This is a genomic window from uncultured Microbacterium sp. (genome assembly GCF_963521645.1).
Classification (GTDB): Bacteria; Actinomycetota; Actinomycetes; order Actinomycetales; family Microbacteriaceae; genus Microbacterium.
On the sequence record NZ_CAUQVQ010000019.1, the window covers coordinates 1 to 42,699 of the forward strand.

Genomic DNA, 42,699 nt, shown 5'->3' on the forward strand with positions numbered 1-42,699 from the left:
GGCATCGAGGTACGCCCGATAGACCTCTTCCGCTGCGGCGAAGGCCTCGGCCTCACTCGCGAAAGCCGGCGTCACTGACGGCCGGGGCGGCGGTGCGGGCGCGCAGCCGCCGAGCATGAGCGCGACGAATGCGGCGACCGCAGCGAGGGGGAGCGCGGGGCGGCGGAGCGGCGTCATCCGGTCACGGTAGCCGCGAACGGCAGGGTGGCGGACGCGTTATCCACAGCATCGCTGTGCCTTAGACTGGGAAAGCTGTCGTGACGCGTGCGGAGGAGGCGATCGAGATCTCGACGATGTCTGATCAGACCGTTGTGAAGAAGTCCATCGGTCGCACCGTGAAGGCGTACGTCGCCCTCACCAAACCGCGAGTCCTCGAGCTGCTGCTGGTATCCACCGTTCCGGTGATGTTCCTCGCGCAGGGCGGACTTCCCGACATGCTCCTCGTGCTGGCGACCGTCATCGGCGGCTCACTGAGCGCGGGCTCCGCCGCGGCGTTCAACATGTATCTCGATCGAGACATCGACGCGCACATGCACCGCACCGAGAACCGTCCTCTCGTGACGGGGGAGATCACGCCCCGCGGCGCGCTGATCTTCTCGTGGACTCTCGCGGTCGTCTCGACCGTGTGGCTCTGGTTCACGACGAACTGGCTGGCCGCCACGCTCTCGGCATCCGCGATCTTCTTCTACGTCGTGATCTACACGATGATCCTCAAGCGCCGGACCGAGCAGAACATCATCTGGGGTGGGATCGCCGGGTGCTTCCCGGTCCTCATCGGCTGGGCCGCGGTCACGGGTTCGCTCGACTGGCCCGCATTCGTCCTCTTCGCGCTCATCTTCCTCTGGACCCCGCCGCACTACTGGCCGCTGTCGATGAAGTACAAGGACGACTACGAAGACGTCGATGTGCCGATGCTCGGCGTCACGCGCAACGCCTCGCAGGTGGGGCTCCAGGTGATCCTGTACGCGTGGGCGACGGTCGCCTGCTCACTGCTGCTGATCCCGATCGCCAACATGGGTCTCGTCTACGGCGTCTCGGCGGCGGTGTTCGGCGGATGGTTCATCTACGAATCGCACCGCCTGTACAACCAGGCGGTGCGAGGGAACGAGGCGCGTCCGATGCGGGTCTTCCACGCCTCGATCACCTACTTGACGCTGATCTTCGTGGCCGTCGCGGTCGACCCGCTGCTGCCGTTCTGATCGTCGTCGCTGGCTTCTGACGTCTCTGCCGACGGCTGCACGTCCGGGACCTCCGCTGTCTGCTCCTCCGGGAGCCCGCCGGTCTCGTCGCCGTTCTCGGCTGCCCAGTCGATGGGCTCGACGACGATCGGCGCGGGCGACGGCATCATCGCGTGTACGGCGGTGAGCGCGACGGCGAGGAGGATGCCGAGCACTCCGGCGCCGAGCAATGCCGCGCCGACGACCACGAGCGACTGGCCCACGTAGACCTCGATGCCCGTCGCGGTGCCGTCGAGCAGGGTGGTCGTCATCGTCCCGATCTGCCCGGCGATGATCCATCCGCCGACCCCCGTCGCGACGAGGGAGAGGACGAGGAGGAGCCAGAAGCCGATGCTGCGTGTCAATGACTTGTTCATGTCGGCCACGTTGCACGACGAAGTGATGAGTCGCTGATGTCGCAGCTGTGCATCGTCTGTGCGGATCGGTCTCCGGATGCCGCGTGGCGCCGTATCGGCAGGCGCCGCCGGATCAGTCGCGAGTGCCGATCGGCTTCTTGAGATGCAGCGCCACGACGGTGTACGCGGCGGCCGAGAGGGAAGCCAGCACCATGTGGATGCCGACCAGGATCGGAGGAAGGCCTTCGCGCGCCTGCCATACGCCGACCGCGACCTGCACGAGGATCGCGATGACCAGCACGAGGAGCCAGCGGCGAGGCTCGAGACGGAGAGCCCAGGCGGAGACGGTGAGGGCGAGCACCAGCGCGGCGAGGATGTAGCCGGGCCAGGAATGGACGTGTGCCAGGACCGTCGCGTCGAATCCGTGCCGGAAGACGTCGGCGTCGCCGGAGTGCGGGCCCGATCCGGTCGTGAGCACGCCGAACACGATCGTGACGGCCAGAGCGAGACCCGTCACATGCGTGAGGATGGCGAACCACTTCGGCACGGCGCGCTCTCGCGGCAGCGCCGGGGCGTACAGGCGTACCAGGAATGCGGCGGTGACACAGACGAGCAGCAGCGACGACACGTAGTGGAAGCCGACGATGAAGGGATTGAGTCCCGTGAGCACGGTGATGCCGCCGACGAGTGCCTGCGCGACGACCCCTGCCAGCACCACCCAGGCGAGCACGACGAGGTCACGCCGATCGCTCGCGAGCCGGACCGAGCGGACGATCGCGGCGATCACGGTGATGAGCAGGGCGCCCATCGCGAACGGGGTCGCGGCGAGCTTCATGAGGGAGAAGATGAGGAAGACGATGCCGGCGACGACGATGCCGGCGGCGGCGAAGCGCAGGGCCGAGAAGACGAGGCGCTTGCCTCCCACGCGCGCCAGCACCAGGAGGAGCACGGCGAGGGCGATGATGCCCACGACGCCCGTCATGACCCGGTTGCCGAACTCGATGACGCCGTGGATTCCCTGATCGGCATAGATCGGCACGAGCGACTCGGGCGTGCAGAGCGGCCACTCCGAGCATCCGAGACCGGAACCTGTGAGTCTCACAGCGCCGCCCGTGCCGATGATGATCGTCTGGGCGAGGAATGACAGCCAGGCGACGACGCGCAGCGCGCGTCCCCACAGGGCGGCGTGGGTCGACGACGCAGTCGATGGGATCGTGGGGGAGGAGATCGTCGTCTCGGGCATAAGTCTCTCCGAACCGCGGCGGACACGGCGAGCGGCCCTGTCTTCAGGCGGAACCTGTAGAATCGGATTGTTGTGATGAGCGCTGACCGCGCTGCACCATCACTAACAGTTTAGGCGCGATGGATGCGCCGGTGATGAGGGCCCACCAACGGCACCCGCTCCCGCAGACTCGACGGGGATCAGGTGTGTCGGGGCGGATGACACCGTTTGGGACCTGTGAGGAGAGTGTGTGATGTCGGATGTGCTGATCGACCGGCCGGAGCTTGACAGCCTCGGAGTGTACGAATTCGGATGGCATGACGAAGATGCCGCCGGAGCCATCGCGAAACGTGGAATCTCCGAAGAGGTGGTTCGCGGGATCTCGGCGCTCAAGCACGAGCCCGAATGGATGCTGAAGACCCGTCTCAAGGGCTATCAGCTCTTCGGACGCAAGCCGATGCCGACCTGGGGTGCAGACCTCAGCGAGATCGACTTCGACAACATCAAGTACTTCGTGCGCTCGACCGAGAAGCAGGCGCAGTCCTGGGAGGACCTCCCCGCTGAGATCCGGGAGACCTACGAGCGCCTCGGCATCCCCGAGGCAGAGCGTCAGCGGCTCGTCGCCGGTGTCGCCGCTCAGTACGAGTCCGAGGTCGTCTACCACCAGATCCGCGAGGACCTGGAGGAGCAGGGCGTCATCTTCATGGACACCGACACGGCCCTGCGGGAGCACCCCGAGTTCTTCGAGGAGTACTTCGGCACCGTGATCCCGGCCGGTGACAACAAGTTCGCCGCGCTCAACACCGCTGTCTGGTCGGGCGGCTCGTTCGTCTACGTCCCCAAGGGCGTGCACGTCGAGATCCCGCTGCAGGCGTACTTCCGCATCAACACCGAGAACATGGGTCAGTTCGAGCGGACCCTGATCATCGCCGACGAGGACAGCTACGTCCACTACATCGAGGGCTGCACCGCCCCGATCTACAAGTCGGACTCCCTGCACTCGGCCGTCGTCGAGATCATCGTGAAGAAGAACGCCCGAGTGCGGTACACGACGATCCAGAACTGGTCGAACAACGTCTACAACCTCGTCACCAAGCGTGCGGTCGCGCACGAGGGCGCGACCATGGAGTGGGTCGACGGCAACATCGGCTCCAAGGTGACCATGAAGTACCCGTCGATCTACCTGATGGGCGAGCACGCCAAGGGCGAAACCCTGTCGGTCGCCTTCGCGGGTCCGGGACAGCACCAGGACGCCGGCGCCAAGATGATCCACATGGCTCCGTACACGCAGTCGTCGATCGTCTCGAAGTCGATCGCTCGCGGCGGAGGCCGTGCGGGATACCGCGGTGAGGTACGGGTCGACGCGAACGCGCACCACTCCGCCAACACCGTGCGCTGCGACGCACTGCTGGTCGACACCAAGTCGCGCTCCGACACCTACCCGGCGATCGACATCCGCGTCGACGACGTGCAGCTCGGCCACGAGGCGACGGTCTCCAAGGTCAGCGAGGAACAGCTCTTCTACCTGCAGTCACGCGGTATGCCCGAGGACGAGGCGATGGCGATGATCGTGCGCGGCTTCATCGAGCCGATCGCGCGTGAACTCCCCATGGAGTACGCGATGGAATTGAACAAGCTCATCGAGATGGGCATGGAAGGATCGGTCGGCTAAATGGCGGCCTCGACGACAGCGCCCAGCGAGGCGCAGCATACGAACGCGCACATCGACCCCGCGGCTCAGGTCGCAGATGCCGGATTCGTGCCGGTGCAGACCCGATCGGAGCGGCCCCACTCGTTCGAGCCGGCCGACTTCGGTTCGCCGACCGGGCGTGAGGTCAACTGGAAGCACACGCCGGTCGCGAAGCTCTCGCCGCTCTTCGAGGTCGCAGGCTCGGCCGAGGGAGTGAGCTACTCGTTCGGCGCCGGAGAGCAGTACGTCTCCGCACCGCTCGGCGCCGGCGTCGCTCCCCGCGGAGAGGTCTTCCTCGCGGAAGACGTCACCGCAGCGGTCGCCTGGCAGGGCTCGCCGGAGGCACTGCACATCCGCATCCCTCGCGAAGAGGAGGTCGCAGAGCCGATCCTCGTCTCGATCGACGGCCTCGGCGCAGAACTGCGTGCCGACGCCCACATCGTGATCGAGGCGCTCGAGCACAGCTCGGCCACGGTCGTGCTGCAGCACACCGGTGCGGCGCAGTACGCGCAGAACGTCGAGATCATCGTCCGCGACGGCGCGAAGCTCACCGTCATCAGCCTGCAGCAGTGGCAGGATGCCGCCGTGCACGCCTCGGCGCATCAGGCGCGGGTCGATGCGGATGCCACGCTCAAGCACTTCGTCATCAGCTTCGGCGGCGGAGTCGTGCGTGTGAACCCGAGCGTCGAGCTCGCGGGAGCCGGGTCGGAGGGCTACCTCTACGGCCTGTCGTACGCCGATGCCGGACAGCACCTCGAGAGCCAGGTGTACCTGCACCACAAGGGCCCGCACACCAAGGGCGACGTGCTCTACAAGGGTGCGCTCCAGGGCGAGGGCGCGCACAGCGTCTGGATCGGCGACGTGCTGATCGGCGCCGACGCGACGGGCACCGACTCGTACGAGGCGAACCGCAACCTGGTGCTCACCGAGGGTGCGCGCGCCGATTCGATCCCGAACCTCGAGATCGAGACCGGAGACATCCTCGGTGCCGGCCATGCCAGCGCCACAGGTCGTTTCGACGACGAGCAGCTCTTCTACCTGCAGGCCCGCGGCATCAGCGAAGAGGAAGCCCGCCGTCTCGTCGTGCTCGGTTTCCTCACCGACATCGTCCAGCGCCTGGGCATCCCGGCGCTGGAGACCGAGCTGCTCGACGCGATCGAGGCGGAGCTCGCCGAGGTGACCGCATGAGCGCCGAACGCGTGTGCGGCGTCGCGGAACTCGAGCAGGACATGCCGATCCGTGTCGAGCCGGGCGGTGTCCCCATCACCGTCATCAAGGACTCGGAGGGTGTCATCCACGCGATCGGCGACACCTGCACGCACGGCGACATCTCGCTCTCCGAAGGCTTCGTCGAGGGTGACACGGTGGAGTGCTGGGCCCACGGGTCCGCGTTCTCCCTGCTCACCGGCAAGCCCCAGAATCTCCCCGCTTATGAGCCCGTTCCGGTCTACGTCGTCGAGATCGACGGCGACGACGTGCTCATCGACCCGACTGTGACGAAGGAAGTCTGAATGTCTGTTCTCGAAATCCGCGACCTGCATGTGACGGTCGAGACCGAGGCGGGTACCACCCCGATCCTCAACGGAATCACCCTCACCATGAACACCGGTGAGACCCACGCGATCATGGGCCCGAACGGCTCGGGCAAGTCGACGCTCGCGTACACGATCGCCGGTCACCCGAAGTACACGGTGACCTCGGGCTCTATCACCTTCGACGGCCAGGACGTGCTCGCCATGAGCGTCGACGAGCGCGCTCGCGCCGGGCTGTTCCTCGCGATGCAGTACCCCGTCGAGATCCCCGGAGTGACGGTCACCAACTTCCTCCGCACGGCCAAGACTGCTCTCGACGGCGAAGCGCCGGCGATCCGCGGCTGGACCAAGGACGTCAAGGCGGCCATGGCCAACCTGCGCATGGATCCGAAGTTCGCCCAGCGCAACGTCAACGAGGGCTTCTCGGGCGGCGAGAAGAAGCGTCACGAGATCCTGCAGCTCGAGGTGCTCAAGCCCCAGTTCGCGATCCTCGACGAGACCGACTCCGGCCTCGACGTCGACGCGCTGAAGATCGTCTCCGAGGGCGTCAACCGCGCCAAGGACACCACGGGCCTCGGCGTACTGCTGATCACGCACTACACCCGCATCCTCCGCTACATCCGTCCCGACTTCGTGCACGTGGTCGTCGCGGGGAAGATCGTCGAAGAGGGCGGCCCGGAGCTCGCCGACCGGCTCGAGGACGAGGGATACGACCGATTCCTCGACCCCGCAGCCCCGATCGAGGCGTAGGCTGATTCGCATGACAGCCACCCTCACCGACGCGAAGTACGACGAGGTCACCGAGGCTCTCAAGGACGTCATGGACCCGGAGCTCGGGATCAACGTCGTCGACCTCGGCCTGATCTACGACCTCGCCTGGGATGACGAGAACGATGCTCTCGTCATCCACATGACGCTGACCAGCGCGGGCTGCCCCCTCACGGACGTGCTCGAAGATCAGACCGCACAGGCTCTGGACAGCGTGGTCGATCGCTTCCGCATCAACTGGGTGTGGATGCCGCCGTGGGGTCCGGAGCGGATCACCGACGACGGGCGCGACATGATGCGTGCTCTCGGCTTCGCGATCTGAGGATGCTCGAGGTCACGGCTCTGCCTCTGGCCGAGCTCCGCGAGCGCAGCAGCGAGAAGTGGCGGGAGTACCCCGCCGATGTGCTTCCGCTGTTCGTCGCGGAGACCGATTTCCCGCTCGCTCCGACGGTCTCGGCCGCCTTGCGACGCGCCGTCGACCTCGGTGACACCGGATACATCGCGTCGCGGACCCCGCTGCCTGCGACGTATGCCTCGTTCGCCCGCCGGCGGTTCGACTGGGAGCCGGATCCGGCGCGGATGCGCAGCACCGCGGATGTGAGCCTGGGCATCGTGGAGATCCTCCGCCGTGTCACGCAGCCGGGAGAAGGGGTCGTGGTCACCCCGCCGGTGTATCCGCCGTTCTACGACCTCATCGCCGAGGCGGGTGCCGAAGACGTCCGCGTGCCGTTGATCGACACCGGCACCGGGTGGGAGCTCGATCTCGACGGCATCCGTGCGGCATTCGAAGGCGGCGCGACCGCGATGCTGCTGTGCAGCCCTCATAATCCGACCGGCACGGTGCACAGCCGCGAGACCCTCACGGCTCTGGCCGAGATCGCCGACGAGTTCGGCGCCGCGGTCGTCTCGGATGAGATCCATGCCCCGCTCGTCCAGCCGGGGATCGTGTTCACGCCGTTCCTCGACGCGGGTGACGCCGCCGAGCGTGTGGGGTATGCCGTCGTCAGCGCGAGCAAGGCCTTCAATCTGGCCGGTCTCAAATGCGCGCTCATGGTGACCGCATCGGAGCCCACCAGTGACGTCGTGCGAGGGCTGCCGATCGAAGTCGAGTGGCGCACAGGCCACTTCGGACTCCTGGCTGCGGTGGCCGCCTTCTCGGAGGAGAGCGATCCCTGGCTCGACGGTCTGCTCGCGACCCTCGATCAGAACAGAGTGCTGCTCGAGGATCTGCTGGCGTCCCGGCTGCCCGACGCTCGCTACCGGATTCCCGACGCCGGATACCTTGCCTGGATCGATCTCTCGAGGGTGGGGTGGGGCGACAATCCCGCACGACGGATCCTCAAGGAGGCGAAGGTCGCCCTGCACTTCGGTCCTGCTTTCGGCGAGCCGGGGAGGGGATTCGTCCGGCTGAACTTCGGCACCAGTCCCGAGATCATCACCGAGGCCATCGAGCGCATCGCGACGCTCGTGGACCGATGACGGCCCCGGCGCCGACCGCATCGATCTGGGACCGGGGACGCCTCTGGGTCACCGCCGGCTCGGTCGCGCTGATCTTCCTGGCCGCGATCGAGGCTCTGGCCGTGACCACGGTCATGCCCATCGTCAGCGAGGCGCTCGACGGACAGGACCTGTACGCGGTCGCGTTCGCGGGGACCCTGGCGACGAGCGTGATCGGCATGGTCGCCGCCGGCGCATGGTCGGACGCGCGAGGACCCCGCGGTGCACTGTATGCGGCAGTGACGCTGTTCATCGCCGGCCTGCTGCTGTCGGGCCTCGCGGTGACGATGGATCAGTTCCTGATCGGGCGGTTGGTTCAGGGGCTCGGCGCCGGAGGGCAGACGGTGGCGCTGTACGTGGTCGTGGCGCGGCTGTATCCCCCTCATCTCCACGGCGCGGTCTTCGCGGCGTTCGCCGCCGCGTGGGTCGTGCCCTCGATGATCGGTCCCTTCCTCGCCGGGGCCGTCGCGGAGTACCTCGACTGGCGATGGGCGTTCCTGGGGGTGGCCGTTCTGACCACGGCGGCCTTCGTGATCATCGCGGTGCGTCTGCGCGGGGTCTCCCTCGGGCAGGGCGAGACGCAGGATCGTCAGGCTCTCGTGATCCGGTTGGGGCTCGCCGTCGTCGTCGCGGTGTTCGCGGTGCTGATCGGCTTCACGGCGGAGATGCCCGTGGGAACGGGGTGGGCCGTCGCACTGGGATCGATGGCGGTGATCGCCGTCGCGGTCCTCCCGCTGCTCCCGCGGCACACCCTGCGCGCCGGTCGAGGGCTGCCGAGCGTCGTGCTCATGCGTGGCATCATCGCCGGCGCCTTCTTCGCCGCCGAGGCATACATCCCCTACCTGCTGATGGAGCGTTTCGAATTCACGGCGACCTGGGCGGGCATCGCGCTGATGCTGGCCGCCTTCGCCTGGGCCGGCGCCTCGGCTCTGCAGGGACGGTTCGGTGAACGTCTTGGCAACACTCGCATCACCGTGATCAGCCTGTCGCTGCTCCTGTGCGCGCTGGTCTTCGTGCTCCTGGCAGCCCTGTGGGGTCTCTCCCCGCTGTTCGTCGTGGCGGGCTGGGCATTCGCCGGAGGTGGCATGGGGCTGCTGTATCCGCGGCTCACCGTGCTCACGCTGGCATACTCGGATCCCGGCAATCAGGGGTTCAACTCCTCAGCGCTGTCGATCTCGGACTCCACGGGAGCCGCGGTCGTGATCGCTCTCGCGGGTCTCGCGGTTGCGAGTCTCGGAGGCGGGGCGAGTGCGTTCGGGATCGTCTTCGCGTTCTGCCTCGGTCTGGTGCTGCTCGCTCTCGTGCCGGGACTCCGGTTGGGTCACGCCGCAGAGGCGCCTGCCGCGGACTGAGAGACGGGAGCGGGGGTGGGCGACTCCCCGCTGAGGGCCGCGACGCCCAGGTCGAAGACCCGATCGAGGCCTGCGGTGACATCGGTCTCGCCGTCGTCGAGGGCGGCGCCGTGACTCTCGGCGTGCATGCGCTGCTGCACGAGTGTCGCATGGCCGAGCACGAAATGCAGGAGAGCGGCTCCGCGGTCGCGAGCATCCGATCGACCGTGGCGCGCGAGTGCGGCCTCGAGCGCGATCTGCGCGGACGATGAGCCGAGACGCAGGGCGTAGGTGCTGAGCACGAGCTCGGCACCATCCCGATAGGTGAAAAGCGCGTCGCGAATGCGGCGCGCTGTGGTCAGCACGTCCGCGTCGTCGCGCGGGATCGTGTCGGTGATGCGGTCGGCGAGTTCTGCGAGGAGTTCCTGCTTACTCGAGAAGTGCCAGTACAGCGCACTCGGCTGCACGTCGAGCGCCCCTGCGATCCTGCGCATGGACAGATCGGCCAACCCGACCTCGTCGAGCAGTGCGAGAGCGGCGCGCGCCACGCCGTCACGGTCGTGACGGATCGGATTGTGATCGGGACTCATGATCTGAGTATAGTGAACACCGTTCAGGTGAACAGTGTTCAGGAAGGTGTCGACGAATGGGTGATCACGCACGCGACCTCGGTCGAGAACTGGCCAGGACGGCGGTCTTCGCCGCCCTCATCGTGGTGCTCGGCATGGTGACCGTCCCGATCCCGGGAGGTGTTCCCCTCACCGCGCAGACACTTGGTGTGATGCTCGCCGGAGCAGTGCTCGGTCCGCGACTCGCGCCGCTCTCGGTGCTTCTGGTGCTCGTGCTCGCCGCGATCGGGCTGCCGGTCCTCGCCGGTGGGCGGGGTGGTCTCGGCGTCTTCGTCGGTCCCACGGCCGGCTATCTGCTCGGGTGGGTCATCGGCGTCGTCATCATCGGCCTCATCGTGCGCAGCGGTCGGATGCGGTGGTGGCGGGTCGCACTGGGGGTGACCGTGGGCGGCATCCTCGTGGTGTATCTGTGCGGCGTCCCCGTCACCGCACTCGTGCTCGGCCTCGATCTCGGGCCCACGGCTCTCGCGAGTCTCGTGTTCCTCCCCGGGGATCTCCTCAAGGCGGCAGCGGCGACGGCGATGGTTCTCGCGTTGCGGCGTGCATATCCCCGAGCCTTCGACATGCGCCCCACGCCGGCGCCTGCGCCCGTCCGTGCAGTCTGAGACCGCCGTCGGATCCATCTCGGTCGACCGTGTGACCGTCGAACGGGAAGGGCGGCGGATCCTGCGCGATGTGAGCATCGAACTCTCAGCCCCGAGGATCGCCGTCGTCGGCGCCAACGGCTCGGGCAAGTCGACATTCGCGCGCCTTCTGAACGGCCTCGTCCTTCCGGACGCAGGGCGCGTCATGGTGCATGATCTCGATTCTCGCCGTGACGCGAAGGCCTTGCGGCGGCGCGTGGGCTTCGTCTTTACCGACCCGCAGGCACAGATCCTGATGCCGACGCCGGCCGAGGATCTCGCCCTGTCCTTGCGCGGCTCGCCTCGCGCGCGGGTCGAGGCGCGCGTGGCGGCTGCTCTGGCCGAGCACGGACTCTCCGATCGGGCCGATGTGCCGGCGTCCGAGCTGTCCGGTGGGCAGAGGCAGATGCTCGCCCTGGCATCCGTCCTGATCACGGAGCCGCGCCTCGTCGTGGCCGATGAGCCGACGACGCTGCTCGACCTTCGCAATTCCCGACGGATCTCGGATCTACTGCTGTCGCTGGCGTCGCAGGTCGTGATCGTCACACACGACCTCGATCTCGCCGCGCGATGCGATCACGCGCTGCTCTTCGAGAAGGGCTCGCTCATCGCGTCGGGCGCGCCGCAGGATGTGGTCTCCGAGTACCGTGAGCTGTGCGCGTGATCGAGTCGTATCGCCCGGGCATGAGCGTCGTGCACCGGATGCCCGCGAGCCTGAAGCTGGCACTCTTCGCCCTCCTCGCCCTCGTCTCCTCCGCGGTGCCGCACGACGGGGTGAGCGTCACGGTCTCGCTGCTCATCGTGTGCGTGCTGTATCTCGTCGCCGGACTGCCGGTGAGACTGCTGCTGCTCGAGATCTGGCGGCTGCGCTGGCTCGTGCTGATCCTCGGGGCGGCGCTGTCGATCTTCGCCTCGCCGCTCACCGCGTGGATCAGCACGGCACGGGTGGCGTCGTTGCTGCTGCTCGCCGCCCTGCTCGTCATCACGACGCGCATGGGCGATCTGCTCGTCGTGCTGCACCGGCTGCTGAGGCCGCTGCGTCGTGTGGGCGTCGATGCCGACGCCGTCGCCATGACGGTCTCGCTGACTCTCACGATGGTCCCTGTGGTCACGGGCTTCGCCCATGCCGTGCGCGAGGCTCAGCGAGCCCGTGACGCGCGACTCGGACCCCGTATGGTGGTGCCGCTCTTCGTCAGGACGCTACGCCACGCGGACGAGGTGGGTGACGCCCTGGTCGCCCGTGGGCTGGTGTGATCCGCGGACGAGGCGGAGCGAGAGCATCATGGCGGCGACGGAGAGCGCGGCGGTGAGCGCCGTCGTCCCCGCGGCGAGGAGCAGCACGACCGAGGCGATCCCGATGACGGCGGCGACCGCCGTCCGGCGGGACGAGTCGGTGGGGCGCGGTGCGGCCCGCATCTCGATGCGAGCGAGGGCGACGGCCATCACCGCGGTCAGGGCCAGCGCGACGGCGAGCCAGAGGGGGCGCGACAGCCACCACGCGAGGCTGCTCGGTTCCGGCAGTGCGAACCCCGTGACGCGAGAGACTGCGGCCGCGATGCCGGCCATGGCGAGCAGCACCGGCATGTGCCACAGGTAGATCGTCATGGTCCTCCGGTTCACGAACGCCGAGAATGCGGCCACAGGCCGTCGCCGGCTGAGCTCCTCGATGCGCCCTCGCAGGAGCGAGACGATGCTGAGATGCACGACGCCGACCAGCAACAGGGCGGCGGTGGGCGGATTGATGTTGGCGATCAGGTCGGGGGAGTAGACCCCGCTCGCGAACGTGCCGATGAGCGCAGCGAGCGCCACAGCTCCTGCGATCGTCCGCACGGCTGCGGGCATGCGATCGATCGAGCCGTCTGCGAGGAAGAACCCGATCTGCTGCAGCGCGAGCCAGACGAACGCGAGATTCACGAATCCCAGCCCCTCGATCCCCGCGGTCGCCCGAGCCGCGTCGACGACGACCGACGCCGCCACGAGCAAGGCGACCGTCGTCAGCGGCCTGCGGGCGTGGGCCTTCGCGAGCGCCGGGAGGAGGGCCTGACAACCCAGGAAGACACCGAGGAACCAGAGGGGCTGACTGTAGCGGAAGCCCGCGATCCCGATGATGTCGGCCGGGATGCCGGCGGCGCCCAGCGCGGCGAGGGTCGCCCCGACGATCGCGATCGCGATCAGTGCCGGTCGCAGCAGACGATGCACGCGGGCCGCGACGAAGTCGGATGCGGTCGCTCCGCGCGCCTGCGAACGCTGCACGGCGATGTAGCCGGAGAAGCCGCCGATGAGGAAGAACAGCGGCATGACCTGGAGAGCCCAGCTGACGGGGACGATCCACCACGTGCCCTCGCTCGCGTTCGCGAACACGGGACCGCCGTCGACCACGGTGACACCGACCATGAGCGCATGCAGCAGCACGACTCCCACGACGCAGACCGCTCGCAACAGATCGATCCCTGAGTCGCGGCCGCTCGGCAGCGGGGCTGAGCGAGCGATGCGGGGTGGTGCCTCGAGCATGGCCATGTGTTCCTCCTCGGATGGGTGTCCGAGGAGCGTATGGACGCGGTACCCGTCGGGGGATCACGCTCAGGGGCTGTTTCGCCCCCTACCAGGGTGTGATCCGGGGTGCCGCCGCTCAGGGGGCGGGTTCCACCAGTCCCGCATCGTAGGCGAGGATCACCGCGTGCACGCGGTCGCGGAGTCGGAGCTTCGCGAGCACCTTTCCGACATGGGTCTTCACGGTCTGCTCGGCGATGAACAGGTCGGCTGCGATCTCGCTGTTCGACCGTCCCCGTCCGATGAGCACCAGAACCTCGCGCTCCCGGTCGGTCAGCTCCGCGAGCGAGTTCGCCGCCGTCGCCGTGCGGGGCTGACGTCCCGCGAACTGCTCGATCATGCGCCGTGTCACGCTCGGCGCGAGGAGAGCATCGCCGCCGGCGACGACTCTCACGGCGTGCACGAGTTCCTCCGGGAGGGCGTCCTTCAACAGGAAGCCGCTCGCACCCGCCTCGAGGGCGTCGTAGACGTAGTCATCGATGTCGAAAGTCGTCAGCATGAGGATCCTCGGCACATGGGCCGCAGGGTAGCCGGGACCGAGGATGCGGCGTGTGGCCTCGATCCCGTCGACCTGGGGCATCCGAACGTCCATCAGGATCACATCCGGGTCGAGGCGGGCTGCGAGCGTGACGGCTTCCGCGCCGTCGGCGGCCTGGCCGGCGACGCGGATCCCCTCGTGCGCGTCGAGCAGGGCCGCGAATCCGGCGCGGACCATGGCCTGGTCATCGGCGATGAGTACGGAGATCGTCACAGGGGCTCCTCGGTGATCTGACTGATGGTCCTGCTCGACGGACTCTCGTGCAGGGGCAGAGAGGCCGCGACCTCCCACCCGCCGTCCGCGGTCGAGGCCGCGGTGAAGCGGCCGCCGAGCAGCTCGACGCGCTCGCGCATGCCACGCAGACCGTAGCCCCCGCTCGCGGGAGCCTGGTCGGCTGAGGCGCGGCCGTTGCGCACGCGGACGCCGACGACGTGGGAGTCGGCGTTCACGCGCACGGTGACCGCTGCGCCCGGCGCGTGCCGCACGGCATTGCTGAGTGCCTCCTGCGTGATGCGGAAGGCGGCGATCTGCACGGCATGCGGGGTGTCCGAGACCGGTCCGGTGATCTCGAGCCCCACCGTCATGCCGGCGCGCCGCATCGTGTCGACCAGGGCCGGGATGTCATCGATGCTCTGCTGCGGTGCGAGCTCGGCGGTCTGATCCTCGGTGCGCAGCACCCCGAGCATCCGCCTCATCTCGGTGAGCGATCCCCGCGCGGTCGCCGCGATGCTCTCGAACTCCGACGTCGCGGCGTCGCCGATGTCGGGCAGTCGATATCGAGCCGTCGACGCCTGCACCTGGATCACGGACATGCTGTGGGCGATGGCGTCGTGCAGTTCTCGGGCGATGCGCGTGCGCTCCTCGACGAGAGCGCGGCGCGACTCCGCGAGGGCCGAATGCTCCCGCTCCTTCGTGAGTTCGGCCGAGACCCTCAGCCGCCCTGCGAGCAGTATGGCCACGAGGAACATCGCCGCGGCCACGGACGCCGTGACGATCAGGTCGGCGGTGGCACTGCCGGCGGTGGCGGGAGTGGCGACGTTCTCGGGACGCAGCAGCGGGGCCGCGAGAGACAGCAGCGTGCCGATCAGGAGCGACACAGCGCCCGAGCGCGCGCCGTGGACGAAGGTCATGACTCCGACGAAGAGCACGAAGGTCAGCAGAGCAGGCACCGACCAAGGCCACGGCGCCGCGGTGGCCCGATCGGAGGCGGTGAGCAGGGGGAGCGCGAACGCCGCAGCGCAGAACGTCACGATCGCCCACCGCGGATGCCGCACGGAGAGCAGGGGGGCCGAACACAGAGCGGCTCCCAGAATGAACGACAGGGGCAGCGCGGTGCCGTACACCACGGTCTGGAGGGACACGAGCACGGCGAAGAGCGCAAGGCTCACCACGCCGACGGCCGTGAGGGCGGCCGTCCGACGGCTGATGCGGGGGGATCGCGGCGTACGCGGCCGACGACGTGCCATGACTGTCATCCTGCCAGTTGCGGGACGGGTGCGCGTCGACGACGCCGGGCGGCGGTGACGCGGTCGATCACGAGTCCGATGAGGAGAGCGAGTCCGATGCCGACGGCTGCGCCGACGAGTGGCTGGTCGGCGACCCATGACCCGGCGAGAAGCCCGATCGCCAGGCTCAGCAGGCTCCAGCTGAGGCCCGCGACGATGCTCAGCGGAACGAAACGACGCCACGGGAACCCCAGGGCACCCGCCGACATGTTGACGGCGACGCGACCGACGGGGATGTACCGGGCGCCGAGGATGAGGGCCGCGCTGCGCTCGTCGAGGGCACGCTCGGCATGGGCGAAGGCGGCGGCCACTCGTGGACGCCGCATCCACGACCACCGCGTGGTGCCGAGTCGGCGGCCGAGAGCGAACGCGATGTTGTCGCCGACGGTCGCGCCTGCGGCGGCGATCACTCCGAGAGGGACCAGCGCCCAGAGATCGGCTGAGGATGCCAGCACGGCGGCCGCGGCCACGAGCACGGTCTCGCTCGGGATCGGCGGGAAGAAGCCGTCGATGATCGTCACGACGAGCAGCACGACGTAGAGCCAGGGCGACGCGACGGTCTGCAGAACGAGCTCGTTGATAACATCCACCTCAGAAGGCTAGGAAGCAGAGGCCACGTGCCGCATCACCCCGAGGTATCGAGCGCATCCCCCCGCAGAGGTAGATGCGCGGACCGTCCGACGGCGGTCGGCGCCGTCACGGTCCACGGCCTTCTCGTGGACGGTCAGACTCGCTGCGACCACTACTCCGGCCCCCTCGATGTGATCGCCCTGAAGTTCGCGTGCTGTGGAGACTGGTATCCCTGTCATCTCTGTCATGCGGCGCTCGCTGATCACGAGGCGAGGCAGTGGCCGACGTCGGCCAGGGCGACCGAGGCTGTGCTGTGCGGTGTCTGCGGGTGCGCGTTGCGCATCGACGGCTATCTCGAGGTGTCGGCGTGCCCGAGCTGCGCCGCCGACTTCAACCCCGGATGCCGACTGCATCATCGCCTGTACTTCGACTGAACACTCAGCCGGGCGATCTATACTGGGAGTTTGGCCCCTCGGCCCGAATCCCCCTGAAAGATCGGACATCCCGCCTGTGCTTGCCGTGCACGAACTCGAGATCCGCGTGGGCGCACGCCTCCTGATGGAGAACGTGTCGTTCCGTGTGAGCGACGGAGACAAGATCGGTCTCGTCGGCCGCAACGGTGCAGGCAAGACCACCCTCACCAAGGTGCTCGCGGGCGATGTGCTCCCGTCCGGCGGCACCGTGACACGGTCCGGTGAACTGGGATATCTGCCGCAGGACCCGCGCTCCGGCGACCCGGAGATGCTCGCGCGCACCCGCATCCTCGATGCCCGCGGACTCGGCAGCCTCGCACTCGGGATGGCCGAGGCGACCGTCGCGATGGGATCCGACGACCCCGCCGTCGCCGAGAAGGCCATGAAGCGCTACGCCCGCCTCACGGAGGAGTTCGAAGGGCAGGGCGGGTACGCGGCCGAAGCCGAGGCGGCATCCATCGCCAACAACCTGTCGCTGCCCGACCGCATCCTCGATCAGCCCTTGAAGACCCTCTCGGGCGGTCAGCGTCGGCGTATCGAACTCGCGCGCATCCTCTTCTCCGACGCCGAGACGATGATCCTCGACGAGCCCACCAACCACCTCGACGCGGACAGCGTGGTGTGGTTGCGCGAGTTCCTCAAGAACTACAAGGGCGGCCTCATCGTGATCAGTCACGACGTCGAACTCGTGGGCGAGACCGTGAACCGGGTGTTCTACCTCGATGCCAACCGCCAGGTCATCGACGCGTACAACATGAACTGGAAGAACTACCTCCGTCAGCGCGCCGCCGACGAGGAGCGGCGCAAGAAGGAGCGCGCGAACGCCGAGAAGAAGGCGACGACTCTGCAGCTGCAGGCCGCACGCTTCGGCGCCAAGGCCTCGAAGGCCGCGGCCGCGCACCAGATGATCGCCCGTGCCGAGAAGCTGCTCGCGGGACTCGACGACGTGCGCCAGGAAGACCGGGTGGCGAAGCTGCGCTTCCCGAAGCCCGCGCCCTGCGGGAAGACGCCGATGATGGCGTCCGGGCTGTCGAAGTCGTACGGCTCGCTCGAGATCTTCACGGACGTCGACCTCGCGATCGATCGCGGATCCAAGGTCGTCGTGCTCGGCCTCAACGGCGCGGGCAAGACCACTCTGCTGCGAATGCTCGCGGGCGTCGATCAGCCCGACACCGGCCAGCTGGAGCCGGGCCACGGGCTCAAGGTCGGGTACTACGCGCAGGAGCACGAGAATCTCGATGTGAACCGCTCGGTGCTCGAGAACATGGTGTCGGCCGCACCCCACATCACCGAGACGGAGGCGCGAAAGGTGCTCGGCTCATTCCTGTTCACGGGCGACGACGTCCTCAAGCCCGCGGGAGTGCTCTCGGGCGGGGAGAAGACGCGTCTCTCGCTCGCGACGCTCGTCGTGTCCTCCGCGAACCTGCTGCTGCTCGACGAGCCGACGAACAACCTCGATCCCGCGTCGCGCGAGGAGATCCTCGGCGCACTCGCGCACTACGAGGGTGCCGTCGTGCTGGTGTCGCACGACCCGGGCGCGGTGCAGTCCCTGAACCCGGAGCGCGTGCTGATCCTGCCCGACGGCGTCGAGGACATCTGGAGCCAGGAGTACCAGGACCTCATCGAGCTCGCGTGATTCGCGCCGCTCTCGTGGCATAGTCGAGAGCGTGACGCACGAAGACTCGTATCTCGACCTCGTTCACCTCAACGACTGGCTGAGAGGGCGCCACGCCCTCACGGGAGCGGCCCCGGAATGGGACGCGCACCGCGTGCCGGACGACCCGGCGGTTCTGTTCGCCGAATGGCTGGGTGAGGCCGCCGCGGCCGGAGTGCCCGAACCGCACACGGTCACGCTGGCGACCGTCGATGCCGCGGGAGTCCCCGACGCGCGCACGCTGATCCTGAAGCGGATCGATGACCGGGGATGGGGTTTCGCCAGCACCCGGTCGTCGCGCAAGGGCGAGCAGCTCGCCGCCACCCCGGCTGCGGCGTTGAACTTCTGGTGGCAGCCGCAGGTTCGCGCGGTGCGGGTGCGTGGCCGTGTCGAAGAGGCCACGGCTGAAGAGAGCGCCGCCGACCTCGCCGCCCGCTCAGCCGCGGCACGGGCGGACGTGGCTGAGGGGGATTGGGCGCTGTGGCGGATCGTGCCGACCCGCGTCGAGTTCTGGCAGGGTGAGCGCGATCGGCACCACACACGTCTGGTCTACGAGGCCACAGCAGATGGCTGGACACACACGATCAGCGGCAGGGCGGCCGAACGCGGCGGGTCGCAGGGGCAGGCATGACGGCAGTCGAGATCGTCGAGATCGGTGCCCTCGACGAGTGGCGCGAGCACCACGGCGGGTTCGACGCGGCACGCTCGCGGGACGGGCGTCGCGTCGTCGACCACGAGCTGACGATGCAGTACATCGGGCTCACCGCGAACGCACTGGCCCCCGGCGAGCAGGCGGGCTACTGGCACACCCATTCGCGCATCGAGGAGCTCTACGTGTTTCTCGACGGCCGCGGTCAGATGGGGCTCGACGACCAGGTCGTCGAGGTGGGTCCCGGCACGGTGATCCGTGTGGGGCAGGGAATCGCACGCACGTGGCGCTGCCGCCCCGACAGTCCGGGGGAGCTGCGTTGGCTGTGCATCAGGGCCGGCGGCGAAGAACTGCCGCACCTGCCCGATGACAGTCGGCGCCTACCCGAGAGGCCGATGCCGTGGAGTGAGTGACACGACGGGCCGTATCAGCGGGCGTCGAGCAGCTCGTCCTCGACAGCGGCGTCGCGATCGCGTCGACGGGGGCGCTTCGCCTCGGCGGGGGCGCCTTCGAGGTCTTCGCGGTGCTTGGTGATCTCGGTGCGGATGATGTACCCGATGAAGATGAATCCCATGAGCGCGAAGAGGATCCACTGGATCGCATATGACAGATGGGGACCCGGATCGTCGGTGGGGGAGTCGAATCCGCCCAGTGCGACCTCGGGTGCGGGGTCCTCGCTGACGATCTGACCGTAGGCGCTCGTCACGACGTCGCCACCGACGATCTCGGCGATCGACGGAAGGTTGATCGTCGGGACCTGCCCGTCGGGCGCGCCGCGCCCTGAGGCCGGCAGCTGTTCGCCCGGTCGCAGTCGGACGATGACCTCGACCTCGCCCTCAGGGGGAGCAGGCACGGCATCCGGCGCCTCGCCGTCGCCCGGTGGCACCCACCCACGGTCGACGATCATGATCCGTCCGTCGGCGTCTCGGAACGGCACCAGCACTTCGAATGCGCTCGTGCCGCCGTGCGGGCGGTTGCGCACGAGCAGCTGTTGCTCGCTCAGGTATTCACCGGTGAGCACCACAGGGTGCCAGACGTCGTCACCCGCGAGCTCTCCGTCGTCGCCGATCAGGTCGCGCAGGGGAACGGGGTCGGCATCGTAGTTCTGCTCGACCAGCTCGATCTGCTCGGCTCTCGACTCGTTGCGGTCGAACTGCCACTGGGACAGGAATGCACAGCCGACGGCGAAGGCGATCGCGATCAGGACGTAGACCGACCAGCGGGTCAGGCGGGAGCTCACGAAGGGACACCGTCTTTCACAGTCACGGGGAAGTCGCGAGCCGCCAGGTAGTCACGGAGGAACACGACGTGCTCCGCGCACGCGAGCCACACCTTCTCACGATCGGGCGCGTGGATGCGCGGATTGCGCCACACGACCTGAGCCGATGCCGCGTTCCGGCATCCGGCGCGCGAGCACTCCAGATCGCTCACGCGTCGTCCCGGCCGCTCTCCCGGATCGTGATGATCTGCGGATCCGATGGTGATGACGACGGCTCCTCGGGCGCGGCTGCGGGCGCCTCGATCTCCTGCAGCGGCGACTCCGCAGACGTCTCGGTGCTGTCGCTTCCCGCGTTCGCGAACACCACGGCGATGTACGGCAGCACCGCTGCGGCGGCCGCGAACACCCAGGTGTACCAGCCGTACGGCTGCACGAACATCATGAGTGCGAAGCACACGATGCGGATCGTCATGGTCAGCGCATAGCGGCGCACGCGGTGGTCTGCCTCGGCCTGCGGCGATTGCGGCAGGGAGGTGACAGCCGGTACCAGGTGCTTGCTCTTCACGATGAGTCAAGCCTACGCCGCCCCGGCTCGGAGGGGGCACCGTTCGAGCGGTCTCAGGACGCGAAGATGAAGGGCAGCGTGAAGGCGCCGACGAACAGGATGCTGAACAGCGTGATGGCGATGCTGAGCACCCCGAATGCCACCATGACGTATCCCATGACGAGGCCCGCGATCGCCATGTCTCGGCCGCCCAGGCCGGGGGTCATCCGGATCTGACGTATCGCCAGGTGCCCGGTGATGATCGCCGCGATCGATCCGAGCAACGGAACGAACAGCCAGAACAGGAGCACGCCGGCGATCCCGCAGACGAGCGACGTGACGGCGAGCCCGCTCGAAGGCTGGGGCGCAGGCGCATACTGACCGCCGTAGGCGGGGTACATCGACGGGTGCGGCGCCGCGGGGTGGGTCGGCCGCGGTGCGACCGTCGAGTACGTCTGGAACGGCGGATACGCGAGCGTGGGTTCAGAGGTCACCGGCGGAGCAAGAGGCACGGTCGGCTGGTCGTCCGGTGCCACAAAAGCCGAAGCAGGCGGCGGAGGCGCCGTAGGGAGCTGAGGAGCGACGGGCGGCGTCCCGGACGACGGGATGGGGCTGGTGCTGTCGCTCACGGTGATGCCTTTCGTCGCCCTCAGGGTTTCAGGGCGGGGGGTATGTGTCAAACGTCGGGAGCCGGCCGCGGCATCGTCGGTAGGATCGTTCTCGACCAGGCCGCAGACCCCGCAGGCCGGATCGGGAGTGGAAATGAGTTCTCAGCGCGTCGTCCTCGTCACCGGGGGAAACCGCGGCATCGGACGGGCCATCGCGGAGCGCTTCGTGCGTGACGGATATCGCGTGGCGGTGACAGCGCGCACGGGCGAAGGTCCGGAGGGCACGCTGACCGTGCGGGCCGATGTCACGGATGCGGCAGCACTCGATGCCGCCTTCACCGAGGTGGAGCAGCAGTTGGGTCCGGTCGAGATCGTCGTCGCCAATGCCGGCATCACGAAGGACACTCTGCTCCTGCGCATGAGCGAGGACGACTTCGACAGCGTCGTCGCCACGAACCTCGGCGGTACCTTCCGGGTCGTGAAGCGCGCATCGAAGGGCATGTTGAGGGCTCGGTTCGGGCGAGTGATCCTGATCTCCAGCGTCGTGGGACTCTACGGCTCCGCCGGTCAGGTCAACTACTCCGCGTCGAAGAGCGCACTCGTCGGATTCGCGCGGTCGTTGACCCGCGAGCTCGGTGGACGAGGCATCACCGCGAACGTGGTCGCACCCGGGTTCATCGAGACGGACATGACCGCCGAGCTTCCCGAGGAGACTCAGAAGCAGTACAAGTCCAACATCCCTGCCGGGCGCTTCGCCACGCCCGACGAGGTCGCAGGGGTCGTCACGTGGCTGGCAGGCGACGACGCCGGTTACATCTCCGGCGCCGTCATTCCCGTCGACGGCGGCCTCGGGATGGGGCACTGACCCGATTCGGACTGAGTGATCTCAGCCGCGCGTGACGGCGGAGTCGATCAGCTCCGCCAACCTGCCCGGCACCGAGAACTGCGGCCAGTGGCCGGAACCGATGCGAACGACCTCGGCGTCCTGAATGGCTCGGAACTCGTCGGCGTACGGCCCCCACTGATCGAGCTCCGACTCGAGCGTCTCGCGATCCATCCCTCCCATGAGGAGGGTCACGGGCACCTGATGACGCGCCTCGTGGCTGAGCTCGATCGCATCGGTCGGAACACGCGCGGGCACACTCAGGGTGAGCGGCGCAGTACGTGCGCGGGTCGCGTCGTCGAGGTCCTCGACATCTTCCGCAGGGAAGAAGTCCCACCCGGGGAACGGGACGACGCCGTCGACCACCTCGAACTCGCTGATGCCGGAGCCCGAGGGCGGCGGCACGGTGTCGACGAGGACGACCCGTGCGATGCGGTCGGGGCGAGCATCCGCGACGCCCCATGCGACATTGCCGCCACCGCTGTGACCGACGACGACGACCGGCCCGGCGACCGCGTCCACCGCGGCGGCGGCCGCGTCGACCCACTCGGCGATGCCGATCTCGGAGGACTCGGCTGCGGGGCTGCCCACGCCCGGCATGGTGAGCGGATGCACGGTGTGCCCTGCACGTTCGAGCTCGGCGGTCACCTCGCTCCAACTGGACGCGTCGAGCCAGAGACCGGGGATGAGGATGATGTCCATGCGCCGACGATAGACGGGGCATCGGACATCCGCTAGGGAAGCAGTGGGATGACCTCCGAGAGGTCCTGCGGACCGATCACGAGGCTCGCCGCATCGCGCACCGCGGGCTTCGCATTGAACGCCAGTCCGAGCCCGGCGACCGCCATCATCTGCAGGTCGTTGGCCCCGTCGCCGATCGCGATCGTGGCGTGAGGGAGTACGCCGAGCTCGTCGGCCCACTGCTGCAGCGTCGCGGCCTTGGCCGTGGCATCGACGATGTCCCCGTCGACTCGGCCGACCAGCGCTCCGCCCGCCACCTCGAGGCGATTCGCGCGCCAGCGATCCACGCCGAGCCCCGGCGCGATGTCGTCGAGGATCTCATGGAACCCGCCGGACACGACACCGACGACACCACCGCGCTCGTGCACCGCCGCTGTGAGGGCGTGCACTCCGGGAGTCGGCTCCACGCGCGCGAGCACACGGGCGAGACCCGAGACGGGAACGCCCTCGAGGGCGGCGACACGTGAACGCAGGCTCGTGGCGAAGTCGATCTCTCCGCGCATCGCGGCCTCGGTCGCTGCCTGCACCTCTTCTCCGCGCCCGACCTCATCGGCGATCAGTTCGATCACCTCGTTGCGGATGAGGGTGGAATCGGCATCGAGGACGACGAGGAAGCGCGCAGCGGTCACGCCTCCGAGCCTATCGACCGTGAGTCGCCCCGCTGTGCAGGTCGCGACTCACGGCGACACGGTCATCGCTCGATGAACAGTCCCTTGCCGACCACCGTGATGCCCGAATCCGTCACGGTGAAGCCGCGCGCCAGATCTCGCTCGCGGTCGACGCCGACGGTCGCTCCGTCCGCGAGGACGACGTTCTTGTCGAGGATGGCTCGATGCACCCGGGATCCGGCGCCCACCCGCACGCCGTCGAAGACCACGGAGTCGGTGATCGTCGAGCCGCCCCCGGCGAGAGTCCAGGGGCCGACCACGCTGCGTTCCAGGTGAGTGCCGGAGAGCACCGACCCGAGCGACACGATCGAGTCGATGGCATTGCCGATGCGCCCGACCGAGTCGCGGACGAACTTCGCGGGCGGCGAGTTCACCGCCTGCGAGTGGATCGGCCATTCCATGTTGTAGAGGTTGAAGATCGGCAGTGTCGAGATCAGGTCCATGTGGGCGTCGAAGAACGAGTCGATCGTGCCCACGTCGCGCCAGTACGAGCGGTCGCGCGGGGACGATCCCGGCACGTCGTTGCGCTTCATGTCGTAGTACCCGGCCTCGCCGCGGTCGACGAAGTACGGCACGATGTCGCCGCCCATGTCGTGTCCCGAGGTCGGCGACTCGCCGTCGGCCTCGACCGCGGCGATGAGAGCGTCCGCGTCGAAGATGTAGTTTCCCATCGAGGCGAGCACCTCGTGGGGCGAGTCCTCGAGACCCGCGATGTCGGTGGGCTTCTCGAGGAACTGCTTGATGCGTCCCGATTCCGTGTCGGCATCGATCACGCCGAACTGCGACGCCATGGCGAGCGGCTGGCGGATGCCGGCGACCGTGGCCTTGGCTCCCGACTCAATGTGCGCCTCGAGCATCTGGCGGAAGTCCATGCGATACACGTGATCCGCGCCGATGACCACGACGATGTCGGGCTTCTCGTCGTTGATGAGATTGAGGCTCTGCAGGATCGCGTCGGCGGAGCCGGAGAACCAGCGCTTGCCGAGGCGCTGCTGCGCGGGCACGGATGCGACGTAGGAGTCGAGCAGGGCTGACATGCGCCAGGTCTGGGAGATGTGGCGATCGAGGCTGTGGGACTTGTACTGAGTGAGGACGACGATCTGGCGCAGACCCGAGTTGATGAGGTTCGAGATCGCGAAATCGATCAATCGGTACTGTCCGCCGAACGGCACTGCAGGTTTCGCCCTGTCGCCCGTGAGGGGCATAAGACGCTTTCCCTCGCCGCCGGCGAGGATGATGCCGAAGATCTTCTTTGGTGCGGACATGCACCAACCATAGAGGCGATTCGGCTCGGCGAACTAGCATCTGGACAACTGAGTCACTACCGTCTAGACATGCGCGTCGAGATGATCACGAAGGAATACCCGCCGGAGATCTACGGAGGTGCCGGTGTGCACGTCGCAGAGCTCGTCACGGCCCTGCGGAAGAATATCGATGTACAGGTGAGGGCCTTCGGTTCCCCGCGCGATGAGGAGGGGACGTTCGCCTACCGCACCCCTTCGGAGCTCGGCTCGGCGAACCCCGCGCTGCAGACCCTGGGCACCGACCTCGAGATCGTCGCGGCCATCTCCGAGGCCGATGTCGTGCACAGCCACACGTGGTACGCCAACTTCGCCGGGCACCTCGCCTCGCAGCTGCACGGCATCCCGCATGTGCTCACCGCGCACAGCCTCGAGCCGCTGCGTCCGTGGAAGGCGGAACAGCTCGGCGGGGGGTACGCGGTGTCGAGCGGCATCGAGAAGCTCGCGTACGAGAACGCGGCCGCGGTCATCGCGGTCAGCGCCGGCATGCGGGCCGACATCCTGCGCAGCTATCCCGCCGTCGACCCGGCGAAGGTCCGCGTGATCCACAACGGCATCGACGTGGAGCGCTGGCGTCCCGTGCAGAACCCCGCCTTCCTCGAATCCGTCGGGATGGACCCGACTCGTCCGTCGGTCGTGTTCGTGGGGCGCATCACCCGTCAGAAGGGTCTGCCCTACCTGCTCCAGGCCGCACGACTGCTGCCGCCCGAGGTGCAGCTGATCCTCTGCGCGGGAGCGCCGGACACGCCGGAGATCATGGCCGAGGTGCAGGAGGGCGTGAAGCTGCTGCAGCAGACCCGTGAGGGAGTGATCTGGATCGATCGGATGCTGCCGCGGGACGAACTCTCGGCGATCCTCACCGCGGCGACCACTTTCGTCTGCCCCTCGGTGTACGAGCCGCTCGGCATCGTGAACCTCGAAGCCATGGCGTGCGGCGCCGCGGTGGTCGGCACCGCGACCGGCGGGATCCCCGAGGTCGTCGACGACGGCGTGACCGGGCGACTGGTGCCGATCGAGCAGCTCCAGGACGGCACGGGGACACCGGTCGACCCCGAGCGCTACGTCTCCGACCTCGCGAGCGTGCTGACCGAGGTGACATCCGATCCGGAGCGCGCTCGTGAGTACGGCGAGGCGGGCCGCGAGAGGGCGCGCGAGGAGTTCAGCTGGGGTGCGATCGCCGACACCACGCGCGCGCTGTACGCGGAGCTCACCGCGTGAGCCGATAGGCTGGAGAGCATGTCGAGCGCTCTGGAATTCACCGACGTCGTCGTGCGCCGCGAGGGGCGCAACATCATCGATCACGTGACCTGGCAGGTCGACGACGATCAGCGGTGGGTGATCCTCGGCCCCAACGGTGCGGGCAAGACGACGCTCCTCCAGCTGGCCGACACGCTGATGCATCCCACCTCGGGAACCGTCACGGTCCTGGGGGAGACCCTCGGTCGCACGGATGTCTTCGAGGTGCGTCCGCGCATCGGGTTCGCGTCTTCGGCGATGGCGAAGCGCGTGCCCCGCGACGAGACGGTGCTCAACACCGTGCTCACCGCTGCGTACTCGGTCCTCGGTCGCTGGAACGAGAGCTACGAGGACATCGATGAGCGTCGTGCTCTGCGAGTGCTCGGCGACTGGCGCCTCGACCATCTCGCCGACCGCACCTTCGGCACGCTCAGCGACGGCGAGCAGAAGCGCGTCCAGATCGCCCGCGCCGTGATGACCGACCCGGAGCTCCTGCTGCTCGACGAGCCGACCGCCTCGCTGGACCTCGGTTCCCGCGAAGAGCTGCTCGCGCTGCTGAGCGGCTACGCGTCGTCGCCCACGACTCCGGCGATGCTGATGGTCACGCATCACGTGGAGGAGATCCCGGTCGGCTTCACGCACGTGCTGCTGATGAGGGAGGGGCGCATCGTCGCAGCCGGCCCTGTGGAGCAGTCGCTCACCGCCGAGACCCTGAGCGAGACCTTCGGCATGCCGATCACCCTCACCCGGGAAGACGGACGTTACGCCGCCCGGGCCGCCTCCTGATCCGGTTCTCGCTGCAGCTGAACTACTGGTAGAATCGACCCTTGGTGCATTCTGCACCGCAGACTTCCCTCGTCCCTGGCACAATCCAGGGCAGCAACTAAGGAATCCCATGAAGACTGACATTCACCCCGAGTACAAGGCAGTCGTGTTCCGCGACCTCGGTTCGGGAGAGACGTTCCTCACCCGTTCGACCGTCACGAGCGACAAGACCATCGAGCTGGACGGCACGGAGTACCCCGTGATCGACGTCGAGATCTCGTCCGCTTCGCACCCGTTCTACACGGGCAAGCAGCGCATCATGGACTCGGCCGGTCGTGTCGAGAAGTTCAACCAGCGCTTCAAGGGCTTCGGCGGATCGACCAAGTAACGATCCCCGCGATCGAAGGCCCCGTGTTCCTCGGAACACGGGGCCTTCGTCGTCTCGGGGCGGACCGCGAGAGCAGCACGCTCGCAGGCGTCAGACGTCGATGACGATGCGCTCTCCCTCGATTCGGCCCAGCGGGTCGCCAGGCGCCGGAGCGGGAGCGGTGCGCTGAGTCTGACGATCGCGCTCTGCGCCCGCCTCGTGAGCGGACGGCATCCACACCGCGTCGAATGATCCGCCCAGACCGCCGCCTGCGCTCTCGTACTTCTTCTCGAGAGGGGTCCGGGCGTAGACCGCGACGATCACCACCACGATCGCGGTCGCGGCGATGAGGAGGATCGCGATCGTCAGCAGAATCCCGAGAGCGTCGGCCATGACTCCAAACTATGCGGAACGCCTCGCCTCGACATCCACCTGCAGGAGGATGCTCAGCGGATGCGTCGACCCTGAGCGAGGTCGATGAGGTGGGTCAGCACGGGTCCCGAGCGCAGACCGTTGTGCTCGTGCTCGCTCGTGACCCAGAGTTCGACGCCGGGAAGCAGGCGCGCTGTCTCGAGTGAGAACTCCATCGGGACATAGACATCGTTCGCGTACACGGCCGCGGCTCCCGTCGCCCGAGACGCGGCGATCGCCACCTCGTCGTAGATCCGGGGCCATTCGACGTCGGCCAGCGCCAGCGTGACGTCACGCCAGGGCTGGAAGGCCGGCACCGTCTCGGTCCATTCGCGGCGGATGTGCTCACCCGTGAACAGAGTGACGTCATCACGGAAGTCCTGGGGCTCCACGCGCTCCGCCGACCAGCGTGTGGCGTGGCCGTTCGCGTAGCTGGACTCGTGGAACGCGAAGTACAGCGGGTTGCGGCCGCCGTAGGGCATCGCGTGCATGAGGTCGTGGCGGAACGCGTTCGACGCGGGATCGCGCTCGAGCAGCGACCACAGCGTCTGCCATCCGTCGTTCGTCCCCAGCGCAGAGCCCACGGACCGCAGCCGCGACCGCGAGACGACCTCGCCGTCAGGCAGCACGATCTCTCCCGCATCCGCGCGGTCGACCAACCGGCGCATCACATCCCGGTGCTCGGGGAACCGGCGGTAGTACCGTTCGGAGGCGGCGCGCATCTTGTCGTAGCAGAGCGCGTAGACCTCGTCGGGGTGCCGGTTCACCGTGCTGAGTCCGCCCGTGATGAAGACGTCGGCGAGCGAGTCCGCGTCGGTCGACAGATAGGCGAGCGTCGTGAACCCGCCGAAGGACTGACCGAGCACGCTCCAGGTCTCGGCGCTGAGGTGCTCGCGCATCGCTTCGCAGTCGCGGACGATCGCGTCGGCGCGCAGATGCGTGAGGTACTCGGCGACCTCGGCAGCGCCTCGCTCGAGGTCGTGGTCGCCGACCGGCGTCGAGAGTCCGGTGCCGCGCTGGTCGAGCAACACGACCCGATAGTGCGCGAGTGCCTCATCGAGCCACGCGGGGGAGGAGGAGGCATGGAAGGGGCGCGGTGCCTCGTGCCCGGGACCGCCCTGCAGGAACACCAGATAGGGGAGGTGCTCTCCTCCTTCGCGCGTCACGACGCGCGCGAAGATGTCGATCGTGCGGGTGTCGGCCTCGTCTCCCCATACGAGCGGCACGGTCAGAGTGTGCTCTTCGACCGTCAGATCGAGGAGGCGGCGGATCTTCGTGGTCATGTCACATCACATTCCCGATGTAGGAGTACTTGACGAAGACCTCGGAGGCGATGTCCGCCTCGTCGAGCACGCCCTGCACTGCGTTCATCATGTAGTTCGAGTCCCACCCCATATAGAGGTGGTGTGTCTCGTCGAGCTGATCCCACTGGCCCTTCCAGGCCATCCCCTCGTAGATCGGACCGCCGTGTCTGGAGCAGTAGGCGATCGCCGCTTCTCGCGTATCGGTCCACGCGCGTCGGAAGACGCGGTTGAAGAGGTGCTTGACGTCGAAGACCTCCCAGCGCTCCCCGCGATACTCCACGTACTCGAATTCGCGCTCCCACCCCGCGGGCCACCCGCGACGGCGAACGGCGTCGAGGATGGGGGTGAGCCCGTCGTCGTCGATCTCGGGCAGCGCGGGGCGGGCCCAGATCCTCAGCAGGTCGGAGGTGAGCCGGATGGTCCTCTCGGAGATCGCGGCGGTGCCCCACGCGGGAGTGTGCTCGAGCGCTCGCGTCTCGGCTACGGCGCTGCGCGAGTAGGCGAGGTCGCGCTTGACCACGTAGGACTCGCCGAAGACGCGCTCGGCGAGGTGTTCCTCGAGCAGAGTGAGGTTGCCGAGCGTCGGTGCGAGCGCCCGATGGGCGTTGCGCTCGTCGTCGGTGTATTCGAGCCAGGGGCGAATGCCGTCGCCCGACCAGCTGTCGCTCGGAACAGTGGGGACGATGTGCTCCACGTCGTAGCGACTCGTGTCGTCCACACCTTCGAGTCGACCGAGGACGTAAGCAGGATGCGGGAGCTCGCTGTACTTGAGGACGGCGCTCACCCGCTCGTCCGAGGGCGTGATGCGCGCGAATGCACGAGCCAGTGCATCTCTGCCGTCCGCGCGTGCCCGGCACAGTCGGGCGACCAGTCTCTCGTTGGGAAGGTTGACCAGCGTCCGGCGCAGATACATCGTCTGGATCCACTCCAGCGTCTCCAGGAGTTCGTCGCGATGGATGTCCCCGCGTGCATGGTCGCTGTACACGCTCATGACGAGCGGGTACGACGCGCGCCCGAACGTGTTGACGAACCGCAGCTGCTGCGCGATCTCCGGATCCCGCTCCCGCGAGGGATCGAGCAGGACCGCATAGACCTCGGCGTAGTGCTTCCAGACCTCGGCTCCGGCGCGGAGATGATCGAGGTCCACACGGGGGAACGAGCGCCGGAACGCGCTGTACACGCCGTGCTCGCCGTTGGCCGCGACCTCTCGTCCCGTCGTCATCACGAGGAAATGACGCCAGAAGGCACCGATCGTCTCACCCGTGAGCTGTTCGATCGGCATCCAGAATCGTGCCTCTACGTCGAGCTGCTCGCCGTGCGTCAGCCCCATCAGGATGTAGTTGTGGATCAGCTCGTGGTCACGCAGAGGTTCGCCGGTCGAGTTGAGGCTCTCGAAGATCTGCTGCGCGTTGGCATCGGCGCCGAGAGTGATCGACACGTGCTCGAGCTGCTTCAGTCCGCGCCAGATCAGGGGCGCCTCGTCAGCGTGCACCTGACTGCGGAAGAACGCGTAGTTGTCGTCGAAGCGCGACTCGCGGTCGGCGTTGTCGCCGCGTGCGAGGATCACGGACTCGTAGAGCTCGGCCCAGGCGTCGTGCGGGCGCAGCTTTGTTCGCGAGGCGTCGTCGGGGCGCACGAGCACACGGTCGAGCTCTGCGACGAGATCGGGCGAGGTGTCCTGCACGGCGTGCCGAAGGGCGGCGACGAGAAGCATGAGCGTCGTGATGCGCTGCTGGCCGTCGATCAGGACGAGGTCGGTGTCGGCCTCGCTGTCATCCGCCGCGGACAGGATCGACCCGATGAAGTGACGGTGCGAGGAGTCTTCGCGCGCAACGGCGCGGACGTCGGAGAGCAGCTGCTCGCAGCCGCCGATGTCCCACCGGTACTGGCGCTGATACACCGGCACGACGATGGTCGTGGAGTCTTCTGCGAGCCACTCGATCGTGTTGACAGCTGTCGCCTCGACGTTGGTCGCAGTGCTCATGCTGGTGTCTCGTCCTCCCGTAACGCCCGACGCCGGGGAGTCGCCAGGCGCCCGATTCAGTCTATTCGCTTATTCACGGCGGCCCTCGGCGGCGCTCCAGAGGTGCCCTGTTAGGCTTGCCTTATCAGGGCCTGTTAAAACGTGCTGGCCCCCGATGAAAGGATCTGGTTCAGATCATGGGATACATCAAGTCCGCCGCGCTCGAAGACAAGGGCTTCGTCGTGCTCGACAGCTACGACCAGGAGCTCGACCCCAAGGAGTGGCTCGACATCGAGTACAACGACTGGAAGTCGTCGGGTGACACCCGCTTCGCGCCGCTCGCCAGCGCCAAGGGTGAGATCGAGTGCAACGGCTTCTGGAACCACAAGCCGCCGCGTACCGACAAGGACGGCGTGTGGATCGACTCGCAGACCGCGAAGGCCCCGAACCTGACGCGCCGTGCGCAGGAGCCCGGCGCCAACGTCGGCCGCTGCCGCGTGATCGAGCTGCAGCCGACCCCGTACGGAGAGTGCCTGTACAACCTCCACCAGGACGACAACAACCGTCTGAACCCCGACGGCACCGGCTGGGTCGTGCGCGGATTCTTCAACCTCAGCGATGACAAGGACAGCTTCTTCGTCCTCCGCGAGAACCGCACCGACCCCAGCATCGAGTACCGCATCGCGCTGCCGGCCGGCGCCCAGCTGATCGTCGACACGCAGCGTCTGTGGCACGCCGCGACCCACGTCGGCACCGAGCCCCGCTACTGCCTCATCACGTCATGGACCTCGGGCCCCGAGCTCGACGCCTACATCGAGAAGTACCACGGTACGCAGGACGTTCCCAACGTCGAGGTGCCGCAGGAGGTCCTCGAGGCCGGCTACGCGGAGCAGGCTCGCCGTGACGCTGCTCGCGCCGCGTACTACGCAGCCAAGGGCCAGCAGGTCAAGCAGGCCATGAGCGAGGCGTGATCGTCGTCTGATCCAGGGCCGCTCGCGGTCCGAAGGCCCCGGCCCCTGAGGCCGGGGCCTTCGTCGTCCGAATCACATGCTTGTTATTTCGCCCGGTGTGGGCGAGAATGGCCCCATAACCGCATATTCACGCCAGTTCTCGTTGTTTCAGGTCGTTGGGGAAGACGCACCTGATGAAACGGAGAGATCATGGCGACGGCTTACGCACGCGGAGTGGTGTTCATCCATTCCGCACCTCGCGCGCTCTGCCCGCACCTGGAATGGGCGGTGGGACGCGCTATCGGTCGTGCGGTGAACTTCGACTGGAGCGACCAGCCGGTGCTCGACGGCGCACGTCGTGCCGAATTCTACTGGGACGGTCCGGCAGGGACAGGCGCCGCTCTCGCGACCGCGATCCGTGGCTGGGAGCATCTTCGCTTCGAGGTCACCGAGGATCCGACGCCGCGCAGCGACGGCGGACGGTGGCTGCACACCCCGGATCTCGGCATCCACTACGCACAGACGGATGCCGCAGGCAACATCGTGATCGGCGAGGACCGCATCCGCTATGCCATGGAGATCGCGGCGGGCAGCGCGAGCGAACTCCAGCGCGAGCTCGATATCGCCCTCGGCTCCGCCTGGGACGAGGAGCTGGAGCCGTTCCGGCACGCGAGCGACGACGCGCGCGTGGTGTGGCTGCACAAGGTCGGGTAGACGACCCCAGAGACCTGGAACGGGAAGGCGCGAGTATCGGATGCCGGTGAGCGATCCCGGACGCTGAGAAGGTGAATCCCCGTTCCACGCATGACGAAGACCCCGCCCCTGATGACAGGGGCGGGGTCTTCGTCTGTCAGATGACGGCCGAGCGCGGCATCTCGGCGCCGGCCGCGGAACCTCCGGTCACGATGTCGTCCCAGGCGAGACGCAGGCGGGCCATCGCATCGGCGGTGCGCTCCGGTGGCAGGGTGATCGGGAGTCGCAGGCGCCTCTCCAGCACGCCGCCCGTGGAGAACCGCGGCCCCGGAGGGAGGATCAGCCCATGATCGCGTGCGGCCAGAGACAGTGCGGTCGATACGGGGGAGCCCAGATCGAGCCAGACGGAGAGCCCGCCGCTCGTGCGGGGCATGGAGATCGTCTCGAACGACGCGAGTCCCGCTGCCACGGCGTGGCGACCTGCATGAAGGCGGGACGCGACGTGTGCGGTGAGTGCCGGCATGTCCTGCAGCAACTCGACGGCGATGCACTGCTCGAGCAGCGCCGTGCCGAGCTCGAACGACGGGCGGGCGGCGAGCAGGCGGGTCATCACCGAGCGCTCGGCCCGGATCCAGCCGATGCGCATGCCTCCCCAGGCGATCTTCGACATCGAGCCCACCGTGATGATCTGCGGGCTGAACGCCCCGAACGGGAGGGGAGCCCAGCCGCGATCGATGTCGAGCTCCGCGGTCGTCTCATCGACGATCAGGTGTGTGCCGACGCTGCGGGCAGTGGCTGCGATCCGTGAGCGCGCGGCGTCTGAGAGTGTGGCGCCGGTGGGATTGTGGAAGTCGGGGATGAGGTACGCCACGTGCGGGCGCCCGTGCAGCAGCGTGTCGGTGAGGTGGCGTTCATCCCATCCGGTCACGTCCACCGGGGTCGGCAGCGGCCGGTACCCGTGGCGATGGAGCGCCTCGAGCGCGTGCGGGAATGTGGGCTGCTCGACGAGCGCGCGCTCCCCTCGACGGCCGATGGCGGCGAGCACGAGGTTGACGGCGTTGAGAGCGCCCGATGTGATCATGATCTCGTCGGCATGCGTCGGGAGGCCACGCTCCGTGAAGCGCCGGGCGACGGCCTCTCGCAGCTCGGGAAGGCCCCGCAGAGAGTATCCGCTCGTGCCGCGCAGGGCAGCCAGTCGCGGCAGTGATCGTACCGTCGCGTCGTAGAGGCCGGGCGTCGAATCCATCGACGCGATCGACAGATCGATCGCGGACTCGTCGGGTGCGCTCTCGGCCGAGGACGCGGTGTGCGGCAGCGTGACACGGGTGCCGCCGCCGTGACGGCGCGAGACGTAGCCGTCGCTCTCGAGGAGGTCGTAGACGCGGGTCGTCGTGGAGCGTGAGCGTCGCAGCTCGAGTGCGAGCGATCGCTCGCTCGGCAGCCGCTCACCCACCGTGAGTCGGCCGTCGAGGATCAGCGCGCGGACATGCTCGGCGAGGGCTTTGGCCGTGGCGCCGGCGACGTTGTGGACGCCGAGTTGCTGGACGAGCCGTGAGGTCATGAGTCCAGCATGCCGCAAAGTGGCCTGAAGAATACAGGCCACTTCTCGGCGAGTGGTCTCGTGGATCCGCTGCACGACTGGGCCAGCATGGAGGGATGCAGCTGCGTTCCGTCTTTCTCCCGATCCGCGCCACCAGTCGTAAGGACGTCGTCGAGCGCATCGCGCAGCTGCTCGTCGGACTGTTCCTCTACGGGGTCGCCCTGGGGCTCATGGTGCGCGGCGGGATCGGTGTCGCGCCGTGGGACGTGCTCGCCCTGGGCGTCTCCGGGCAGACGGGCATCGGATACGGTGTGGTCACCGTGCTGGTGTCGGTGCTCGTGCTGCTGCTGTGGATCCCCCTGCGGCAGCGTGTCGGCCTCGGCACCCTGCTCAACGCGCTGCTCGTCGGACCCAGTGCCGATCTGGCCCTCGCCGTCATCCCGGCACCGCCGTCCGTCTGGGTGGGAGCCCCGATGTTCGTGGCGGGGCTGGTGCTGCTCGCATTCGCCACCGGGCTCTACATCGCGGCGGACTTCGGTCCCGGCCCGAGAGACGGCCTGATGACAGGACTCGTGGGGCGCACGGGATGGCCCGTCTGGCTCGTGCGGACGCTCATCGAGGGGAGCGTCCTGCTGGTCGGCTTCCTGCTCGGCGGGCCGGTGGGCGTCGGCACCGTGCTCTTCGCCTTCGGCGTGGGGCCGCTCATCGGCTGGTTCCTGCCGTGGACCACTCGTGTGCGCGCAGCGAGATCACAGCAGCTGTCGCGGTCGACCGCGCACTAGACCCGCGCACAGACGAGAGCGGCCCTCGGGAATCCCGAGGGCCGCTCTTCGTATCGCCCTGCGTCAGTCGGCGCTCGCGAACACGGCGACGGCGTTGTGGCCGCCGAAGCCGAACGAGTTGCTGATCGCGTAGAGCTGTCCGTCTCCCAGGGGCTGTGCCTCGCCGGAGAGGCGGAACGGCACCGCGGGGTCCGGCTCCGTCATGTTGATCGTCGGCGGCGCGACCCGGTCGCGGAGCGCGAGCAGCGAGAAGATCGCTTCGAGCGCTCCGGTGCCGCCGAGCAGGTGGCCCGTCGACGCCTTGGTGGCGGATACCGGGATCTCGTCGATCCGGTCGCCGAACACCTTCTTGAGTGCGACGTACTCGTTGGGATCGCCGACCGGAGTCGACGTCGCGTGCGCATTGATGTGCGCGACCTGGTCGGCGGTGATGCCGGCCTCCTCGAGAGCCTGTGTGACGGCGCGCGCCGCACCGTTGCCCTCGGGGTCGTTTCCCGTGATGTGGTACGCGTCGGCGGTGACGCCGCCGCCCAGGACGTAGCCGTAGATCTTGGCGCCGCGTGCCTTCGCATGGTCCTCGGTCTCGAGGATCAGCGCGGCTGCGCCCTCGCCCATGACGAAGCCGTCCCGGTCGATGGCGCCGGGGCGCGAGGCGGTGGCGGGGTCGTCGTTGCGGCGCGACAGCGCCTGAGCCGAAGCGAACGAGGCCATGGTGATCGGATGGATGGCCGATTCGGTACCACCGGCGATCACGACGTCGGCGAGACCGTCCTGCAGGTGGTGGAAGGCGTGGATGATCGACTCGGTGCTGGACGCGCACGCGCTCACGACGGTCTGCGCGTACGCGCGAGCCTGGAACTGCAGAGACAGGTTGCCGGCCGCGGCGTTGGGCATGAGCATCGGAACGGTCAGCGGCATCACGCGTCGGGGGCCCTTCTCGCGCAGGGTGTCCCACGCGTCGAGAAGAGTCCAGAGGCCGCCGATCCCGGTCGCGAAGTCGACCCCGAGCCGTTCCGGCGCGACCTCGGGCGACCCTGCGTCGGCCCAGGCTTCGCGAGCCGCGATGAGGGCGAACTGCGACGACGGGTCGAGTCGCTTCGCCTCGTGGCGGGGGAGGACCTCTTCGGGGCGGACGATCGCCTCGGCGGCGAAGGTCACGGGGAGTTCGTACTGCTGCACCCAGTCGTGCTCGAGGGTGCGAGTGCCGGACACGCCTGCGAGGAGGTTGGTCCAGTTCTCGGGAGCTGTCCCGCCGATGGCGGACGTGGCGCCGATGCCGGTGACGACGATGCGCTTGGTCATGTGTGGTTCCTTGTCAGGCGGGTCGAGCGGAAGGCGGGCAAGCCGGATGCCACGCCCCGCGAGTGCGGGGGTGGCATCCTGCGTGGATTACTCCTGGCCTGCGACGATGAAGTTGACGGCGTCGCCGACGGTCTTGAGGTTCTTGACCTCGTCATCGGGGATGGTCACGCCGAACTTCTCCTCGGCGTTGACGACGATCGTCATCATCGAGATCGAGTCGATGTCGAGGTCGTCGGTGAACGACTTCTCGAGGGCGACCTCGGAGGCGTTGATGCCGGTCTCGTCGGTGATCAGCTCTGCGAGGCCAGCGAGGACCTCATCGTTGGTGAAAGCCATGTGGTCTTCCTCTTTCTTACGGGTTGTATTCGGAACCGTGGAACAGTCTAGGGAAAGTCGGCGCCTTGTCAGGGGAGGACGACGACCTGAGCGGCGAACACGAGGCCGGCTCCGAAGCCGATCTGCAGCGCGAGACCGCCCGACAGCTCCGGGTGCTCGGCCATCAGACGGTGGCTCGCGAGCGGGATGGACGCGGCAGACGTGTTGCCGGTCGTCTCGATGTCACGAGCGATCACGGTCGTCTCGGGCAGCTTGAGCTGCTTGGCGAACTCGTCGATGATGCGCATGTTCGCCTGGTGCGGGATGAATGCCGCGATGTCGGTCGGCTCGACGCCGGCCTTGTCGAGCGCCTCGCGGGCGACCTTCGCCATCTCCCAGACGGCCCAGCGGAACACCGTCGGTCCTTCCTGGCGGAGCGTCGGCCACGGCACCTCGCCGTCGCGGAACTGCGTGAGGGTGCCGTTCATCCCGACGGCGTCGGCCTTGGAACCGTCGGAGCCCCAGACAGCCGGAGCGATTCCCGGCGTGTCGCTCGGGCCGATCAGAGCGGCGCCCGCGCCGTCGCCGAGCAGGAACGAGATGCTGCGGTCGGCGGGGTCGACGATGTCCGAGAGCTTCTCGGTGCCGATGACGAGCGCATAGCGAGCCGCTCCCGAGCGGATCAGCGCGTCGGCCTGGGTGACCGCATAGGCGTACCCGGCGCAGGCCGCGTTGATGTCATAGGCCGCCGCGGGGTTGGCTCCCACTCGGTCGGCGACGATGGCCGATACCGACGGCGACTGCTTGGGGTTGCTGATGGTCGCCACGATCACGAGATCGACCTGGTCGGCGGGGATGCCGGACTTCTCGATCGCCTCGGCAGCGGCGGTCGTGGCGAGGCCGATCGCGTCGGTGCCCTTGTCCGCGCGAACACGGGTCACGATGCCCGTGCGCTGGCGGATCCACTCGTCGCTGGAGTCGATCGGGCCGATGAGGTCATCGTTCGGCACGGCGTTCTCGCCGCGCGCCGCACCATACGAGTAGATGCGGGTGTATGCGGGGCCGGTGATCTGGTTCAGGGTCGGGCTCATGCGGCTTCTCCGTTCAGCAGCGCCACGGCTGCGTCGAGATCATCGGGGGTCTTCACGGCGACGGTCGGCACGCCCCGGAGGCCGCGCTTGGCGAGACCGGTCAGCGCTCCGGCGGGAGCCAACTCGATCAGACCGGTGATGCCGCGGTCGGCGAAGGATGCCATGCACAGGTCCCAGCGCACGGGGGACGAGACCTGGTCGACGAGATAGGTCAGCGCCTGCGAGCCGTCGCTCACGACCGAGCCGTCGCGATTGGTCCACAGCGTGATCTCCGGGTCTGCGGGAGAGACGGTCGACACGGCGTCACGCAGCGCGGCGACCGCCGGCTCCATGAACGAGGTGTGGAACGCGCCGGCCACCTGCAGGGGGATCACGCGCGTGCCCTTGACGGGTTCGGTCGCGAGGGCGTCGAGACCCGCGAGCTCGCCGGCGACGACGAGCTGGCCGCCGCCGTTGTAGTTCGCGGGAGACAGCCCCAGTTCGCTGAGACGCGAGAGGACGGCCTGCTCGTCGCCGCCGATGACTGCGCTCATTCCGGTCGGGGTCTGCGCTGCAGCATCCGCCATCGCGCGGCCGCGGATGCCCACGAGACGCATCCCGGTCTCGGCGTCGATCACTCCGGCGCTCACGAGCGCCGCGATCTCGCCGACCGAGTGCCCGGCGACGCCGTCTGCGCGACGCCCTGCGCGCGCTGCGAGCGCGGCGCCGGCGATGAGCGAAGCCGCGACGATCAGCGGCTGCGCGATGCGCGTGTCGCGGATCGTGTCGGCGTCGGACAGCGTGCCGTGCTGCCGAAGGTCGACCTCAGCGGCCTCGGAGTAGCCGGCGATGGTATCGGAGACGCCCTCCAACTCGAGCCAGGGAGAGAGGAAACCGGGGGTTTGGGAGCCCTGTCCCGGGCACACGACGACAATCACATCCCCAGTCTGCCAACGATCGGGCCGAAGTGGTGGATGATCCATCACAAGATTCGGAAGATCCCTTGTGTGTGGCGTACAGCAGACGGGGGTCTGCGCCGGGTTCAGCGTGTCGTGCGCCGCAGGGGCGGTCGCCTGCGGACCTGCTCGGCGGCTCCGATCGACCCGAGGATCAGAGCCGTCTGCAGGATGAGTGCCTCGCGGGGACCGGTGGCATCCCACCCGATCACCTCGCTGACGCGCTTGAGTCGATAGCGCACGGTGTTCGGATGCACGAACAGCTCTCGTGCGGTCGCCTCGAGAGAGCGTCCGTTGTCGAGATAGCTCCACAGGGTCGTCACGAGGTCGGTGGAGTGTGTCTGGAGCGGCCGATAGATCCGCTCGACGAGTGTCTGCTTCGCGAGGGGATCGCCGGCCAGAGCGCGCTCTGGGAGGAGATCGTCGGCATCTACGGGGCGCGGGGCTGCACGCCACGCGCGCGCGACCGCGAATCCGGCGAGGGCTGCGCGTGCACTCTGGCTCGCGTCGACGAGCGCCGCCACTGCGGGGCCCAGCACGACGTATCCGGGACCGAAGGAGGGCTCGAGCCGTGAAGCGATCTCTTCGAAGCCGAGCTCTTCCTCTTCGCCCTCGGCCGGCTCCTGGCCGGCCACCCGTGCCCTGCCGATCACGAGCACGAGTCGTGATCCCTGAACGCCGATGAGCACGTCGACGGCGAGCTTGCGTGCGGTTCGGCGCACCAGATCGACGTCGAACTGCGGGGGAGTCGTGCCGACGAGAACCGCGACCTCGCCGTGGCCGTGCCACCCGAGGGCCGCGATCCGGCTCGGCAGCTCTTCGTCGGCCTCGCCGGTGAGAATCGAGTCGACGACGAGGGCTTCGAGACGTGCGTCCCAGAGGCCCCGCGCCTCGGCCGCCCGGGCGTAGACGTCCGCGGCGGCGAAGGCGACATCGCGCGAATAGAGCAGGATCGCTTCGCGGAGATCGGCACCTCTGCCCGCGACCCGCTCTTCCGTCACCTCGACGGTCACGCGGATCAGCTGCAGCGTCTGCTGCAGGCTGACGCTGCGCAGGAGCTCACGGGGCGCTGCGGCGAAGATGTCCGCGGCGATCCAGGGAGTCGACGTCGGATCCTCGTACCACTGGATGAAGGAGGTGATGCCGGCCTGAGCCACCAGCCCGACCGCGGAACGGCGGGCTGGTGGCATATCGGCATACCAGGGGAGGGTGTCCTCGAGGCGCTTGATCGTCACCGAGGCGATGTCGCCGGAGATGCGGCGCAACCAGGTGAGCGTGGCGGACTTGTCCATGCCGCGCGAAGAGGAACCCGTCACCGATGACTCAGCTTTCGCCGCCCGCGTTGCCGCTGGTGCCGGCGTTCACATCGTGCAGGCTGTACTTCTGGATGGCCTGCGCGGCGAGAGAGCGGTCGACGGCCCCGTCCTCCGCGAGCGACTGCAGCGTGCGAACGACGATGGACGGGCCGTCGATCTTGAAGAAGCGACGGGCCGCCGCACGCGTGTCGGAGAATCCGAAGCCATCCGCGCCGAGCGTCGCGAAACGCTGCGGAACCCACGGCCGGATCTGGTCCTGCACGGCGTGCATGTAGTCGCTCACCGCGACGACCGGGCCCTCGGCGCCCTGCAGCTTCTGCGTGAGGTACGCGGTACGGGGCTCTTCCTCGGGGTGCAGGAAGTTGTGCTCGTCGGCGGCGAGGCCGTCGCGGCGCAGCTCGGTCCAGGAGGTCACCGACCAGACGTCGGCGATCACACCCCAGTCGTTCTTCAGCAGCTCCTGAGCCTCGAGAGCCCAGGGCAGGCCGACACCCGAAGCGAAGAGCTGAGCACGGGGACCGTCTCCCTCGCCGACCGAGACGCGGTGGATTCCGCGGACGATGCCGTCGACGTCCACGTTCTCGGGCTCCGCGGGCATGACCATCGGCTCGTTGTAGAGCGTGATGTAGTACATGACGTTCGGATCTTCATGCGCGCCGCCGTACATGCGCTCGATGCCCGAGCGCATGATGTGCGCGATCTCGTAGCCGTAGGCCGGGTCGTAGGAGATCGTCGCCGGGTTGGTGGAGGCGAGCAGATGCGAGTGACCGTCGGCGTGCTGCAGGCCCTCACCCGTGAGGGTGGTGCGCCCGGCGGTCGCGCCCATGATGAACCCGCGGGCCATCTGGTCGCCGGCCGCCCACTGCGCGTCGCCCGTGCGCTGGAAGCCGAACATCGAGTAGAAGAGGTAGACGGGGATCAGCGGTTCGCCGTGCGTCGCGTACGACGTGCCGGCTGCCGTGAACGCCGCGAGAGCACCGGCCTCGTTGATGCCGACGTGCACGATCTGGCCCTGCGGGCTCTCCTTGTAGGCGAGGAGGAGCTCACGGTCGACCGAGGTGTAGTGCTGGCCGTTCGGGTTGTAGATCTTCGCCGAAGGGAAGTACGCGTCCATTCCGAACGTGCGCGCCTCGTCGGGGATGATCGGGACGATGCGGTGCCCGAAGTCCTTCGAGCGCAGCAGATCCTTCAGCAGACGGACGAACGCCATGGTCGTGGCGATCTCCTGCGTGCCCGAGCCCTTCTTCGGCAGTGCGTAGGCGGAGTCGTCGGGCAGCGAGAGCCCGACGTGCGTCGAGCGCCGCTCCGGCAGGAAGCCGCCGAGAGCCTGACGGCGCTCGAGCATGTACTGGATGGTCTCGTCCTGGGGGCCCGGGTTGTAGTACGGGGGCAGGTACGGGTTCTCCTCGAGCTGCGCGTCCGTGATCGGGATGTGCATCGCGTCGCGGAACGTCTTCAGATTGTCGAGAGTCATCTTCTTCATCTGGTGGGTCGCGTTGCGGCCCTCGAAGTGCGGACCCAGGCCGTAGCCCTTGACGGTCTTCGCGAGGATGACGGTGGGCTTGCCCTTGTGCTCGGTCGCGGCCTTGAACGCGGCGTAGACCTTGCGGTAGTCGTGGCCACCGCGCTTGAGGTTCCAGATGTCGTCGTCGGAGTAGTCCTTCACGAGGGCTGCGGCGCGCTCGTCGCGGCCGAAGAAGTGCTCCCGCACGTAGGCGCCCGACTCGGCCTTGTAGGTCTGGTAGTCGCCGTCGGGGGTGACGTTCATGAGGTTCAGCAGCGCGCCCTCGGTGTCACGGGCGAGCAGGTCGTCCCACTCGCGACCCCAGACGACCTTGATGACGTTCCAGCCCGCTCCGCGGAAGAACGACTCGAGCTCCTGCACGATCTTGCCGTTGCCGCGCACCGGACCGTCGAGGCGCTGGAGGTTGCAGTTGACGATGAACGTGAGGTTGTCGAGTCCCTCGTTGGCCGCCACCTGCAGCTGTCCGCGGCTCTCGACCTCGTCCATCTCGCCGTCGCCCAGGAATGCCCAGACGTGCGACTGCGACGTGTCCTTGATACCCCGGTTCTCGAGGTACTTGTTCGACATCGCCTGGTAGATGGCGTTGATCGGGCCGAGACCCATCGAGACGGTGGGGAACTGCCAGTACTCCGGCATCAGACGCGGGTGCGGGTACGACGGGAGACCGTGCGGCGCGTGCGACTTCTCCTGACGGAAGCCGTCGAGCTGGTCTTCGCTCAGGCGCCCTTCGAGGAAGGAGCGCGCGTACGTGCCGGGCGATGCGTGACCCTGGATGAAGATCTGGTCTGCTCCACCGGGGTTGTCGGCACCCTTGAAGAAGTGGTTGAAGCCGACCTCGTAGAGCGCGGCCGACGAGGCGTAGGTCGAGATGTGTCCGCCGACGCCGATGCCGGGGCGCTGTGCGCGATGCACCGTGATGGCCGCGTTCCAGCGGATCCAGGCGCGGTAGCGACGCTCGATCTCTTCGTCACCGGGGAACTCGGGCTCGTTCTCGGCGGCGATGGTGTTGATGTAGTCGGTGGTCGGGACCATCGGCACGCCCAGATGCAGCTCCTTCGAGCGCTTGAGCAGGCTGAGCATGATCTCGCGGCCACGCCCGTGGCCCTTGGCGTCGACGAGCTCGTCGAGCGACTGCTGCCACTCACCCGTCTCTTCCGGATCGCTGTCGAGGGGGCCCTGGGAGTACGGATCCTGGTCGTGCACAGTCACGGGGAGCCTTTCGTCAAGCTGGCAGGTCATGCCAATGAAACGGGAAGCGACGCGGGCAGCCTTGTCGGCTGTGCACAACGCGTGCCGCCCTCAGCCTATCCCTCTTCCACGACATCAGCGCGCACGGGGTCGTCTGTAGACTGGATGCACCAGGGCCTTTAGCTCAGCTGGTAGAGCGCCACGTTTACACCGTGGATGTCGTCGGTTCGATCCCGGCAGGGCCCACC

46 protein-coding genes and 1 tRNA gene are annotated in these 42,699 nt (G+C 68.0%); 23 read left to right on the forward strand and 24 right to left on the reverse strand.

The genetic code is table 11. The annotated features are described in order from the left end of the window. Window positions 1–293: 293 nt before the first annotated feature. Window positions 294–1,199 (forward strand): heme o synthase, encoded by a 906-nt coding sequence (locus RWO82_RS06625; protein ID WP_314425038.1) that lies wholly within the window; start codon window positions 294–296, stop codon window positions 1,197–1,199. Here the strand turns inward: RWO82_RS06625 and RWO82_RS06630 are convergent. Both RWO82_RS06630 and RWO82_RS06635 read right to left on the reverse strand, forming a co-directional pair. Continuing rightward, window positions 1,145–1,594 carry a hypothetical protein gene (locus tag RWO82_RS06630; RefSeq protein ID WP_314424958.1) on the reverse strand — a complete coding sequence of 150 codons (450 nt, stop codon included), beginning with the start codon at window positions 1,592–1,594 and terminating at the stop codon, window positions 1,145–1,147. The two genes, RWO82_RS06625 and RWO82_RS06630, sit on opposite strands and share 55 nt — an antisense overlap. A 112-nt stretch (window positions 1,595–1,706) precedes the next feature. Beyond that, window positions 1,707–2,816, reverse strand: coding sequence for a COX15/CtaA family protein (locus RWO82_RS06635; RefSeq protein WP_314424960.1), 1,110 nt, complete (start codon window positions 2,814–2,816; stop codon window positions 1,707–1,709). Between the two features lie 232 nt (window positions 2,817–3,048). Between RWO82_RS06635 and sufB the strand changes: the two genes are divergently transcribed. The 7 genes from sufB to RWO82_RS06670 are packed head-to-tail and all read left to right on the forward strand — an operon-like array spanning window position 3,049 to window position 9,634. After that, a complete protein-coding gene (sufB, locus tag RWO82_RS06640; RefSeq protein WP_201469984.1) occupies window positions 3,049–4,467 on the forward strand; it encodes a Fe-S cluster assembly protein SufB in 1,419 nt (472 codons plus the stop codon). Further along, window positions 4,468–5,673, forward strand: coding sequence for a Fe-S cluster assembly protein SufD (gene sufD, locus RWO82_RS06645; protein ID WP_314424962.1), 1,206 nt, complete (start codon window positions 4,468–4,470; stop codon window positions 5,671–5,673). It abuts the gene before it with no gap. Beyond that, window positions 5,670–5,996, forward strand: coding sequence for a non-heme iron oxygenase ferredoxin subunit (locus tag RWO82_RS06650; RefSeq protein ID WP_314424964.1), 327 nt, complete (start codon window positions 5,670–5,672; stop codon window positions 5,994–5,996). The genes sufD and RWO82_RS06650 overlap by 4 nt, the downstream gene beginning before the upstream one ends. Beyond that, window positions 5,997–6,767 carry a Fe-S cluster assembly ATPase SufC gene (gene sufC / locus RWO82_RS06655; RefSeq protein ID WP_314424966.1) on the forward strand — a complete coding sequence of 257 codons (771 nt, stop codon included), beginning with the start codon at window positions 5,997–5,999 and terminating at the stop codon, window positions 6,765–6,767. Between the two features lie 10 nt (window positions 6,768–6,777). Further along, entirely contained in the window at window positions 6,778–7,107 is a 330-nt protein-coding gene (locus RWO82_RS06660) for a metal-sulfur cluster assembly factor (RefSeq protein ID WP_201469981.1), read from the forward strand. 2 nt (window positions 7,108–7,109) lie between these two features. Next, window positions 7,110–8,264 carry an aminotransferase class I/II-fold pyridoxal phosphate-dependent enzyme gene (locus tag RWO82_RS06665; RefSeq protein ID WP_314424969.1) on the forward strand — a complete coding sequence of 385 codons (1,155 nt, stop codon included), beginning with the start codon at window positions 7,110–7,112 and terminating at the stop codon, window positions 8,262–8,264. Then, window positions 8,261–9,634, forward strand: a complete 1,374-nt coding sequence (locus RWO82_RS06670) for an MFS transporter (protein WP_314424971.1) — start codon at window positions 8,261–8,263, stop codon at window positions 9,632–9,634. The genes RWO82_RS06665 and RWO82_RS06670 overlap by 4 nt, the downstream gene beginning before the upstream one ends. On the opposite strand, the gene RWO82_RS06675 is transcribed toward RWO82_RS06670, so the two are convergent. Then, entirely contained in the window at window positions 9,604–10,203 is a 600-nt protein-coding gene (locus RWO82_RS06675) for a TetR family transcriptional regulator (RefSeq protein WP_314424973.1), read from the reverse strand. The two genes, RWO82_RS06670 and RWO82_RS06675, sit on opposite strands and share 31 nt — an antisense overlap. A gap of 56 nt (window positions 10,204–10,259) precedes the next feature. On the opposite strand from RWO82_RS06675, the gene RWO82_RS06680 reads away from it, so the two are divergent. The 3 genes from RWO82_RS06680 to RWO82_RS06690 are packed head-to-tail and all read left to right on the forward strand — an operon-like array spanning window position 10,260 to window position 12,119. After that, window positions 10,260–10,847, forward strand: coding sequence for a biotin transporter BioY (locus tag RWO82_RS06680; RefSeq protein WP_314424975.1), 588 nt, complete (start codon window positions 10,260–10,262; stop codon window positions 10,845–10,847). Beyond that, window positions 10,837–11,529, forward strand: a complete 693-nt coding sequence (locus RWO82_RS06685; RefSeq protein WP_314424977.1) for an energy-coupling factor ABC transporter ATP-binding protein — start codon at window positions 10,837–10,839, stop codon at window positions 11,527–11,529. Before RWO82_RS06680 ends, RWO82_RS06685 begins: the two co-directional genes overlap by 11 nt. Before the next feature lie 20 nt (window positions 11,530–11,549). Further along, window positions 11,550–12,119: an energy-coupling factor transporter transmembrane component T gene (locus tag RWO82_RS06690; RefSeq protein ID WP_314424979.1), complete on the forward strand. Its 570-nt coding sequence runs from the start codon at window positions 11,550–11,552 to the stop codon at window positions 12,117–12,119. Here the strand turns inward: RWO82_RS06690 and RWO82_RS06695 are convergent. The 4 genes from RWO82_RS06695 to RWO82_RS06710 form a co-directional block, all read right to left on the reverse strand. Beyond that, window positions 12,066–13,382 carry an acyltransferase gene (locus RWO82_RS06695; RefSeq protein ID WP_314424981.1) on the reverse strand — a complete coding sequence of 439 codons (1,317 nt, stop codon included), beginning with the start codon at window positions 13,380–13,382 and terminating at the stop codon, window positions 12,066–12,068. The genes RWO82_RS06690 and RWO82_RS06695 overlap by 54 nt on opposite strands. A gap of 112 nt (window positions 13,383–13,494) precedes the next feature. Then, entirely contained in the window at window positions 13,495–14,166 is a 672-nt protein-coding gene (locus RWO82_RS06700; protein ID WP_314424983.1) for a response regulator transcription factor, read from the reverse strand. Beyond that, window positions 14,163–15,419 carry a sensor histidine kinase gene (locus RWO82_RS06705; protein WP_314424985.1) on the reverse strand — a complete coding sequence of 419 codons (1,257 nt, stop codon included), beginning with the start codon at window positions 15,417–15,419 and terminating at the stop codon, window positions 14,163–14,165. The genes RWO82_RS06700 and RWO82_RS06705 overlap by 4 nt, the downstream gene beginning before the upstream one ends. Window positions 15,420–15,424: 5 nt before the next feature. Continuing rightward, window positions 15,425–16,048, reverse strand: a complete 624-nt coding sequence (locus tag RWO82_RS06710) for a VTT domain-containing protein (RefSeq protein ID WP_314424988.1) — start codon at window positions 16,046–16,048, stop codon at window positions 15,425–15,427. Between the two features lie 126 nt (window positions 16,049–16,174). On the opposite strand from RWO82_RS06710, the gene RWO82_RS06715 reads away from it, so the two are divergent. The 4 genes from RWO82_RS06715 (at window position 16,175) to RWO82_RS06730 (ending at window position 19,217) form a co-directional block, all read left to right on the forward strand. After that, complete coding sequence (locus tag RWO82_RS06715) at window positions 16,175–16,462, forward strand: CHY zinc finger protein (protein WP_314424989.1); 288 nt, start codon at window positions 16,175–16,177, stop codon at window positions 16,460–16,462. 76 nt (window positions 16,463–16,538) lie between these two features. Continuing rightward, complete coding sequence (locus RWO82_RS06720) at window positions 16,539–18,137, forward strand: ABC-F family ATP-binding cassette domain-containing protein (protein WP_314424991.1); 1,599 nt, start codon at window positions 16,539–16,541, stop codon at window positions 18,135–18,137. 31 nt (window positions 18,138–18,168) lie between these two features. After that, window positions 18,169–18,786 (forward strand): pyridoxamine 5'-phosphate oxidase family protein, encoded by a 618-nt coding sequence (locus RWO82_RS06725; protein ID WP_399540726.1) that lies wholly within the window; start codon window positions 18,169–18,171, stop codon window positions 18,784–18,786. Beyond that, window positions 18,783–19,217 carry a cupin domain-containing protein gene (locus RWO82_RS06730; RefSeq protein WP_314424992.1) on the forward strand — a complete coding sequence of 145 codons (435 nt, stop codon included), beginning with the start codon at window positions 18,783–18,785 and terminating at the stop codon, window positions 19,215–19,217. The genes RWO82_RS06725 and RWO82_RS06730 overlap by 4 nt, the downstream gene beginning before the upstream one ends. A gap of 14 nt (window positions 19,218–19,231) precedes the next feature. On the opposite strand, the gene RWO82_RS06735 is transcribed toward RWO82_RS06730, so the two are convergent. The 4 genes from RWO82_RS06735 to RWO82_RS06750 are packed head-to-tail and all read right to left on the reverse strand — an operon-like array spanning window position 19,232 to window position 21,061. Beyond that, window positions 19,232–20,044, reverse strand: a complete 813-nt coding sequence (locus RWO82_RS06735; protein WP_314424994.1) for an SURF1 family protein — start codon at window positions 20,042–20,044, stop codon at window positions 19,232–19,234. Next, window positions 20,041–20,235: a hypothetical protein gene (locus RWO82_RS06740; protein ID WP_314424995.1), complete on the reverse strand. Its 195-nt coding sequence runs from the start codon at window positions 20,233–20,235 to the stop codon at window positions 20,041–20,043. The genes RWO82_RS06735 and RWO82_RS06740 overlap by 4 nt, the downstream gene beginning before the upstream one ends. Next, window positions 20,232–20,588, reverse strand: coding sequence for a DUF3099 domain-containing protein (locus tag RWO82_RS06745; protein ID WP_314424997.1), 357 nt, complete (start codon window positions 20,586–20,588; stop codon window positions 20,232–20,234). The genes RWO82_RS06740 and RWO82_RS06745 overlap by 4 nt, the downstream gene beginning before the upstream one ends. A 53-nt stretch (window positions 20,589–20,641) precedes the next feature. Further along, the gene (locus RWO82_RS06750; RefSeq protein ID WP_314424999.1) at window positions 20,642–21,061 is read right to left on the reverse strand and encodes a DUF4190 domain-containing protein; all 420 of its coding nucleotides are present in this window, start codon (window positions 21,059–21,061) and stop codon (window positions 20,642–20,644) included. Between the two features lie 268 nt (window positions 21,062–21,329). On the opposite strand from RWO82_RS06750, the gene RWO82_RS06755 reads away from it, so the two are divergent. Further along, window positions 21,330–22,040, forward strand: coding sequence for a beta-ketoacyl-ACP reductase (locus RWO82_RS06755; protein ID WP_314425001.1), 711 nt, complete (start codon window positions 21,330–21,332; stop codon window positions 22,038–22,040). A 21-nt stretch (window positions 22,041–22,061) separates the two neighbouring features. On the opposite strand, the gene RWO82_RS06760 is transcribed toward RWO82_RS06755, so the two are convergent. From RWO82_RS06760 to glgC, 3 genes are all read right to left on the reverse strand, one after another. After that, window positions 22,062–22,760, reverse strand: a complete 699-nt coding sequence (locus RWO82_RS06760; RefSeq protein ID WP_314425003.1) for an alpha/beta fold hydrolase — start codon at window positions 22,758–22,760, stop codon at window positions 22,062–22,064. 32 nt (window positions 22,761–22,792) lie between these two features. Further along, a complete protein-coding gene (serB, locus tag RWO82_RS06765) occupies window positions 22,793–23,428 on the reverse strand; it encodes a phosphoserine phosphatase SerB (protein WP_314425005.1) in 636 nt (211 codons plus the stop codon). A 62-nt stretch (window positions 23,429–23,490) separates the two neighbouring features. Continuing rightward, the gene (gene glgC, locus RWO82_RS06770; protein WP_314425007.1) at window positions 23,491–24,732 is read right to left on the reverse strand and encodes a glucose-1-phosphate adenylyltransferase; all 1,242 of its coding nucleotides are present in this window, start codon (window positions 24,730–24,732) and stop codon (window positions 23,491–23,493) included. A gap of 69 nt (window positions 24,733–24,801) precedes the next feature. On the opposite strand from glgC, the gene glgA reads away from it, so the two are divergent. The 3 genes from glgA to RWO82_RS06785 all read left to right on the forward strand — a co-directional run bounded on the left by glgA (window position 24,802) and on the right by RWO82_RS06785 (window position 27,157). Next, entirely contained in the window at window positions 24,802–25,986 is a 1,185-nt protein-coding gene (glgA, locus tag RWO82_RS06775; RefSeq protein WP_314425009.1) for a glycogen synthase, read from the forward strand. An 18-nt stretch (window positions 25,987–26,004) separates the two neighbouring features. Continuing rightward, a complete protein-coding gene (locus RWO82_RS06780) occupies window positions 26,005–26,790 on the forward strand; it encodes an ABC transporter ATP-binding protein (RefSeq protein WP_314425010.1) in 786 nt (261 codons plus the stop codon). 109 nt (window positions 26,791–26,899) lie between these two features. Further along, the gene (locus tag RWO82_RS06785; RefSeq protein ID WP_314425011.1) at window positions 26,900–27,157 is read left to right on the forward strand and encodes a type B 50S ribosomal protein L31; all 258 of its coding nucleotides are present in this window, start codon (window positions 26,900–26,902) and stop codon (window positions 27,155–27,157) included. 90 nt (window positions 27,158–27,247) lie between these two features. Here the strand turns inward: RWO82_RS06785 and RWO82_RS06790 are convergent, their stop codons facing one another. The 3 genes from RWO82_RS06790 to RWO82_RS06800 are packed head-to-tail and all read right to left on the reverse strand — an operon-like array spanning window position 27,248 to window position 30,835. After that, window positions 27,248–27,529: a hypothetical protein gene (locus RWO82_RS06790; protein WP_314425014.1), complete on the reverse strand. Its 282-nt coding sequence runs from the start codon at window positions 27,527–27,529 to the stop codon at window positions 27,248–27,250. A gap of 53 nt (window positions 27,530–27,582) precedes the next feature. After that, window positions 27,583–28,830: an alpha/beta fold hydrolase gene (locus RWO82_RS06795; RefSeq protein WP_314425016.1), complete on the reverse strand. Its 1,248-nt coding sequence runs from the start codon at window positions 28,828–28,830 to the stop codon at window positions 27,583–27,585. 1 nt (window position 28,831) lies between these two features. Further along, window positions 28,832–30,835 (reverse strand): DUF262 domain-containing protein, encoded by a 2,004-nt coding sequence (locus RWO82_RS06800; protein ID WP_314425018.1) that lies wholly within the window; start codon window positions 30,833–30,835, stop codon window positions 28,832–28,834. Window positions 30,836–31,011: 176 nt separating this feature from the next. Between RWO82_RS06800 and RWO82_RS06805 the strand changes: the two genes are divergently transcribed. Beyond that, window positions 31,012–31,785, forward strand: coding sequence for a hypothetical protein (locus RWO82_RS06805; protein WP_201469955.1), 774 nt, complete (start codon window positions 31,012–31,014; stop codon window positions 31,783–31,785). Window positions 31,786–31,974: 189 nt separating this feature from the next. Then, window positions 31,975–32,478 (forward strand): DUF3145 domain-containing protein, encoded by a 504-nt coding sequence (locus RWO82_RS06810; protein ID WP_314425021.1) that lies wholly within the window; start codon window positions 31,975–31,977, stop codon window positions 32,476–32,478. A 136-nt stretch (window positions 32,479–32,614) separates the two neighbouring features. On the opposite strand, the gene RWO82_RS06815 is transcribed toward RWO82_RS06810, so the two are convergent. Next, entirely contained in the window at window positions 32,615–34,018 is a 1,404-nt protein-coding gene (locus RWO82_RS06815) for a PLP-dependent aminotransferase family protein (protein ID WP_314425023.1), read from the reverse strand. A gap of 95 nt (window positions 34,019–34,113) precedes the next feature. Here RWO82_RS06815 and RWO82_RS06820 point away from each other — a divergent pair, with 95 nt between their 5' ends. Beyond that, window positions 34,114–34,779 (forward strand): hypothetical protein, encoded by a 666-nt coding sequence (locus tag RWO82_RS06820; RefSeq protein ID WP_314425025.1) that lies wholly within the window; start codon window positions 34,114–34,116, stop codon window positions 34,777–34,779. 63 nt (window positions 34,780–34,842) lie between these two features. Here the strand turns inward: RWO82_RS06820 and RWO82_RS06825 are convergent, their stop codons facing one another. The 6 genes from RWO82_RS06825 to aceE form a co-directional block, all read right to left on the reverse strand. Then, window positions 34,843–36,081, reverse strand: coding sequence for a beta-ketoacyl-[acyl-carrier-protein] synthase family protein (locus RWO82_RS06825; protein WP_314425027.1), 1,239 nt, complete (start codon window positions 36,079–36,081; stop codon window positions 34,843–34,845). 87 nt (window positions 36,082–36,168) lie between these two features. Next, a complete protein-coding gene (locus RWO82_RS06830; RefSeq protein WP_017202249.1) occupies window positions 36,169–36,417 on the reverse strand; it encodes an acyl carrier protein in 249 nt (82 codons plus the stop codon). A 68-nt stretch (window positions 36,418–36,485) separates the two neighbouring features. Next, window positions 36,486–37,487 carry a beta-ketoacyl-ACP synthase III gene (locus RWO82_RS06835; RefSeq protein ID WP_314425033.1) on the reverse strand — a complete coding sequence of 334 codons (1,002 nt, stop codon included), beginning with the start codon at window positions 37,485–37,487 and terminating at the stop codon, window positions 36,486–36,488. Further along, a complete protein-coding gene (locus RWO82_RS06840) occupies window positions 37,484–38,404 on the reverse strand; it encodes an ACP S-malonyltransferase (protein WP_314425035.1) in 921 nt (306 codons plus the stop codon). The genes RWO82_RS06835 and RWO82_RS06840 overlap by 4 nt, the downstream gene beginning before the upstream one ends. A 104-nt stretch (window positions 38,405–38,508) precedes the next feature. Next, window positions 38,509–39,714, reverse strand: a complete 1,206-nt coding sequence (locus RWO82_RS06845; protein WP_314425036.1) for a helix-turn-helix domain-containing protein — start codon at window positions 39,712–39,714, stop codon at window positions 38,509–38,511. Between the two features lie 31 nt (window positions 39,715–39,745). Next, complete coding sequence (gene aceE, locus RWO82_RS06850) at window positions 39,746–42,472, reverse strand: pyruvate dehydrogenase (acetyl-transferring), homodimeric type (protein WP_314425037.1); 2,727 nt, start codon at window positions 42,470–42,472, stop codon at window positions 39,746–39,748. 152 nt (window positions 42,473–42,624) lie between these two features. Between aceE and RWO82_RS06855 the strand changes: the two genes are divergently transcribed. Continuing rightward, window positions 42,625–42,697 (forward strand) — tRNA-Val (locus tag RWO82_RS06855). Window positions 42,698–42,699: the final 2 nt, after the last annotated feature.

Excerpts from the sequence above, each read along its gene's own strand:
- RWO82_RS06625 (WP_314425038.1), top strand. The coding sequence starts at position 294 with ATGTCTGATCAGACCGTTGTGAAGAAGTCCATCGGTCGCACCGTGAAG.
- RWO82_RS06630 (WP_314424958.1), bottom strand. The coding sequence starts at position 1,594 with ATGAACAAGTCATTGACACGCAGCATCGGCTTCTGGCTCCTCCTCGTC.
- RWO82_RS06635 (WP_314424960.1), bottom strand. The coding sequence starts at position 2,816 with ATGCCCGAGACGACGATCTCCTCCCCCACGATCCCATCGACTGCGTCG.
- sufB (WP_201469984.1), top strand. The coding sequence starts at position 3,049 with ATGTCGGATGTGCTGATCGACCGGCCGGAGCTTGACAGCCTCGGAGTG.
- sufD (WP_314424962.1), top strand. The coding sequence starts at position 4,468 with ATGGCGGCCTCGACGACAGCGCCCAGCGAGGCGCAGCATACGAACGCG.
- RWO82_RS06650 (WP_314424964.1), top strand. The coding sequence starts at position 5,670 with ATGAGCGCCGAACGCGTGTGCGGCGTCGCGGAACTCGAGCAGGACATG.
- sufC (WP_314424966.1), top strand. The coding sequence starts at position 5,997 with ATGTCTGTTCTCGAAATCCGCGACCTGCATGTGACGGTCGAGACCGAG.
- RWO82_RS06660 (WP_201469981.1), top strand. The coding sequence starts at position 6,778 with ATGACAGCCACCCTCACCGACGCGAAGTACGACGAGGTCACCGAGGCT.
- RWO82_RS06665 (WP_314424969.1), top strand. The coding sequence starts at position 7,110 with ATGCTCGAGGTCACGGCTCTGCCTCTGGCCGAGCTCCGCGAGCGCAGC.
- RWO82_RS06670 (WP_314424971.1), top strand. The coding sequence starts at position 8,261 with ATGACGGCCCCGGCGCCGACCGCATCGATCTGGGACCGGGGACGCCTC.
- RWO82_RS06675 (WP_314424973.1), bottom strand. The coding sequence starts at position 10,203 with ATGAGTCCCGATCACAATCCGATCCGTCACGACCGTGACGGCGTGGCG.
- RWO82_RS06680 (WP_314424975.1), top strand. The coding sequence starts at position 10,260 with ATGGGTGATCACGCACGCGACCTCGGTCGAGAACTGGCCAGGACGGCG.
- RWO82_RS06690 (WP_314424979.1), top strand. The coding sequence starts at position 11,550 with ATGAGCGTCGTGCACCGGATGCCCGCGAGCCTGAAGCTGGCACTCTTC.
- RWO82_RS06695 (WP_314424981.1), bottom strand. The coding sequence starts at position 13,382 with ATGGCCATGCTCGAGGCACCACCCCGCATCGCTCGCTCAGCCCCGCTG.
- RWO82_RS06705 (WP_314424985.1), bottom strand. The coding sequence starts at position 15,419 with ATGGCACGTCGTCGGCCGCGTACGCCGCGATCCCCCCGCATCAGCCGT.
- RWO82_RS06730 (WP_314424992.1), top strand. The coding sequence starts at position 18,783 with ATGACGGCAGTCGAGATCGTCGAGATCGGTGCCCTCGACGAGTGGCGC.
- RWO82_RS06755 (WP_314425001.1), top strand. The coding sequence starts at position 21,330 with ATGAGTTCTCAGCGCGTCGTCCTCGTCACCGGGGGAAACCGCGGCATC.
- RWO82_RS06760 (WP_314425003.1), bottom strand. The coding sequence starts at position 22,760 with ATGGACATCATCCTCATCCCCGGTCTCTGGCTCGACGCGTCCAGTTGG.
- glgC (WP_314425007.1), bottom strand. The coding sequence starts at position 24,732 with ATGTCCGCACCAAAGAAGATCTTCGGCATCATCCTCGCCGGCGGCGAG.
- glgA (WP_314425009.1), top strand. The coding sequence starts at position 24,802 with ATGCGCGTCGAGATGATCACGAAGGAATACCCGCCGGAGATCTACGGA.
- RWO82_RS06780 (WP_314425010.1), top strand. The coding sequence starts at position 26,005 with ATGTCGAGCGCTCTGGAATTCACCGACGTCGTCGTGCGCCGCGAGGGG.
- RWO82_RS06785 (WP_314425011.1), top strand. The coding sequence starts at position 26,900 with ATGAAGACTGACATTCACCCCGAGTACAAGGCAGTCGTGTTCCGCGAC.
- RWO82_RS06790 (WP_314425014.1), bottom strand. The coding sequence starts at position 27,529 with ATGGCCGACGCTCTCGGGATTCTGCTGACGATCGCGATCCTCCTCATC.
- RWO82_RS06795 (WP_314425016.1), bottom strand. The coding sequence starts at position 28,830 with ATGACCACGAAGATCCGCCGCCTCCTCGATCTGACGGTCGAAGAGCAC.
- RWO82_RS06800 (WP_314425018.1), bottom strand. The coding sequence starts at position 30,835 with ATGAGCACTGCGACCAACGTCGAGGCGACAGCTGTCAACACGATCGAG.
- RWO82_RS06805 (WP_201469955.1), top strand. The coding sequence starts at position 31,012 with ATGGGATACATCAAGTCCGCCGCGCTCGAAGACAAGGGCTTCGTCGTG.
- RWO82_RS06810 (WP_314425021.1), top strand. The coding sequence starts at position 31,975 with ATGGCGACGGCTTACGCACGCGGAGTGGTGTTCATCCATTCCGCACCT.
- RWO82_RS06815 (WP_314425023.1), bottom strand. The coding sequence starts at position 34,018 with ATGACCTCACGGCTCGTCCAGCAACTCGGCGTCCACAACGTCGCCGGC.
- RWO82_RS06820 (WP_314425025.1), top strand. The coding sequence starts at position 34,114 with ATGCAGCTGCGTTCCGTCTTTCTCCCGATCCGCGCCACCAGTCGTAAG.
- RWO82_RS06825 (WP_314425027.1), bottom strand. The coding sequence starts at position 36,081 with ATGACCAAGCGCATCGTCGTCACCGGCATCGGCGCCACGTCCGCCATC.
- RWO82_RS06830 (WP_017202249.1), bottom strand. The coding sequence starts at position 36,417 with ATGGCTTTCACCAACGATGAGGTCCTCGCTGGCCTCGCAGAGCTGATC.
- RWO82_RS06835 (WP_314425033.1), bottom strand. The coding sequence starts at position 37,487 with ATGAGCCCGACCCTGAACCAGATCACCGGCCCCGCATACACCCGCATC.
- RWO82_RS06845 (WP_314425036.1), bottom strand. The coding sequence starts at position 39,714 with ATGGACAAGTCCGCCACGCTCACCTGGTTGCGCCGCATCTCCGGCGAC.